Origin of the sequence: Pseudoalteromonas sp. SG44-8, from assembly GCF_014164125.1 — a bacterium.
In the GTDB taxonomy this organism is placed as follows: domain Bacteria; phylum Pseudomonadota; class Gammaproteobacteria; order Enterobacterales; family Alteromonadaceae; genus Pseudoalteromonas; species Pseudoalteromonas rhizosphaerae.
Map to the genome: position 1 here is coordinate 173,015 of NZ_JACJEQ010000002.1, position 57,671 is coordinate 230,685.

Genomic DNA, 57,671 nt, shown 5'->3' on the forward strand with positions numbered 1-57,671 from the left:
TCCTTATTTAGTCACTTTAGGTGAAAAAGTGCTACCGCGCTCAGAATTTTTAACTAAACTAAAACAAGCAGAAGAGTTTATTATTCCAACAACAATGTGGCAACCTCAGGAGCTTATCGCTATTTATGACTGAACACTTACCTGCTCGTTTAGGTTTAAGCCAACAATTTGATTGTAGCTACCTAGCCGATCGCCAAGAGCAATTATTAGTCATTTTGGATCCAAGTTGTTATACCCCGGGCAAATTTGAGCAATTACTGGCCCTCGGTTTTCGCCGTAGTGGTGACCAAATTTACCGACCACACTGCCCTGTTTGCAGCGCATGTAAGTCTGTGCGTGTATTAGCTAAGGCATTTTTACCGACAAAATCACAAAAACGTAAACTTAATAAAGCAAAAAATGCCTTTAGTGTAAAATATTCAGACCAACAACGCCCTGAATACTTTCCGTTATACAGTAAATACATTACCGAGCGTCACCAAGACGGTTCTATGTACCCACCAGAACAAAGTCAGTTCAACAGCTTTATATTTTGTCACTGGTTACCAATTACTTTTATTGAATTATGGGACCAAGAGAAACTGGTTGCAGTGGCGGTAACTGATTGTATGCACAACGCTGTTTCTGCTATTTACACTTTTTTTGATCCTGATTATGAGCACTTCAGTGTGGGCACAATTATGATTTTAGAGCAGCTCAAATTCGCCAAACAATACGATAAAGAATTTGTCTATTTAGGTTATCAAATTGATGAATGTGCAAAAATGCGTTACAAAACCCAATTTTTACCTGCCCAAAATAGGGTTGCAGACCAGTGGCTGGCTATTTAATTTACAAAAATGCCTACTGCGGCTTTACTTATTGGTGTATTTTCGGCAAAATCTGCATCGTTTAACTATTAAAGAGGTGTTACGCTAAACATGGCGAAAGAAGACGTAATCGAAATGCAAGGGACGGTCCTTGATACTTTACCAAATACAATGTTCCGAGTTGAGCTTGAAAATGGTCACGTAGTTGTGGCTCACATTTCAGGTAAAATGCGTAAAAACTATATCCGCATTTTAACCGGCGATAAAGTTACCGTAGAAATGACCCCATACGATTTATCAAAAGGTCGCATCGTATTCCGTGCTCGCTAAGTTAGTGCGTTAACGAAATATCAAGTTTTTAGCTAAGTTGTCTGAGTAACTTAGTTACTTTCTACATTAGCTTGAAGCGTTTATTAAATGTAATTGATAGCTAAACTAACAATTACATTTAATAAACAAAAAGCCCAGCAATTGCTGGGCTTTTTGTTTTCTATTTAACGCTGCAATTATGCAGGTGTTAAATTCGTTTCATAATCAAAACGCAATTTTTTATCTTTGATAGACACTTTCACTGTGCCACCGTCGATAAGTTGCCCAAATAAGATCTCGTTTGCCAGCGGCTTTTTCAATTGCTCTTGGATCACGCGGCCCATTGGACGTGCGCCCATAGCTTTATCGTAGCCTTTATCTGCCAACCATTCCCGCGCTTTGTTAGTAAGCTCAAGATTAACTGACTTTTTATCCAGCTGCGCTTGTAGCTCAACAATAAATTTATCAACAACCAGTAAAGTTACATCACGATCAAGGTGGTTAAACCAAATGATGTTATCTAGGCGGTTTCTAAATTCTGGCGAAAATACTTTATTGATTTCGCTCATCGCATCATGAGAATGATCTTGATCAGTAAAGCCTATTGATTTACGTACTGTTTCTTGTACGCCCGCATTAGTAGTCATCACCACCACAACGTTTCTAAAGTCAGCTTTACGGCCGTTATTATCGGTCAGCGTGCCATGATCCATCACTTGCAGTAAGATATTGTAAATATCTGAGTGAGCTTTCTCAATCTCATCCAGTAATACAACCGAATGTGGATTTTTAATCACAGCCTCAGTTAACAAACCACCTTGTTCAAAACCAACGTAGCCTGGAGGCGCACCAATTAAACGGCTTACCGCGTGGCGCTCAACATACTCAGACATATCAAAACGGATAAACTCAACACCCATACATTTTGCAAGCTGTTTAGTTACCTCCGTTTTACCTACACCCGTTGGTCCTGCAAACAAAAACGAACCGACTGGTTTATCTTCATTTGATAAGCCTGAACGTGATAAGCGAATGGCCGAGGTTAGTGCATCGATTGATTGATCTTGGCCAAATACCAACATCTTCAAGTTACGATCAAGATTTTTAAGAGTCTCTTTATCGCTTGATGACACACTTTGCTGCGGAATACGCGCCATTTTTGCCACGATCAATTCGATATCTGCCACACCAATGGTTTTTTTGCGTTTAGAGATCGGTTGTAATCGTTGGCTAGCACCCGCTTCATCAATAACATCAATGGCTTTATCAGGTAAGTGACGCTCATTAATGTACTTAGCACTGAGCTCTGCCGCCGCTTTTAACGCTTTTTGCGTATAGCGAATGCCATGATGCTCTTCGTAACGTTCTTTTAAACCATTAAGTATTTTAGTGGTATCAGCGACACTTGGTTCAAGTACATCAATTTTCTGAAAACGGCGCACTAACGCACGGTCTTTTTCAAAGATATTTTTATACTCGTTATAGGTAGTTGAGCCCATACAACGTAACTTACCGCTCGAAAGTAGTGGTTTAAGCAGGTTAGATGCGTCCATAACGCCACCAGAGGCTGCGCCGGCACCAATTATGGTATGGATCTCATCAATAAACAAAATAGCGCCAGGTTTCGCCTGAAGCTCTTTTAGTAATGCTTTAAAGCGCTTTTCAAAATCACCGCGGTATTTAGTACCTGCAAGTAATGCCCCCATATCTAACGAGTACACCACAGCATCGGCAATCACTTCGGGTACTTGTTCATGCACTATGCGATACGCTAGACCTTCAGCAATAGCGGTTTTACCTACCCCAGCTTCGCCAACTAATAACGGATTATTCTTTTTACGACGACACAGTACTTGCACCGTGCGTTCTACTTCACTATCACGGCCCACCAATGGGTCGATATTCCCTTCACGGGCGAGTACATTCAAATTAGACGTGAAGTTTTCTAATTTACTTGGCTCTTCGCCTTGAACGGCTTGTACTTCTTCATGGATGTCATCAGCATCCTCACCGCCCATGTCATCGTCTGCTTTAGAGATACCATGAGATATAAAGTTCACAATATCTAGTCGCGAGATATCAGCTTTTTTCAGCAAGTAAACCGCTTGGCTTTCTTGTTCTGAAAAAATGGCAACCAGCACATTGACGCCTGTTACTTCGTTTTTACCCGATGATTGCACATGAAATACTGCGCGTTGCAATACCCGCTGAAAACCAAGTGTTGGTTGAGTTTCACGTTCTTCTTCTAAATCAGGAATGACTGGAGTGGTCTCATTAATAAACTCTGATAGCTCAGCTTTTAATGCTGCCATATCAATCCCGCAGGCGTGTAGCGCTTCTCCAGCCGATGGATTATCAAGTAGGGCAAGTAATAGGTGCTCTACAGTCATAAATTCATGGCGACGTGTACGCGCTTCGCGAAACGCCGCGTTTAAAGTTAGTTCTAAATCTTTGTTTAGCATTAGCAACCCCTTACTGAGATAATATTTTTATACCGTTGTGATGGGTATTTTGATCACCCTACCTTGGTATTATTCCTGCTCACAACTACATAGCAGTGGATGCTCGTTATCTCGTGCATAACGGTTAACTTGTTCAACTTTGGTATACGCTACATCTGCGGTATAAACACCGCAAATTGCGCGACCATTTTGATGAACTTGCAGCATCACATCTGTTGCTCTATCGCTATCCATATTAAAAAACGTCGTTAGTACTTCTATCACAAAGTCCATTGGCGTGTAATCATCATTATTTAAAATGACTTTGTATTTTCGCGGTGGTTGCAGTTTTTGCTTCTCACTATCGCGAACCGTATCTAAAACACCTGAATCTTTCATGCCACTCATAATTAAATATAGTCTTGTCTTTGGAACTCAAGCAAACTTGAATAAAAAATAAATTAAATGTTAAAAAAATAGTTTAAAACACTTGACTGATCGGCGAAATAAACTACAGTCAGTTGTAGATTGATTAAACCTTAGTCAGTCTATCAAACTATACGGTTTAGAATAACTAAATTAGTCAACTTATAGAAGGATGTAGAAGTATGGCTTGTGGTAAAGTCAAATGGTTCAATAATGCCAAAGGTTTTGGTTTCATCGTAGAAGACGGCTGCGAGAATGATATATTCGCCCATTACTCAACGATTGTAATGGACGGTTATAAAACACTTAAAGCTGGTCAAGATGTAACATTCGAATTGCAGCAAGGCCCTAAAGGCATGCATGCGACTAATATAGCGCCTAACGAAGAGTTAGTGTAGTTGTTTAGACGTTCGACTAAAGCGAGCGACCTGTAAAGATCCTCGCTTAATTCCTCTAAACTATTTAATCTCAATTAAATTTTACATTCAGATTCAAAGCTGGCATTTCTAATCTATTAGAAATTAAACGTACAGAATGAACAAAAACTGTCCTTCCTCTTGAAATTCTTTTTTAATACCCCCATGTTATATTTGTTATTAGCCCTTTGTTGCCAAGCTTGTTACACTCTTAGGTGCTTAAAAGCAGCCTCAAAAGGCCCTTTAAACACTAATAATTAGGCTAATGGCTAATTTACTTAGTTTATAAATAACATAAAATTAAATACAGTTCGTCAGGTGTGATTATTTAATCAACAGTATTAACACCTAACTGACTGATCATTGTCACGTCGTGCACGCATGATGGCGATGATATTTCTTTGCATTGTTGAATATGGCTCTTACGCCTACTATCTAGGAATGATGATGACATCAAAAATTATCTACACTAAAACAGACGAAGCTCCGGCACTAGCAACATACTCTTTGCTGCCGATCATCCAAGCATACACTAATGCCGCAGGCGTTGAAGTTGAAACACGTGACATCTCTTTAGCGGGTCGTGTTATTGCTAACTTCTCTGAGTATTTAACTGAAGAACAACGTATTGGTGATGCGCTTGCTGAATTAGGCGAGCTGGCTAAAAAACCTGAAGCAAACATCATTAAATTACCAAATATCAGTGCATCAGTTCCACAATTACGTGCTGTTATCAAAGAATTACAAGCAAAAGGTTACGCACTGCCAGACTACCCTGCTGAACCTAAAACAGATGAAGAAAAAGCAATTCAAGCAACTTACGACAAAATCAAAGGTAGTGCTGTAAACCCAGTATTACGTGAAGGTAACTCTGATCGTCGTGCTCCTGGCTCTGTAAAAGAATATGCACGTAACAACCCACATTCAATGGGTGCATGGAGCAAAGATTCTGCTTCAAATGTTGCGAGCATGAGCGAAGGCGATTTCTTTGGCTCTGAGCAATCAGTAACGCTTGATACTGCTACTGATGTACGTATTGAGCACGTTGCTGAAAATGGCGACGTATCTGTTCTTAAAGCAAGCACGCCATTACTTGCTGGTGAAGTGATTGACGCATCTTCAATCAGTATTACGAAACTACAAGCTTTCTTAGCGGCTGAAATCGATGCTGCAAAAGAAAAAGGCATTCTGTTTTCATTACATATGAAAGCAACCATGATGAAAGTATCTGATCCAATCATCTTTGGTCATGCGGTAAAAGTATTCTATAAAGACGTTTTTGCTAAGCACGGCGCTTTATTTGCTGAGCTAGGTGTTGATGTTAATAATGGTCTTGGTGATGTTTACGCTAAAATCCAAACATTAGACGATGCTAAACGCGCTGAAATCGAAGCTGATATTGACGCTGTATACGCTACACGCCCTGCAATTGCGATGGTTGATTCTGATCGTGGTATCACTAACTTACACGTACCAAGTGATGTGATCATCGATGCGTCTATGCCTGCTGCAATTCGTTCAAGTGGTCAAATGTGGAACAGTGAAGGTAAATTGCAAGATACTAGCTTTGTCATTCCTGATCGTTGTTACTCTGGTGTTTATCAAGCAACAATTGATTTCTGTAAAGAACACGGTGCATTTGATCCAACCACTATGGGTAGCGTTCCTAACGTTGGCCTAATGGCACAAAAAGCTGAAGAATATGGTTCACACGACAAAACCTTTGAAGCACCAGCAAATGGTGTGATCCGTGTTGTTGATAGTGCTGACAACGTATTGCTACAACACACTGTTGAGCAAGGCGATGTATGGCGCATGTGCCAAGTTAAAGATGCACCAATTCAAGATTGGGTAAAATTAGCTGTAAACCGTGCACGCGCTACCGGTAACCCTGCTATTTTCTGGCTTGACGAAAACCGTGCGCACGATGCACAGTTAATCAAGAAAGTTAACGCATACTTGCCAGACCACGATACATCGGGCCTTGATATTCAAATACTTGCACCACTTGAAGCAACCTTATTCTCTCTTGCACGCATTAAAGATGGCCTAGATACTATTTCAGTAACAGGTAACGTATTACGTGATTACCTAACTGATTTATTCCCAATTCTTGAGCTTGGTACGAGTGCAAAAATGCTTTCAATCGTACCACTTATGAATGGCGGCGGTTTATTTGAAACTGGCGCGGGTGGTTCAGCACCGAAGCACGTTCAACAATTCGAAAAAGAAAACCACTTACGTTGGGATTCGTTAGGTGAGTTTTTAGCACTTGCGGCATCACTTGAGCACCTAGCTGTCAATACTGGTAACAACAAAGCACAAGTGCTAGCTGATACCCTTGATAAAGCAACAGGTACTTTCCTTGCTGAAAACAAATCACCGTCTCGTAAAGTGAAAGAAATTGATAACCGTGGTTCTCACTTCTTCCTATCTTTATTCTGGGCGCAAGAGCTTGCCAAGCAAAACGATGACAGTGAACTTAAAGCACAGTTCACACAAATCGCCAGTGATTTAGAAACCAACAAAGAACAAATCGTTAACGAACTTAACGATGCACAAGGCCCAGCTGTAAACATCGGTGGTTATTTCCAACCAAATGATGATGCAGCATTTAAAGCAATGCGCCCTAGCACAACATTTAACGATATCTTAGCTAAACTAGTATAAGTATCGATTTAAATTTAAAAGGCGCTCACTGTTAAAGTGAGCGCCTTTTTTGTGGCTTTTAAATAATGTTTTATTTTTCACTGATACAAAAAGCAAAAAGGCCGCAAATGCAGCCTTTAAATTGTTCAAGTTACTAAGCTGAACGTAGTTACTTAGTATATGCGCGAGGCATATCTGAGTCAGTAGTATAACGCTTACGGAGTTTATCTTGGCGTGCTTCAGTTGAAACTTCTTCGCCGTTAATAAACATTTTAGTTACGTGACTAGTAAAATCAAATGGGTCATCGTTCCACATCACTAAGTCAGCAGCTTTACCTACCGCCACACTACCGGCATTAATTCCAAATACATCAGCAACATTCGCTGTTATCGCTTTTAATGCACCCGCTTGTGTCATGCCATAAGAAACCGCATTACCCGCGTCAAAACGCAATTGATAAACATTGTGACTGGCATCGCCTGCGATCGACAACAACACCTTTACGCCTGCTTTTTCGAGTTTGCCTGCATTATCTAAACTCGCATGTAGCGAATCAAAACTGCCTGGCAAGCTCTCCATAGAACTTACAATGACTGGAACATTTGCTTGCGCTAATTGCTCTTTTACAACCACGGCATCTTGTGCGCCTGCAATCACTAAATTAAGTGAAAACTGTTGTTTTACTTTGATTAGCTCAATAATATCTGCGGCGCGAGAAGCCGTTACTAATAGTGGCATTTCACCCGCTAATACTTTATCGAGCACTTTATCTTCAGTGCTTGGTACAGCATCGTCTTTTTTATCTTTTTTGCTGGCTTTTTGTTGATGTGCTGCTAACTTATCAATCAAGTTTTTCAGCGACATTGCGCGCGAGCCTTTGCTTTTCTCACCTAAATTAACTACCAGCGCGACTTGCGTTTGCTTAACACTGTCAAACTCACCGCTTAAATCAACTACGCTGGCAAGGCCTGCAAAAATACTTTCTCCGCCATGTGGGGTGATCACATCACGGGTGATGCCACCTTTACGTGCATACGGGATCAAGCTTGAGTGAGCATTAAATGCTAGGCTTGGATCAAAATCGATCCCCGCTTTATCATCGCCAGCATCGCGAGAGCCAGCAACAGCGCCCACTTCAACTAGACCTAACTGATTCATGCTGCCAATAAAGCCAGCTGTAACAATTTGCCCTTTGGCATCAATAATCGTATCAGCTTCGACTGTTGCAGGATTAATAGCAATAATTTTGCCTTCATCCATGATGATGCTAGCGCCTTGTAAAATACCTTGCTCAGTTGAGGTATGAACAGTTGCGTTGATGATCGCGACTGATTGGGCGTTCACCGCAGTACTTGCTAACAAACCAGCAGCAACTAGCGAGAGTGAAAATGAATGTGTTAATTTTGTCATCCTAGTTACTCCTTATTTTTGACCTAACATAAAATCGCTTTGTGCTTGGAATGTATCATCGTAGCGATCATACACTTTCGCACCATCAACAAATACTTGCTCAGCTTTAGCATAAACACTAAACGGACTTTGATTCCAAATTACCACATCAGCCTGTTTGCCAGCTTCGAGTGAACCGGTTTTATCAGCTATACCTAGCGATTTTGCAGCATTCGAAGTGATCCATTTAATTGCGTGCTGTTCTGAAATATTAAACCCATTATCGTTAGCGCGGTACATTACTTTACCGGCTTCTTGGTTTAAGCGCTGGATTGTGGTGTCAGAATCTGAATGAACAACAGCACAAGAATTTTTAACCGCATCAACAATAGCTACGTTCTCTTGTACCATGTCGTAAGCTTCCATTTTAAAGCCCCACCAATCAGGCCAAAGCGCAGCACATGAGCCGTTATCTGCAAGTAAATCAGCAATTTTGTATGCTTCAATACCGTGATGGAAAGTACCCGCGTGATAACCAAACTCTTTTGAAAGGTCAATCATCATTGCCATTTCTTCTGCTTTGTAACAATGATTGTGGATCATTACTTCGCCTTCTAATACACCACGCAATGTATCGTATTTAATATCACGATGCGGCACCTCTGGATTTTTACCTGCTGCATAATCAGCATCGTATTTATCCCACGCGCGTTTATATTCAGCGGCGCCAATCCAAGCAGTGCGATAGCCAGCCATATTGCCCATTCGTGTTGATGGTAAAACCCCTTTACGCCCGTAAACACGCTTAGGGTTTTCACCACAGGCCATTTTTAAACCATACGGTGCGTCAGGGAACTTCATACCCTGCATCGTGTGCGATGGAACATTTTTTAAAGTAACCCCTCGACCACCAAATAAATTAGCTGAGCCAGGTAAAATTTGTAATGCGGTAATACCGCCTTCACGCGCGCGGTTAAAGCCAGGGTCTTGCGGCCAAATTGAATGCTCAACCCACACTTCGGCAGTATTTGGGCTGGTCATTTCATTGCCGTCCTGATGAGATTCAACAGAAGGGCTTGGGTATGCTCCTAAATGTGAATGTACATCAATGAGCCCAGGTGTAACCCATTTACCTTGTGCATCAATAGTCAAATCAGCTTGTGCAGTTAGATCTTTACCGACTTGTTGCACTTTTCCGTCAACAAGTAATACATCGGCTTCTTCTAAACGCTCACCTGTACCTGTTAGTACTGTTGCATTGGTGATAAGCGTCGTGGTTGATTTAAGTACCTTATAGGTACTTGGATATGGATTTTTATTGATTGTTACTTTGTCGTCTTGTGGGCCGTTGTCTTGGCAGCCGGCAATCGCCACACCAAGTGCAACAACCAACAATGAAGGAGCAAATTTTTGCATCATATTAGTCTCTGTTGTTGTTTTTTTGTTACTTTATATAAACACACAACATAAAGCTAAAAAATCAGCTAGAGCTGCATTTATATAAGATGAATGTTATTTCTTAATATAATTGTTATACAGTTGCTCAAGTGCAGCTTCTGTTGTCAAACTTGGATCTTTACTAATAAAGTGCTTAACAGTGCGAGTTACGAAGTCTGAATTTTGTTTATGCAATTTTGAAAAATCCTTAATTAGGCAATCGCCATCTTTAGCGGCAGTCACTTTATCGTGACGATGACGATACTGACTCAAGGCTTTATTAAAATCACCTTGGTAGTCTTCTACTAAAATTTTATAAAAATCACTTTTTTGTACTTTTAATTCGCTAATACAATAATTTAAAGCTTCTTTAAAATCAGTAAAAATGGCGCCTTCAACATCAAACTCAGCCGTTTTTTCTCGCACTGTGACCTTGGCTTCTTCGGTTGCATAACTAAAACCACTAAACGCCAAGCGCTCTGCGGCTTCTTTTCCTAACGCCATACCCGCTTTAATGCTATGTGCAAACTCATCACTCATATCGCTAAGTTCATTCTCATGCCACATATTATAAACCCGCAGTGGTTTAGCGTATTTGGCACCGAGTTTGTTTTTTAACTTAGTAAAGCGTTCATCAATCGTCATTAAGCGCTCGTTGTGCAATATTGCATAGCATTCATAGCACGCTGGAATACTAATAAACTCAGCTTCTTCACCTAAATCAATAATGCTTTGTAGCATATGCAATGGCGGGCAATGATCGCGCTCAGTCGCTTCACAGCCACAATAAAAGCAACGGTTAAAATTATGCTGTTCACAGGCGTATGCTTGCTGATAATAACTCGCCAATGTTTTACTCACAGAGTCTCCTAATAGACAGGTATTTTGATAATCAAGACGATCATAACAGGGTTGAAAAATATGTCAGTAATGCTGCACAACAAAGTACAATGACTCTAAAGTAAATAGAATGTAAAACCTATGAAAGCAGATTGAAAAACAACCAAAAACAATAAAAAAAGTGAAAAATAATTTGTTTGAAATATGTCAAAATACATACATTAAATCATTTATTATCAGATAGTTAATTATTATAAAACACATCCACACACGGTGTTACATCTTGTCGATTTTCATTTACAGCTTTATTTAAAAATAAAGCTGATAATTAACTCATCAACAAGCAGACATACCCAAACCACTGGAGAATGATGATGAATACTTTATCAACAACGATTTGTACAACATTACTTTTAAGCTCTGCAGCACTTACTGCAACAAATACTGAGGCTGCACAATTTGTTGCAGCTGATAATAGTCCAAGTACCCAAATATGCATGGCGGTGAGTTCCAATAGGCCTTCGCAACTTTATGCAACGATGAGAGACTTACGTATTAGCAAAACAACCACAACCGATAAACTGCGTTGTAACGACATGAGTATCGCAAAATTTGCGGGAACTTACGGTTTTAATAAAACGGCAAAATATCTAAACCTTGAAACGACAACGGGTACCTCAATTCAAGATTTAGCAAAACTAGACCAACAAACAATTATGGTTGTTGCCGGTTCTAAGTAGTATGGCTAAGCAATATCAAATTTAAGCAGGCGAGTCGTTGGCCTGCTTAAAAACTAATTTATATGATTGCAGCAATCAGGCCAAACAAACCACCGAATACCCCGCCCCATACAACTAACCAGCCTAAATGCTCACGGATCATGGTTTGTATAATATCTTTGACCATTTTTGGTGTCAGCTCGTCTAAACGCTCATCAACCAACCCAGAAACAGTGTTAAACAACGAATCACTTGCGAGCCCTGATTGCGTCAATTTTTCATTCACCAAACTTTTAAACTCATCGGTTTCGCTCATATTAAGTAATGATCCACGCATTTTGTCAATAAATGCTTCGCGCATTGGCTCAACCGCGGCACTACCTCCAAACATCGCTAACATGCTACCAAATTGGGAGTGCTCAATAACGTCAAGTAAGTTATCAAAAGCAGGATTTAAATCGACTTCATTGATCACTGGCTGTAGGTCGACATTGATATTTTTGTTGCCTAACAATTGAGATATTTTTTGCTCTGAAAAGAACTCGGTTAAAATAAGATTTTTAATCGCCACTTTAAAACCTGCAAACTTCAGCTGGATCACGCCCGAACCATATAACAAAGGTACTTTTTCAAATAACATATGCACTGCGAGTAAATTAGTCACTGCGCCTGAGAGTGCAAATAAGCCGATTGACAGTACAATTGCTTGGTCAAATAGAAAACCCGTCACCACTAAAATCCCGGCAATTACATTGGTAATAAGGCTTTTATTCATCATTCTCTCCACTTGTTTGTTGCATAAAGCTTAGCGCGCGCTTATAAAACATTAATTTTACTCTCAAGAGTTTGTTTATTTAACTACTTTTTGCCATAGTTTAACTATCTGTATAAAAGGTGAACAATGCTATGTGGAATACGGTTAACGAACAGATCAGCCAAGCAATGCATTTTGACTTTAAACACACTATAAAACGCCAACTGCAAAGCCCAAATAACGATAAACTATTTCAACTCAGTGATGGTACACACCAGTATTTTGTTAAAGTAGCTCATCGTAGTGACTTAGAGCGATTTGAAAACGAAGCCCACAATTTACAACTGCTCACTAAAGAGAGCTTATTTATGGTGCCAGATTGTATCACTACAGGTGCTAATATTGAGTTTTCATTTATCGTTTTAGAATGGCTTGAACTTGACCAACAACCTCATACCAACTGGCATATTATGGGTGGCCACCTTGCAAGCCTGCATCTGAAACATCGCCAAGCCATGTTTGGTTTTGATCAGGATAACTTTATTGGCCCAACAACTCAGCCCAATCGCTGGCATAAAAAATGGAATATATTTTTTGCCGAAGAGCGCATTGGCTGGCAGCTCCAATTACTGCATGAAAAAGGCATTGATCTCGTCGACAAAGATTACTTTGTCGCACTGATAAAAGACATGCTACATGGTCATACCGTAAAGCCATCATTGTTGCATGGCGATTTTTGGCGTGGCAACATGGGATTTATTCAATCAGTACCGAGTGTATTTGATCCGAGTTGCTATTATGGTGATCGGGAAGTTGATATTGCCATGAGCGAGCTTTTTGCTCCTTTACCTGACGCTTTTTACATCGCCTATAACAAGCATTACCCACTAACACAGGGCTATGAGCAACGTAAGTTAATTTACCAGCTTTACCCTATTTTAAATCATGCAAATATCTTTGCCGGCCACTATCTTACTGAAGCTAAACAACAAATAGAACTACTACTGAAATAAGGTCGTTTTTATTGTCAAATAGATGTCATAAATGAATAAAGCAGACTATATTTAGATATCGCCTAATGTTGAACAACCCCAGCAATGACAGGCGCTAGCGTTCAATTATGGGGTGCATAACCATTTATCAGCAGCGATAAATAATTACCTTTTATTGCTCTGCTTTGTAAGGTTGAATCATTTATGAAAAACCAACTCTCACAACGGATCTGCTGCCCACATTGTGGCCATCATATTCATATTACCCTTGATGCTAGTGATGGCGATCAAGATTACTTCGAAGATTGCGCAGCATGCTGTAACCCTATCCATTTTAATATGCATATTGACTATGCAAATAGTAAGGTAGAGTTACATATTGATAGCGATGACGAACAAATATTTTAGCCTAGCATTTATATTTGACTACGCAGCCTGCTGTCGTAAGTAATTTTCGACCGTATTGATGATGGTATAAGTTTGTTGATCAACCTCGATATTTAGCGCATCACCAATTGCAGCCTTACCAATATTGGTAATAGCTAACGTCTCTGGGATCAAATGCAGCCAAAAGCCCTGCTCATCGGTTTCACCTACCGTGAGACTAGCGCCATTGACTGATACAAAACCTTTATACATCACATACTTTTGCCATTGACTTGGTAAGCATAACTGTATTTTACAATTATCTTGTGTATGAATAATATTTTCAATCTGGGCGGTGCAGTGAATGTGACCAGATACAATATGCCCACCTAACTCAGTACCAAAAGTCATAGAGCGCTCATAGTTAACGGTACTGCCAGCAATAAGCTTTCCTAAATTAGTTAACTGTAATGTTTCGTCAATTACATCATAGTGAACCTGAGCAAGCGGTTGATCAGAGATATTATCTACTTTAACAACCGTTAAACAGCAACCATTAATGGCAACGCTGGCGCCTAACTCAAGTTTTGTAACATATTGCTTTGCTACAGCGAGCACTAAACGCATCACACCTTGCTGCTGGTTAGTTGAAATCACCGTCGCTTGTGTTTGCACAATTCCTGTAAACATAAATCAATTCACCTTTTATTACCTAAAGTAGATACTATTCATATTATTTCACGCTTTAGTTTACCCGATCCACGTTATTATTACTGTAACCAATAACATTGACTCATCGCTATAATTTTTGATTCTGTGCTTTATCGATTACACTATCTGCCTCTTCAGTTTACGTAGTAAGTGATATGACTTTTTGTAGTTGGGAAGCCAAACGGTTAGTTTCTCTGGCAATCCCCGTTTTTTTAGCACAAGTAACCTTAGTTTTAATGTCAGTGGTCGACACCATCATGGCAGGACAAGTGAGTCCTACCGATTTAGCAGCATTGTCAATTGCAACCGGCGTATGGAACCCCGCCATGTTGGCTCTGCAAGGCATATTATTAGCCCTGACTGGCATAATTGCGCAATTTTCCGGCGCTAACGATAAAACCGGCATCAGCCATTACTTTCAACAAGGCTTGTACCTAGCTGGTGTATTGAGTGTTATCGGTTTATCTATTGCCTATTTTGCCGATATTATTATTCTCAAACTCGATACCAGCCCTGCTATCGCCAATATGGCCTATGACTATATTCATTTTGTAAAATGGGGCATTATTGGATTTTTAGTGTTCAGTGTTTATCGTAATATTACCGAAGGCATGGGGATGACAAAGCCGGCTTTTTATATCAGCTTAATTGGTTTAGCCATCAATATCCCAGCCAACTATGTGTTTATTCACGGTATGTTTGGTATGCCCGCACTCGGTGGTGCAGGCTGTGGGATTGCCACAGCATTAGTATTTACTGCTATGGCCATCGCACAAGTTATTTATTGCCAATTAAGTAAAAAAGTAGATGCCAAAACATTATTAGCAAACTTTCAAGCACCGCAATTACCAACCATGTGGGCAATTACTAAGGTGGGCATACCAATCTCACTTGCTACATTTTTTGAAGTCACTTTATTTGCCTGTATTCCTTTATTTATTGCGCACTTAGGTGCGGTTGCGGTAGCCGGCCATCAGATTGCTGCAAGTGTCACAACCTTGCTGTTTATGATGCCACTGAGTTTATCTATTGCGATCAGTATTCGGATTGGCAATTTATACGGCCAACATCATTTTGAGCAGCTTAAAAAAGCTATTTCAACAAGCTATATTCTAGCCATGATCATTGCCATTCTACTTGCTGCCATCACCTTCTTTGGCCGAAACGTGATCAGTCAACTTTATACAGATGATGCACGTGTTATTGCCTTAGCAACGTCAATCATGATTCTAGCGTGTATTTATCAGCTACCTGATTCCTTACAAGTAGCTGCCAACGGTATATTAAGGGGTTTAAAACACACAGCACCGATTTCGTATATAACCTTTATATCTTACTGGTTGATTGGTTTTTCACTGGGTTTTGTTTTAGCACGCACCGATTTAATAGTGCCAGCAATGGGCCCGCATGGTTTTTGGGTAGGTATCATCGTCGGCTTAAGTGTAGCCGCAGTGTTATTAATGCTCACTGTCGCGAATAGATTCAAACATGAACCACTTAAAAGCGCTTAAAAAATCGCACCAACAAGGTAACCAAACGTCACGGTTTGGTTACCTTTGTAGTTTACTGTGCTGTTTACTGCTACTTTGTGCATGCACAGATAAACCCGCTGATGTGTATTTAGAATATCAGCAGCGGCTCGCGAATGCGTTAGATAAGCCAACTCCTGATACAGCAAAACTTACCAATGTTGCGCTATCAGTTGTTAGCAACAATAAACCAAAAAATGCACAACAGTTGAGCATATTGCAACTGGCACAACTTTCACACTGTAAACTCAATACCCTTATTGCTGAACATAATAGTCAACTAGGAAAACTCGCCTCTCCTGCTAGCCAGTTAATATACCAGATTCAATTTATTCAATTTGCACCACAGTGCTTAGATAGTCTAGAACCTGATTCAAAAAGTTATCAAGCCATAAGTAACGAATTACATAATAAAAAACAACAGTTATTAGAGCAGTTCAAGCAGCTACTTTATAAAGACCCAGAACTAAAACGCACATGGCAGCTAACCGGCTATACACTTGATACAAACTTAGCCGGCCTTGTAGAAACCGAACTTGCGCTGCAAAGCCTAGTGAATTTAAAACAGCAAATAATACAGCAGCAATATGCACAAATAGACTCTCAAGCGCTCTATCCGCTACTGGCACAATTGCGCCAGTTTAACTTCAATCAAGCTTTAATAAGCGCAGTACGCCAACAAACACAGCTAAATAATAGTACTAGTAACTTTTTAGCGAATATTGAGCTAAGCACACTATGCAACCCGCTAAAAAATAAACGCAAAGCACAGATCCTCAGCAACGTATTCAAGAAATATTACTTGCAGCAGTTACAACCCTATCAGGCTCAACTATCAGGTGCTTTAGAGCGCCTAATGCCGTTGTATCGAGCATTATGGCAAGACTCCAGCCCAACACAACCGCAACTAACGGCATTACTAAGCCCAGCGCAGCCAAGTAATATACTCACAGCATTTAAAGACTCCACCAAAACACACGTTATTTGGTGGCAAAAATTTTATAAAACGTGTGAAATCAGCCCAATATGAATAAAAAAACGGCAAACGAACTAAAAAAAGCGTTTCTCGCTTGATTCACTTCAGCGCACGCTATATATTAGCGACCGTTGTTAAGCAATTAGCACAACTTAAATTTATGATACGACCGTAGCTCAGTTGGTTAGAGCACTACCTTGACATGGTAGGGGTCGGTGGTTCGAATCCACTCGGTCGTACCAAATTTAAGGAAAAGTCCTATTAAAATATATTGTACGACTGTAGCTCAGTTGGTTAGAGCACTACCTTGACATGGTAGGGGTCGGTGGTTCGAATCCACTCAGTCGTACCAATTCAAGTAAAAACAAAAATCAGCCTAACCTACTTTATAAATCTTAAGTAAACTAAAACTCAGCTGGTTAGAGCACTACCCACTCTTGATCACCCGGTCCAAAGGTCAGCGGTTCGAATCCACTCAGTCGTACCAATTTATAAATAGAAATTATATCAAGAAAAAGCACTACCTACTCTTGCTCACCCGGTCCAAAGGTCAGTGGTTCGGATCCACTCAGTCGTATCAATTCTGAATAAATAAATTAAAAAATGCCCGCCACGATTTGACTCTACACAGAAGATCAATGATTCAAATATTAAATACCCAGCTCTTTCCTTCGCCATACAAATGCGCTTGATTGCTTATTGAAAATAGTAACATTTTCATATTCATCACTTGCTCTGCCAGCTAAGCCATAGCATACATGCAGTGGTAATAGATGCTCTTCTCGCGGATGACAATAACGTGCATGAGGCGCTTTATGCCAGTTTTGCATCATTAAATTACGCTTTGGTTCAGGCACGGTGTTATCACTTAAGGTCGATCGTAGCCACTGTTCAAATTCGTGGTTATTGATTTGGCTCTGCTGATTATCCTGCGCGAAAAATGCCTGCATGTTATGAAACGAAAAACCAGAGCCAATAACTAATAAGTTTTCATAATCCAAAGATTGCAACGCTTTACCGATTGCTAAGTGCTGTGCAGCATCTAAGTTATTCACTAGTGATAGTTGAATCGCGGGTATATCGGCTGCTGGGTACATTAATGTTAAAGGCACATACAAACCATGATCGTAACCGCGATGATGATCTAACTTCGCTTCAATACCAGCATGTTGTAACACTTGTTGTACTTTTTCAGCTAACTTGGGCTCTCCCTGACTTGAGTATTGCACTTGATAGGCAGCTGGCGGAAAACCATAATAATCGTAAATCATTCCCGGTGCAGCATTGGCAGTAATAGTCGCTACTGACTCCTCCCAATGAGCGCTAATCAATAAAATGGCACTTGGTTTTTTTAGCGTGCTTGCAAGTGATTTTAAATAAGCAACCAATTGTGTATGGTTTGGTTCATTTAACAGTGGCATTGGGCCGCCACCATGAGAGATAAATGCAATGTCTACATTATTCATAGTTACTCCAAACAAGCTCACTTAACATGAGCAAGTAAACCTTGATAGTTAAACTAACGCAAAGCTAAGACGCGGATTTATCCGTAATCCACGTCATTTCATAATAGTGATTAAACATGCTTGGACTGTAACTGCCTAGACGTTAATTTATTCGCTATAAAGTTATCAATACTAAAACGACCACCACCTTGTAATGTTAGCGCAATCAGTACTACAAACAGTGTCAGTGCATATTCGTAGCCGTTATTTGCCATAAACAAGCCATTGTCTATATGTACTGAAAAAATAGCCACTAGCATGGTAAATGCTGAAATAAGTGCAGCAGGACGAGTCAATAACCCAAGTAATAATGCTAAACCGCCAAAAAATTCAGCACTGCCTGCGAGTAATGCCATTAAATAACCTGGAGTAATACCGATACTCGCCATCCATTGACCTGTTCCTTCCAGACCATAACCACCAAACCAAGCAAACAATTTTTGTGATCCATGTGCAGCTAAAATCAAACCAATTGGCGCGCGAAGTATTAAAGCGGCAAGTCCTGCATCTGATTTTAGTATCGTGTTTATTAGTTTCATTATTTGTTCCTCTTTAGCAAAGTATTTATTTACGTTTTAATTAGACCCTGTTGGGATAAGTACACTTTACTATCAATGTCATGGCGGAGTAAGATGACAAATAAAGAATGATTAACAACAAAATGTTGTTAATCAATTTAAATATGAGAAAAATTATGGATAGAATTGATGCAATGCGAGCCTTTGTATCTGTGGTGATCGAAGGTAGTTTTAGCAATGCGGCAACAACCTTACAACTTTCACCACAATTGGTTAGTAAGTACGTTTCTAAACTAGAAGAACGCCTTGCTGTACGGTTACTAAATCGCACTACCCGTAAAGTAAGCCTCACTGAAGCTGGCACACATTATTTTCAGCATGCGCAACAGATATTGTTAAGTATTGATGAAATGGATTCACAATTAGGGGGCTTACAGCAGCACCCAACCGGAACTCTGAGAATAAGTGCTCCAGTGTCATTCGCGTTAAAACACATGGGTAAATTAGTGACTGAGTTCCAATCACATTACCCTTTTGTTAATGTTGATTTGCAACTGAACGACCGCAAAGTTGACATTGTTGATGAAGGTTATGATGTAGCACTGCGTATTGGTCGACTCAAAAGTTCGTCTTTGATTGCCAAGCAGGTCGCGCCCATTAGATTAATTTTATGTGCCTCACCTGACTACCTTGAAAAACATGGTACTCCTGAAAAACCTGAAGACCTAAAAAACCACCGATACTTGCATTATAGCTACACAGAAATGGATACTAAAGACGAAATATATCAGTGGTTAAGGGTAAAAAACACGCAACGTAGTAGCGAGTTTCAAAGTAATAATGGGGATGTATTGGTTGATTGTGCTATCGCTGGTGCAGGGATCGCATTACAGCCTACATTTATCGCCAGTGAAGCCATTAATAGTGGCAAGTTGATCGAAGTTTTACCTCAATTTGCAACGGGATCTGTTGGTTTATATGTTGTTTATGCCCACCGAAAATTACTACCACATAAAATCAGGTGTTTTATTGATTTTATAAACGGATACTATGGTACGCCACCATATTGGGACAAAGTAGTAACCTAATAATTAATGAGTAATGTCGATTGAATTATATAAGTTTAGCCATGTGGATAAAACTGCGGTAGTGCTACCGTTTAACAATTATTACACGTCATAACTCTTATACAATTTTAGCGGGTACTTTACTTACTGTAAAAAGCTTACCTGAACAACTAAGCCAATGATCACTCCTTATCCTGCTGTGCTCTAACGCCTTTTATACCTGTGACGAGTTTGGAACAGGCGCTTAACAATATAGCGCGATTAATTTGATCTTACTGAACAAAATTAGAGCTCTATCATTATTAACTTAGCAACGTAATAACCTCGTTTACTATATGCTAGTACCAATTTTAAAAACGGCGATCTTAATGAGCAGTAATTTAATTGTGTTGCAATTTTACGATAACAACACCTCGCGTAAATAATTCCAATCTGATATCTTTACTGCTAGCTCATTGGATTATAACTGATGGTAATATACTTATTAGTTTAGCCACTTTCGAACCTAACAAGTTTAGCTTTGATGGCCTATCACCCGTTAATCATAAATTGCGCACTAATTATGTTAATTCGTGAATACCAATATATAATAACTATACCAATAGTTGCTGAAGCAGCACGATTACAAGGCAGATTCATAATGCTACATTTACCCACTGTGATTAGCATCTCGTTACTTTTGAATGTCCTGATCGGCGGCTTTTTTTTTACCGTTTATAAGTATAAAAAACAACCCTGCTATTTATACTTAGGCGGGTCATGTATGATATTTGTGGTCTCGCAAATCTTAGCATGTCTACGGATAGTACTTGATAGCCCTTTTATTACGCACTATCTGGCAGATATGTGCATCATAATCAGTCCTATACTCGCTCTTATTGGTTTGCAGAAAGTAACTAATCTAACTAGAAATACTAATCGGCACTTTTTAACCTTAGTGATTGCCAGTGCAATTGTGTTACTACCAATCTATGCGATTACAGCAGGCCAATTGGTGACAAGTCTCGTTATTGCAACACTCTTTATTTACGGTGCATACTTAGTTTATAAGATGAAATGCGTAGCACCAATGCAACAAAAAATCTTGTCCGGCTGTTTTATTAGCCACTCTCTCATCATGTATATACAAGTATTTATGTTAGCAGCTCCTTTGGTTAGTAATTCTGCAACTGATTATAGTCTTTGGCTACAAGCAATTTTAGTAAGCCATATAATACTAGCCACTGCTACAGCATTGGTATTGCCGTTTTTATTATTTGTAAATATTGAAGAAAACCTTCAGCGTCTAGTTAATCACGATGTATTAACAGGTCTGTTAAATCGACGTGGTTTTTTTATGCAAGGTGAAAAACTTCTCAAACAAGGTGTTGCATATCAGCAATCATTTTCGGTAGTTATGATCGATATTGATTACTTCAAAAGTGTTAATGATAAATATGGTCACAGCACAGGTGATACCGCTATAAAATGGATAGCGCAACATATCATGGCACAATTAAATGATAACGATATTGCTGCGCGAATTGGTGGTGAAGAGTTTGCTTTATTACTTCCAGATCAATCTCTTAATCAAGCTCAGGTAACTGCTCAAAAACTCTGTGATGCAATTAGAGGGCATAGCTTACGTTTTAAAGGAAACACTATTAATTTATCAGTAAGTGTTGGAATTAGCAGTAGTTATGATGCCAATGCTTCAATTAAAACACTGTTAGACCAAGCCGATAAACGCTTATATATTGCTAAAGCAAAAGGCCGGGATCAAGTGGTTATTAGTGATCAACAAACCGACCATGTTGCCAACGGTGTTATGTAACCGAACTGAATTGTAATTTTTTAAACACTGAATCCACTGAGTATAACCACTGATTAAACTTAGCCTGGTGTCTTTGTCATATACAAACAATTAGCAAGTGGTATTGGCTCTGGGTAATCAGCAAGTACAAAGCCAAGTTTCTTATACGCTTTAATCGCACTTTTGTTATGAGCTAATACAAATAAAGAACATGTTTGCGTAGCTAAAGTTAATTGACCTAGTTCACTGAGCTGGGTAATTAGTGTTGCTACAATGCCACTGCCACGATACTCCGGGTTAACCACTAACCTACCTAGATGACAACGACCAATACGTAAATAAAACTGACCAAAAGCCATTAGCGTATTATCATCAGCAAGCAATACAAATGAGTTTATTTCATCAAGTTTTAAACCCTTTTTGAAAGAATTAAAATCGTAGGGGTATCTAAAATTAGGCCCAGCCCATGCATGAACTTCTTCTTCATTTGAAAACCATGACATGATTTCTTTTATGTGGGTATTTCTGACGTGAGTTAACAACATAACCACTCTTACTTAATCGCGGGAAGTACGATGTATTCCATTTTAATTTATAATAAACAATACGTTATAAATATACCAAACGCAATTAGATAATAACAATAAGGTACTTTTTGCTTATGCTAATTGCTACTCCATCATTCACTTAGCCTCCCGTTTAAGTTCAGCTGTTTTCATATTTATGGCCATAAAAACCATGCGAACACCCATTTACCTAATAAAGTTACAAAGATAAAATAAAAATAAAAAATAATTGACTGATAATTATATATAAAACAATAAACACCACATCCAATTAAACAAATTTAATACATTTTAGCTGCAATAAATTAAACACAGTAGTTGACGCAACATAAAAATTACACTAGCCTTTCTGGAAGCGCTTCCACAGGAATTAACACAAGCCACTATGGAAGCGCTTCCACACACAGTGATACCGCCGCATTTTTGTGGTGAGTAAATAATAATGATAACAGTACGAGGGAAGTCTAATGTCCAAGCATATTTTAATGAAAACAAAGTTAGCCACCAGCTTATCTTTGATTTTAGGTGCCGCAACCACTATGTCTACGTTTGCCGCCGAGGTTGAACAACAAAGTGAATTAGAAGTGATTCAAGTCACCGGTTTTAAAGGCAGTATCAAAGAATCAACTCAGCTTAAGCGTTACTCATCTGGGGTTGTTGATGCCATTTCTGCAGAAGACATTGGTAAATTTCCAGACACTAATTTAGCTGAATCGCTGCAACGCATTACCGGTGTTTCAATTGACCGCAGCAATGGTGAAGGTTCTAAAGTGACAGTGCGTGGTTTTGGTCCAGATTATAATATGGTGACATTAAACGGACGTACAATGCCTGCGGCTTCTCTTCCTGCTGGTGGTGGTGCTCCAAACTCTCGAGCTTATGATTTTGCTAATCTTGCCTCAGAAAGTGTGAAATCAGTGGAAGTATATAAAACAGGTAAAGCAAGCATCGCATCTGGTGGCATTGGTGCAACTATTAATATCAATACCGCTCGTCCACTTGATAACCCTGGCCTAGTTGCCAATATTGGTGTTAAAGCACAGCACGATACAACTAACCGTGTCGGCGATGACGTTACTCCAGAAATTTCAGGGATCTTTAGCTGGACAGATGAAGATGCTAAATTTGGTGCTTCACTCACAGCAAGTATGCAACAGCGTGATAGTTCAGCAACCGGGGCATTTGTTGGCGAATGGCGCACCACAGAATATGATGGCACCATCCCTCAAGCAGCAGATGACATTGTATTAGAAAATGCTCCTGCGATGGGCCAGTATTATTCAATGCCATCAGACTTGCGCTACACCATTGCAGATCGTGAGCGAACTCGTACTAATGCTCAATTAACATTGCAATACAGCCCAATTGACTCGTTTACCGCAACACTTGATTATACTTACTCACAGCAAGAGTTATTTGAAGCACGTGCAGAGCAATCAATTTGGATGGACAACTATAAAACCCATTTAACATTTGATGACAATGCTGTTAAAACACCTATTTATTACCGTGAAGAACGCCGCGACTTATCCACTCGCGACTTAGGCTTAGCATTACAAGAGCAAAATCAAGTAAACGAAAATAATTCAATCGGTTTAAACCTCCAATACTACTTTAGTGATCAACTGAACTTTACGTTTGATGCCCACAGCTCAAAAGCCACCAGCAAACCCGATGCGCCTTATGGTAGTTGGATAAATGCAGGCTTAGGTGCCAATGTCGTGGCCGCACAACAAGTTGACTTTAGCCGTGACTTACCCTCTATGGTAATAGATTTCGATGACTGTAGTCGCACAAATCTAAACTGCTCAGGTGCGCTTGATCAAGCTGATGTAGGTAGCTCAATTTTAGATGCAAACTTTGCAAGTCAAGAATCAACCGTTGATGAATTTCGACTACACGGTAGTTATCTCATAGACAACGGCAGTATCGACTTTGGTATTGAGTCACGCTCAATGGAAAGTCACTCTTTACAATCGCTAACACGTAATACAATGGGTAACTGGGGCATTGAAAACCCTGGTGAACTACCCGATGGCTATTTAGATCCAACTAATTTTTTAGCCGAATTTGATGATTACGATACCAGTGGTTCGTTTGATCAAGGCTTTACCGGTAGTGCTTCACAGATTGGTTACTGGGCGGCAGATCAATACGGGTTCAATTTTGCGGCTGATGGCGCGTTTGCAACAAATCGCACTATTGAAGAAGATATTCAAGCGGCATTTGTACAATATAATTACAGTAACGAAATCAATGGTATGGTATTTAACCTTGTGATTGGTGCGCGCTATGAAACAACCGATATTACCTCAACTGCTAATATTGATTTACCTGATGCAGTTGCATGGGAAGGTAACAACGACTTTAATGTGCGTTACGGCACCAATAAAGATGACTATTCCTTGAGCTCAAGCTATAACCATTTTTTACCTAGCTTAGATTTTAACATTAACGTTATTGAGGATGTGACTCTTCGCGCCTCTTACAGTACCACTATTGCCCGCCCTACTTACGACAATTTAAGTTCTGCGGCAACGGTAGGTGTACCTACCGGCCCTTCGATCATTCCAGGCACCACTAATGCACCAGCAGCAACTGGTAACCCTAGCCTTGTCCCACTTGAATCGAATAATTTTGATGTATCTGCTGAGTGGTACTTCACTGATCTAAGTTATGTGTCGATTGGTTACTTTAATAAAAAAGTAGATAATTTTATTGGTCTATCACCAATGACTCAAAACTACTACGGCTTACGCGATGCATCTGCGGGTCCAAGAGCACAAGCAGCCAAAGCAGAGCTTGAGGCACAAGGTCTTGCGTTTACTGATTCAAATTTATTCCAAATGGTCGCTGCAATGGAAAATGGTGTAGCATTTGACTCGATGAGCTATGAAGAATTTGAAGCCGCTTACGACGTTCTACCAAACAGTGATGACCCACTGATGGACTTTACGGCACAAGTACCAACCAACAGTAAAGATGCCAAAATTGATGGTTATGAATTTGCCGTACAACACTTCTTTGGCGACACGGGTTTTGGCTTACAAGCTAACTACACCATAGTAAATGGTGATATTGATTATAATGTAGCCGCTGATCCAACCGTCACACAATTTGCCCTTGTTGGCTTAAGCGACACAGCTAACTTTATAGCCATGTACGAAAACGATAAGTTTCAGGCGCGTATCGCCTATAACTGGCGTGATAAATTCTTAAACAGTGCTGCCCGTTACGTTAACGAGCCGGGCTTTACAGAAGAGTATTACCAAATTGATTTTAATATTGCTTACAACTACAGTGAACAAATGTCGTTCTTTGTCGAAGGGCTTAACATTACTGAACAAAATATGCGCCAACATGGCCGGTATGAAGCACAGTTATGGAATTTAGAACAAAATGGTGCACGCTATAATATTGGTATGCGTTATAACTTCTAAGCAAGGGTTATTGACTCATTAACGCCATGAGTATTAAGCCGCTAGTTGTTAGCGGCTTTTTGCGTTGCAGGTTAATAGCAATTTTATTAAAACAACAGAGCACACAATGAATAATAAAATACAACACATTGTGGTATTAGGTGGTGGCGCAGCAGGTTGGCTAAGTGCAGGGCTATTAGCCGCTGAACACCCTAAAAAAAAGATTACCTTAATAGAGTCTGCAAACATTGCTATTTCAGGTGTAGGCGAAGGCACTTGGCCGTCTATGCGCAATACGCTCAAGCGAATTGGTATCGAAGAAATAGATTTTATACGTCACTGCGATGCTTCATTTAAGCAAGGTTCAAAATTCATAAACTGGCGTAACATAAATATAGGCGAAAACTACTATCATCCGTTTATGACTCCCGAAGGCTATTTAGAAACCGATTTACACGCTTACTGGCAACATCATGCAAGCACTCAAAAATATGCCGACGCCGTTAATATGCAAAGTTTTGTTTGCCAAGCAGCACTTGCACCTAAGCAGTTACACACACCAGAATACGCGGCGGTCACTAATTACGGCTATCATCTTGATGCCGGTAAGTTTGCCACATTTTTAAAACACCACTGCGTAAAAAAACTCAATGTGCATCATATTATTGATGACGTCATCGAAGTAAAAAATAGTCATGACGATTATATTCATTCACTCACCACCATAAAGCACGGTGACATAGACGGCGACTTATTCATTGATTGTACCGGTGCTCGGGCGCGTTTGATTGGTGAGCACTATGGCGCAACGCTTATCACACAAGAGCATATTCTTTTTAATAATAGCGCTATCGCTGCACATCTCCCTTATAACGATAATCAACAAGAGATCGCCTCAGCCACTTTATCAACGGCGCAGCCACATGGTTGGATCTGGGATATTGGTCTACCGAGTCGTCGTGGTATTGGTTATACCTATAGCGATAAATACTGCGATGAACAAACCGCTGTGAACACCTTAAAAAGCTATGCTGCGCTATCTGTTGGTGAACAAGTCGCCGAGCAAATACAAACTCGCAAGCTGAGTTTTATTCCTGGTTACCGCACACAGTTTTGGGTAAAAAACTGTGTTGCTGTTGGTATGTCGCAAGGTTTTATAGAGCCACTTGAAGCATCAGCACTGGCGATGGTGGAGCTTTCAATCAGCATGTTAAGTGAACAAATGCCGCAAAACCGTACTCATATGGACTTGCTGGCTAAACGGTTTAATGAGCGCTTTAGTTATCGCTGGCAGCGAGTAATCGACTTTTTAAAGTTACACTACATATTAAGTGAACGTGATGATAGTCAATACTGGCGTGATATAAAAAAACCATCGAGCATTCCTACTCGTTTGAATGAATTGCTGGCAATTTGGCAATATCAACCACCAAGCAGGTTTGATTTAATTGAAAACGAAGAGGTATTCCCCTCTGCCAGCTATCAATATGTATTGTATGGAATGGGCTTTCACACGCAAAATACAACAGCAAAAAATGCCTTTAATAACGCTAAAGCTGGGCAGTATTTTTATCAGCAAAACCGTGAAAAAATTGCCAAATACTTACAAGGGTTACCAACAAATCGCGCATTATTAAATCAACTTTTAAACAATAAGGCTTAACCTGACAATGACACACAACAAACCTATAAAAAATGTGGTGATCGCTGGCGGTGGTACAGCTGGTTGGATGGCTGCGGCTGCATTCAGTAAACTCGTTGGTAAAAATATCAATGTCACCCTTATCGAATCCGACGACATTGCTACGGTTGGTGTTGGTGAAGCTACTATTCCACCGATCCGCACTTTTCATAAATTACTTGGCATAAATGAGCAAGCATTTATGAAAGCTACCCAAGCAAGCTTTAAATTAGGGATCAGTTTTGAAAACTGGGGCGAAAAAAACACCGATTATATTCACTCATTTGGCATGACGGGCAAAGAATGCTGGGCAGGTGAATTTCATCATTTTTGGCTACACAGCTTAACATTAGGACTTGAATCCGAGTTTGGTGATTACTGTTATGAACTGCAAGCAGCTAAACAAGGTAAGTGTGCTTTTAATCAGCAAAATCCAATTAATTATGCATTTCATATGGATGCGAGTCGTTATGCATTATTCCTACGTGAATTTTCAGAACAACTAGGGGTTAAACGTCTAGAGGGAAAAATAATCCACGTTAATAAATGCGCCACTTCGGGCTTCATAAACAGCCTAACTCTTGCAGATGAAAGTATCGTAAATGGTGATTTTTTTATTGATTGTACCGGCTTTAATGGACTACTTATTGAACAGGCTTTGCATACCGGCTATGAAGATTGGTCACACTTACTGCCGTGCGATAGCGCAATTGCAGTACAAACTAGAGCCATTAGCGATGATATAGTGCCTTATACCCGCTCAATAGCACATGATGCAGGCTGGCAGTGGCAAATTCCTCTGCAACAGCGCGTAGGTAATGGTCTAGTGTATTGTAGCCGTTATTTAAACGATACTGATGCAAAGCAGCTTTTACTCAGTAATATTCAAGGTGAAACTCTCACTGAACCCAGAGTAATTAAATTTAAAACTGGCCGCCGCCGCAAAGGCTGGAATAAAAACTGCCTTGCTCTGGGGCTTGCCAGTGGCTTTGTTGAACCACTTGAATCTACCAGTATTCATTTAATTATGTCGGGCATTATTCGCTTTATCCGGCTATTTCCATTTGATGGTATTACCGAACAAGCAATCCACGAATACAACAAACAGCTAAAAAGTGAGATTGAAAATATTCGTGATTTTATTGTCTTGCATTATAAAGTCACTGATCGCACTGATAGCGAATTTTGGCGTCATTGTAAAAATATGGAAGTGCCTGATACCCTTGTTCATAAAATTAGTTTATTCAAAGAAACTGGGCGGGTATTTTTAGATGACGGCGATATTTTTAGAGTCGACTCATGGGTGCAAGTAATGTTGGGTCAAGGTATCAAACCCAAACAATACCATTTAATTGCAAGCCTGATGAGTGATGATGAGTTAAGCCACTTTCTGATCAGTATCAAACAGCAAATTACTCAACGCGTGGCACAATTGCCAACACATAAAGCGTTCTTACAACAATATTGTTCTGCGGAGTAATCTGAGTGAGCATAAAAAGCCCTTTAATCACGTAAAGGGCTTTGCACAACAAAACAAAATCAAAGACTAAGTTAACTATCTGGGCAGATAATTGTTGCCTGTTTTGCTCCCTCTGGCACAAAGTTGATATTCGCCACAGAAACCGAACCGTTACCCGTGCTCTGTAATGAAAATGGGCTAATCACTCTTGAAAAATCAACGCCTTGCTCAGTAAAGCAGGTTAAGTCTATGCTGAGTGTTTGCCATCTATTTAATGTAGCCTTTTTGAGTTCTGCGCTGATATCAACACGTCCACCACAACCATGCTCGCAACTCATAGCAACAAATAATGGAGCAGCAAATTCGCTATTTATCTTGTAATCAAAACTCAGCGCTGAGTTTGCTTCGATATAAGCCACTTTATCTTCAGTGAAGTTACTATTGATTTCGGCTGTAGTAAGGCCTATACCTGTAAATACAAATGCCATTGCATCTTCTTGAATATTTTTATCTTCAGTACGATAACTAATACCTGCTAATTCAACGCTATTGCTAGCTACTTGAACTTGCTGCTGTGCTGACTTTAAAAACAATCGCCATGGATCAGTCAGCACGCCATTAAAAATAGCCATATTAAGCAAACTAGCTATATCAACACCTGAGTCTTCATTTAAATTATCTGCCAGGGTATTTTTATCTGTATAGGTTAAACCAAAGCCATAAGGAAATAGTGGCGAATAGTCTACATCATCTTTATTTACTGCGGTTTGCAGTGGTGATTTTGGCCATGAAAACGACAATTTACCAGTAAAGTCATGCTGAATATCACCTCCTGCGTCAGTTAATAATACATCGGCCACACCTTGTCCTTCTGTACCCGGTAGCCATGCGGCGACAAACGCATCAGAGGCATTTAACTCAGCGTTAACCCACATTGGTCGACCTGAAATGAATACCGATACGACCGGCACGCCTTTTGATTTAAGCTGTTTTAATAACGCTAACGACTTTTTATTATTACGCTCAAACTCAAGATTATCCCTGTCACCGTGGCCTTCTGCATAAGGTTCTTCTCCAAACACCACAATCGCCACATCAGGTTTTTGTGTAAAGTGTCCATCAGGACTTAAAATGGCCTCTCCACCTGCGGCCGTGATCTGCGCTTTTAAACCCGCAAAGATTGACGTAGCACCAGGGAAATCGGTATTTTCGTTATTGGTGCCTTGCCAAGTAATACTCCAGCCCCCCGCTTGCTTAGCAATATTATCTGCGCCATCTCCGGCAATTAATACTCGTGAATTAGCCGCTATCGGCAAAGTATTGTTGTTGTTTTTTAATAACACCAGTGATCCACGCACAGCTTGTCGCGCAATATCGCGGTGCGCTTGCGCGCCAATTAACTGCGTTTTACCTGAGAACTGACGTTTTGCAGGGCTCGGTTTATCAAATAAACCCGCTCTTAGTTTGACTCTTAAAATACGCGCAACAGCATCGTCAATTCGGCTCATGGCAATTTCACCGGCTTTCACTTGCGCTATCGTATTTTCATAAAGTGGTTTCCACGCCCCCGTAGGAACCATAAAAATATCAAGCCCCGCGTTTACAGCCTGTGGGCAGCTTTCGTTACTACAACCTACAACTTGTCCGTGGCCATTCCAATCACCAACAACAAAGCCATCAAAGCCCATTTTCGTTTTCAGTACATCGGTAAGCAGGTATTTATTGCCATGATTTTTCTTACCATGCCAGCTATTAAACGACGCCATAACAGATTGACTACCAGCCGACAAACCACCAATGTAGCCTTGAGCATGAGTATCAAACAAGGCTTGCTCTGAATCGATATTGTTACCTTGATCGTCACCATCGACGGTACCGCCATCACCTAAAAAGTGTTTAACTGTGCTAATCACCCGCTTATGACTTAAAAAATCACCATCTGCATGGCCTTGCAAGCCGTTAACAATGGCAACTGAGTACCGGCGGACAATCTCTGGATCTTCAGAATACCCTTCATAAGTTCGACCCCAGCGGTCATCACGTACAACAGCAACAGTCGGCGCAAATACCCAATCAATACCAGTAACCGTCACTTCGATTGCCGTCGCAGCGGCTATTTTTTCTATTAAAGCGGGATTATTTGCTGCGCCTAAGCCAATGTTATGTGGAAATAACGTTGCACCAATCACGTTATTATGACCATGTACAGCATCGGTGCCCCACATGGTAGGAATATCGATGCCATCAAGAGAATCGTCAACCGATGCTTGATACATCTGTTCAGCAAGTGCAATCCAATCTTGTGGTGTGGCATGTTTATTCGCGTTCGGAAATGAGCCTCCGCCATTTAAATACGAGCCAAAACCATATTTACGCATATCATCAGTCGTTATATCGCGGATCTCAGGTTGAATCATCTGCGCCACTTTTTGCTCTAATGTCATCGTCTGCAAGTACTGAGCAATCTTAGACTCAATTTGCGGATCAGCTCGAACCACATTATTCAGCTTTGGCCAAATAGCTAGCAATTGTTGCTGCTGCGTTTGTTCAACAGCTCTATTATTTTGAGACGTATCTTTATTTTCGCTTGCTGAACAACCAGCCAGAGTAACTAATCCAGCTAACAAACTTAGTGTAGGTAACTTAGCTGTGTGTAAGTGTGTTTTCATTTTTATATACCTATCTATTATCAACTCATTGCTGCTTAAAAGACTCTAAGTACCTGCTGTATTACAAAAGCGAGACCAAGCGGTTTATTCATCTAAGCAACGGTAGAACTATTTTTTGTCATCATTGAAATTAAAATTTAACTGTTGACCTGTTAAGAAATAGTCACTAACCTAAATATGGAAGCGCTTCCTTAAAGTCATTAAATACCATCTATTGGCATTAATCAAATTAAATATGGAAGCGCTTTCAGATATGTTAGCTTTAAAAGCTAAAAATAACAGCATCACGGACTATAAAAAGAAAGCAGAGGTTTTCTATTAATGAAACAATTATCTTTACCTAAACACTCGCCGCTACTGAGCAAAGACTTCACTTTTGGCGTAGCAACTGCTTCATTTCAAATTGAAGGTGGTGCAGCAGATCGTCTGCCATGTATTTGGGACACCTTTTGTGCTCAAGACGATAAAATTGCCGATAACTCAAATGGTCTAATCGCCTGTGAACACTACACTCGTTGGCCTCAAGATATTGAGTTAATAGATTCTCTGGGCGTTGATGCCTATCGTTTATCAATTTCTTGGCCACGCGTAATGCATCAAGATGGTAGTTTAAACCCATTAGGTGTGAAATTTTATACTGATCTTCTAGATGAACTTAAACGCCGCAACATAAAGGTATTTGTCACTTTATATCACTGGGATCTACCGCAGTATTTAGAAGATCAAGGCGGCTGGTTAAATCGTAATACCGCCTATGAATTTGCTCACTACACAGATCTTATTAGCAAAGCGTTTGGTGATCGTGTTTATTCATATTCAACCTTAAATGAACCTTTTTGCAGCTCTTATTTAGGGTATGAAATTGGTGTGCATGCCCCAGGTATTGTCGGTCGGGAATTTGGCCGAAAAGCTGCCCATCACTTATTACTAGGTCATGGTTTAGCGATGCAAATGCTGGCTAAAAATAGCCCACAGACACTTAATGGTATCGTACTCAACTTTACTCCCTGTTACCCGGTAACACAAAGTGACGCAGATCTTAAAGCCACAGCCTTTGCTGATGATTATATTAACCATTGGTATATGCGCCCTGTAATGACTGGCAAATACCCAGATATTATTGAGCAACTTCCAGCAGAGCAGCGTCCAGATATTCACCCCGGTGATATGGAAATTATTGCGCAGCCATTAGATTACCTTGGCGTTAATTTTTATACGCGTTTACATTACCAAGCAAGCGCTGATGATTTTTATGACGAGCGGCCACATCAAGGCCTATTAACTGATATTGGTTGGGAAATTTACCCGCAAGCACTTACTGAATTATTAGTATCGTTAAATGAGAAATATACCCTACCACCGATTTATATTACTGAAAATGGCGCAGCAATGGCCGACAAGATGATAGATGGTAAAGTTAACGATTCAGATCGCATAGCTTACTATCAGCAACACTTAAACGCATTGCATAACGCAACTGAACAAGGTGTGGTGATCCATGGCTACTTTGCATGGAGCTTAATGGATAACTTTGAATGGGCTGAAGGCTATTCAAAGCGATTTGGTATCGTTTATGTTGATTATCAAACTCAACAACGTACTGTAAAAGCCAGTGGCCTTGCGTATAGTAGTTTAATTACTAGCCGGTAAACTTAGCTAGTGCTCCTTTAAAAACAACAATAAGAAACACACAGTGAACAAAATTCCTTTATACGAAAAAATCGGTTATGCGATGGGTGATGCCGGAGCCAACTTAGTTTGGCGAGGTGCACTTGCCTACCTAGCAGTATTTTACACTGACACATTTGGCATATCGGCTGCGGCCGCAGCTATGTTATTTTTGGTGGTTAGGTTATCCGATGGTGTAACCGATATCATTATGGGAATGATTGCAGACAGAACCACCACTCGGTTTGGTAAATTTAGACCGTGGATTTTATGGTCTGCTCCTTTTTTAGGACTGTTCATGGTGTTGTGTTTCACCACACCTGATTTCAATGACACCAACAAGTTAATTTACGCCTACATTACCTACATAGGCTTAACGTTAGCTTATACGGTGAGTAACGTGCCTTACTCTGCATTAATGGGAGTAATGAGTCCAGACGATACCGAGCGCACGAAACTATCGAGTTTTCGCTTTGCCGGAGCCTTTGCAGGCGGTTTATTAGTGATGGGCTTTTTACCTGAACTGGTTGCTTATTTTGGCGATGGCGATAACGCCAAAGGTTATCAGTTAACCATGTACTTATTTGCAGCATTACTAATTGTTTTGATGGTAATCACTTTTGTTAGCACCAAAGAGCGGGTAATCCCCCACAAAACAACCAGTGGTAATTTAAAATCAGAGCTCAAAGATTTAACTAAAAACTTACCCTTTATTATTCTGCCATTATTGGCAACTACCCTGTTCTTTTATTATCGCGAAATCTACAGTGGGCTATTTTTTGCATTTATCATGACTATGATGACTGTTGTGATAAAAAAATTACTCAACAAAGATCATCAAAATCTAACGGGAACTCAACGTGATATGGTTGATTTGCTCACCAACAAGCCTTGGTTAATTTTATTAGGCATGGGCTTTTTGACCATGATGTTCAACGGTATAAAATATGGTGTAATTGCTTATTACTTTAAATATCAGGTTGGCAGCGAACTGATGGCAGGCCAGTACTTCGTTGCGTTATTAGTGGTGTCTATCCTCGGCGCTCTTGCCACTGGTAAACTTGCCGAACTAATAGGCAAACGTAATTTATTTATCATCTCTTTAATATTAAGTGGCTTATTAACCACAGCATTTTATTGGGTGCCTGCTGACAACATTGTTGCCATATTTACTTTTGGTTGTGCAGCTGAATTTTTTGCTGCCATGATGCCTACCCTGTTTTTTAGCATGTTAGGGGATGCTGCCGATTATTCTGAGTGGAAAAACAAACGCCGCGCCACGGGCTTAATTTATTCCGCAGGGACGTTTGTGCAAAAAACTGGCGGCGGTTTCGCTGGGGCATTAGTATTAGTGGTATTGGCAGGCTATGGCTATAACGGCATGAACGAAGCAACCATTACGCAATCATTACCTGGCATGCAACTATTAATGAGTTGGATCCCCGCAGCATTTGCTTTTTTAGGTGCCGCCTTGATGCTTATCTATCCGTTGACACCCGCAATGACGCAGAAAATCACGGAAGACTTGGCTTTTAGACGCAGTAATGTGTAAATTATATTTCATTATCAATACGTTTTTATAAAGTGCGAATAATAACGCTAGGAAATTAATGGCTACAATTTATCAAGTATCAGAACTTGCAGGTGTCTCTCTCTCTACGGTATCAAGGGTTCTGAACGACAATGATTATGTAAGTAAAAAAACCAAGAAAAAAGTGCTCGAAGCAATGCAGCAACTTGGCTATCAACCCAGTTCTATTGCCCGTTCTTTAGCATCGAGTCGTACCAGTAGTGTTGGTGTTTTAGTCTCTGAACTAGACGGCCCGTTCTTTGGCCAAATGATGTCGGCGATAGAGCAGCAACTTCGTGCCGCAGGTAAGCATGTTATTATTACCGCAGGGCACAGTGACGAAGACAAAGAGAAAAATGGCTTTGAATTTTTAATCAGTCGTAACTGTGATGCCATAATTGCCCATGTGGAAATAGTATCGGACGAATATCTAATTGAACTTAGTAAGGGAAAAATCCCCATTTATTTAATGAGCCGTTATGTTGAGGAAATTAAAGACAACTGTATTAGTCTTGATAACGTTCTGGGCGGTTATCTTGCCACTAAAACGATGATCAATAAAGGTCACAAAAATATTGCTTATATTGCGGGTCCACAATTTAAAGTTGATGCGTCAGACCGACTCGTAGGACATAAAAAAGCGCTTGCTGAATACAATATAGCCTTTGATGAAAGCCTTTTTTACATTGGCGACTTTAAAGAAACCGGCGGCAATGATGGCTTAAAACATTTTATTGAAAATAAAGCGCAATTTAGCGCAATTGTCTGTGCCAATGATGAAATGGCCTCAGGTGCGATGAAGTTCGCCAGAGAACACGGTTTTAATTTACCGAAAGATCTCGCCATTATGGGCTACGATAACGTGATTTTCACCAATTACCTTTACCCAACTCTAACAACCATAGATAACCCAGTCCCAGAGATGGGCAGAATGGCGGCTAACCTTGTACTTAAAGACATTTACAAACGCCCTGGCATTACAATTAATCGTGTATTCCAGCCGACTCTCGTTTTAAGAGACTCCACGCCAGATATTAATTAATGCGGTAAAATCATTCGTTCACTAGGTTGAATTTTCAACTAACGAATTTGCTGATCAGCTAAACTTAGATTCAGCCCATGCAATTCATTACGTACCCATCGGCCATCTAAGTATTGTTCAAGGTGGTCTTGGGCAAATGTTAAAAAACTACGCGCAGCATGAGCAATATGCCGATCAGTGCGGATAACAAAGTACCAATGACTTGCTAAGCTTGCATCACTTACAGTTAATACTTTGAAGCCATGATCTCCTATTGGCAACACATGGCGAGACAGCACACCAATTCCCATTCCTGATGATACTGCAACGCGAATAGCCTCATTACTTGCCATTTGCACGCTGTTACTCAGTACTAAACCGCGTCTTTGCAGTTCGCTCTCAAATAACATCCGAGTTGCAGAGCCAGGCTCTCTTAATAAAAAGCGGTATTTCACTAGCTCAGAAAGTGCAACGTGTTGTTGATTAGCTAATGGATGATCAGTAGGCACAATAAACTCAAGCGGGTTTTTTAAAAAGCGTGCCGCTTTTGCATGTTCAAGTGACGGTGGATGGCTAAATACATAAATATCATCTTCACCGCGTTCAAAGCGCGCTAACACCTCTGCTCTATTGCCAATCTCAAGAGGCAACTCAACATGAGGATGCAAATTACTATAGGGCCCGAGTAATTTTGGCAAAATATATTGTGCGGTATTCACCATGGCGATTTTACATCGCCCGCGCTCACCCCCTTTGAGTTCAGCTAAAAAATCGTTGTAATCATCAAAGTGGCCAAACACTCGTTGGCAAGTCCTAAATAACTCATGCCCGGCTTCTGTGACATGCAGTTTTTGTTGCTGCATAATCACCAGCGGCTCATCTACAGCCTCTTGTAAACGTTTAATTTGCAGCGACACCGTTGGCTGAGTTAAGTGTAAACGCCGTGCGGTTTCACTGATCGAGCCGGTTTTTACTACACTCATAAACACTTCAAGCAGCCGAAAAGAAATATGTCTTAAATCCATCGCTATCACATCCCCTCAGGTATTAATCAGCCCATAGATAATAACCTATAACTAACTACCAATCATTTTATTATTTACAATGCATGATTTTATCTACAATAGCGCAACTTTAAATTAATAGGAGAAAGGTGTGCCAGATATTGTTGTAATGTTTTTTGTTTTGGGTTTAGTTGCGGGGATTTTACGTTCTGATCTCGTTATTCCAAAAGCAACTTACGAGACCTTAAGTTTGCTGCTGATGCTGACCATAGGCTTAAAAGGCGGCATGGTATTACACGGCAATCTTAGTTGGCAATTATTGCCAGAAATGGGCTCGGTGATGCTGCTTGGCGCATTTATACCTTTAATGCTCTACCCTATTTTAAAATATGTGATAAAACTTTCGGTAGCGAACAGCGCAAGTATCGCCGCCCATTATGGCTCCGTAAGCGCGGGGACATTTGCAGTCGCCCTCGCTTATGCTGAATCGGCGCAGCTAGCAGTAGGTGCTGAAGTAACCCTGTATTTAGTGATGCTAGAGCTTCCCGCGATTATCGTCGGGCTGTTACTTTATCGACGACTTGATAAACAACATAGTGCCGATAATACCTTATCGCTTAAAGCACTCTGGCATGAAACCTTAACCAATAAGAGCGTTATTCTCCTCGTAGGCGGTGTTGTTATTGGTATGATGTATGGCACACAGCAAGGCAGCCAAGTAACTGGATTATTAACCAATAGTTTTAAAGTCGTGCTTGCATTATTTTTACTCGAAATGGGTTTAACGGCAGCGCAAACATTACGCCCTATACCTTGGCATCACTGGAAACTGACACTATTTGCTATAATCAGTCCATTAATATTAGGCGCGATTGGGGTCAGTGTCGGCACTTTATTAGCGCTTGAGTTAGGCTCAATCGTTATCTTGGGGAGTTTAGTGGCCAGTGCATCTTATATTGCAGCGCCTGCCGCTATAAAAGCCGCAATCCCCAAAGCCGATATAGGTCTGGCTATGCTCAGTTCACTAGGCATCACCTTCCCATTTAACGTACTTATCGGTATCGGTTTGTATCATCAACTTGCTGTTGCGATGCAATAAATTAAACAATAGATAAGGGCTATTTAGCCCTTATCTATCTATAGGTTAAGCAAGCTCGGGCCATTGAATTGACTTACTGTCTTTGCCATTTTTACAGCTAAGTGGATCATTACCTTTATAATTTTTGCATCCCCAAAACTGCCCTTTTGCGCTATTGCGTAATACCATTTCAGCACCGCATTTATCACACGTTGGCACTAGATGGTTACAGGCTGTATTTATACATAATTTAAACCCTGTATAGCGACTGCGAGTCATTGGGCTTTGGCACTGCTCGCACGATTTTTCTTTATGCTCACAACGCGGAAATAACGAACAGCCGTAGAATGGCCCAAAACGACCACTGTGTTTTTTTAATACCCCGCTATCACAGCGCATACAGTTTATATCTGCGATATGTAATTGATCAACATCACTAGTAAATTCATCCAGTTCTATGTCATGTTCAGCAATTAACTCCGAGACAAAACAACTGCTATTGGTCATATCAGCAATGATGTAGGCGCGGTGTTTTGCGCGCGTTAGTGCAACGTAAAATAACCGTCGCTCTTGTGCGTAAGCGAAGTTTTCTGGCGCTGGTAATAAAGCTTCGATAATTGCGGGCGCAACTTTTTCAGATGGAAAACCATGTTTACCCTTTTGTAATCCGATAATAATAACATGATCGGCTTCTTTACCTTTTGAGGCGTGAAAAGACTGCGACTGAATTTTTAACAACGGGTATTTAACACTCATGGTTTTAATATCCGTATTTGTTGGTAGCTGAAACCAAAATCGCGCTAAAAAATACACGGTTGTGGGTTTACATGCCTTGCTGTGTATTGTGCAGAGTATGTCATCAATCGCACCATTTAATAGTTCAGGAATGTCACTGTAATAACTATTTTTATAACCAATAGACGCATTACTACTGCGCCTTAATAACGACACACTAGGATGTGAAACCTGAGTTAAAGAAGTAATCGTTTTATCAAGCTGCGCGGGATTTTTACTAATAAATGCTGAGGCAACTTCACCAATTTTATTATTGAAACGAAACGTAAGATCCAGCGCCGTTTGCGTAGTAAAGCCAAAATACGTTGCAAACTCAGTGGTCAACTTAATATCAGCGCCGCTGAATCGGTAAATTGCTTGCCAATCGTCACCCACTGCAAATACTGAACTACCCTTGTTGCTATCGCGAAGTGCTTTAACCAATCGTGCTCTTGGCTGTGATATATCTTGAAATTCATCAACCATAATATAACGCCAAGGCGATTTAAACTTGCCCGACTCAACATACTCGATTGCCTTGATAATCATATCATCAAAGTCAATTTCACCGCGCTGCTGCAAGTGAGCGTTGTAGTTAGATAAAATTGGTTTTAATAGCGCCAACGCTTGGGTTGTTTGTTTGGCGTCAAGGGAGCGTTTAATGACATCAACTTCATCAGCATCAGTTAAATAAGCCGCCTTATATAAACTCAGCAATTGACTAAATAACGCAGCTAATACGGTGATCCTGCCAGTTTCTTTTAAGCTTTCGAGCAGTGATTCTAAGGGCAATAACTGTGTTTTCACGCTCGCACTTAAAAGCGCTTGTTCAAGTTCGTTTAACAGCTTACCTTGTTTATGTTGCCCATAAGTCAAAGCTATACAGTGAGTGTTATTACTGGCATGAGTGGTATTTTTCCAATCAATTTCGCTATGGTATTGCGCTTTATCAATGTAAGGCGCAGTATTGCCAACGTCATCGATGCCGTAATATTCAATGTAAATATCGTACTCAGGTAAATAAAAATCAGGCTTGTACTGTCTGCGTTCAATGGTTTTTACGTCAACTTTATAAGGCGCTTCGTATTGATAATCTATGCCGTGATAAAACAGCCAATTAGCTATATATAACTCACCAAAGCTTTTTACCTTGTCGCCTTTTAGGCTACGGATATCGTTATCATTTAAGTAGCTGTAATAATCACCCAATGTTTTAAAATCAAATTCATTTTTTTCAACATAATAGTATTTACTAAAATAATCTAAAACCAGATGACGATACTCGGCACTGTTTTCAATCAATGATTCAAAGCACTGCTGCACCCATTTTGCTTTCGCTTTTTCGTCTTCTGCAAATACACTCATAGTCGGTTTAGCACGTTCAACTTGTGAGATAATCGCCAGTCCGACACTATGAAAAGTAGCGGCTTTTATTTTATCGGTGGCGAGCTTATTTTCGATCCGTTGATCCATTTCATCAGCAGCTTTGCGACCATAGGCCAGCAATAAAATATCACTGTAACTTGCCTGCTGACTTTGCACTAAAAACCCAGCCCTGCCAATCATAACACTGGTTTTACCGGTGCCTGCGCCAGCCAATAACAAGTTATTATCGTCATCAATCACACAAGCACGTCTTTGACTTAGTGTTAATGGATTTGCTTCAACACGGTCAAAAAAAGCGTGGTGTAGGTTAAGTTGCTTAGTAACGTATTTTTGTTGTAGATACTGCGTAAGTGCAGCATCCCAGTTTGCATATTGCTCTAATACGTTTATTTTTTTATCCACTAAAACAAATGCGGGGCTGTTTTTTATCCACGGCAACCAACGATCATGCTCTTGCTGTGCCAACCGCTGAATACGACTAACATAAGACTGGCGTAAATATCGCTGCTTGACTAGTTTTGTTATTTTATTAAGAAAAGTGTCAAGCTTAGCTTCATTAGCGTTCACCCAATAGCGTTCAAATTCAGCTTGAAATTTACGGTGAGCACCATATGCCAGCAGCGAAAATGTATGATTTTGTTGTGCCGTAACAAAAGAAATCGTTTGACCAAACAGGCCGAAAGCAAACGACGGCGGTGCCTCCAAATCACTCCAACTTATTTGTCTAGTTGAGTTACCTTGGCAAATAGTCAACATATGGTGATCAAACGCCAACATGGCTTTATTAGAAAATATCCTGCCAAACAGGCTAACTGCAATAGAATTCATTACTGCTGAATTCCTAAATAAAAAGAGTGAATTAACGGTATTTTAAGTTAATCAGCTGGATAAGTGTGAAAATAACGGCAATTATTTTAGCGTAGTTTTTCATCTGGATTTAAAAAGAACATTTTCTTCCAGCCTTGGCTTTGCGCGGTCATTAACCATGGGTACGGCAGTAACGATAAAATAGAGTAATGTACGTGAGGTTGTTTACCTGCCGCATTCCCCGCGTCTCCTAAGCTACCAATCAGCTCACTGACTGCAACATAGTCTCCTGCACTTACCGAATAACTTTCTAAGTGGGCAAAGTAATGCAGTCGCCACTTAGGCCCAAGTAATGCCACCACTTTACCACCGAGCTTTAGCTCACCTGAATACAGCACCACACCACTTACCGAAGCAACCACTGCCGTGTGTTTTTTGCCAAAAATATCTATCCCTTTGTGTACACCTGATTTACCCCAAGGGCTATACCAAAAGGTATTATGATGCCAATCATTTGCTGTTGCACCTTTGACTGGGATCACTATTTTTTCAGGTATGAGCAGCCCAATAACAAGGACTGTAAAGAACGTTAGTCCCATGTACTTCATCACTTTCATTACAACTTCCTTGAAATAGTTTAACAGTGAAATAGTTCATTATTGTTTGATACGTGTGCAACCAGCCACTCACACAACTCATGTGTTAAACTATCTTTTTTAAGCTGTAATTGGTCTACCTGCTGCGTTGTAATCGCCGTTAGCCATGCCTCTAGCATTGACTCAAAGCCCCGTTTATATAGTGTTGATTGCCAATCATTTTGCATCGCGCTCTGCTGTATTCCATTGACCATAGAGGTCATATTGGTTAGCGATTCAAACCGCCACTTTTCATTCAAACCGGTTATTTCAACCACTTCTTCATTGCAACCACTTAATCTATCCATAGCGCCTTGAAATAACCGCCCCTCAAACTCAAAACTAACATGTATTGCTGCCAATAAGCCTTGTGGATCTAGCTGTGAAAACACCTGTAACTGGTTAAGTTGATCAAAACGCTCTACATTTGCAAAATGGCATAAACTATCAACCACATGGATGAAGTCATCAAAAATAAAAGTGCGCGGCTGTGCTGGTAAATTTAAGCGGTTTTTTTGCCATTTAAGATGGCGTATTTGTGGCTTTGCAATATCGGCCATAATTGGTAAAAAGCGACGATTAAAACCTAAAAATAATGGCGTGTTATGTTTAGTTGCTAACGCAATAAGTTCACTTACCTCACTAAAACTATACGCTAATGGCTTATCCACAAACGTAGCGATTTTTTGTTCAAGTGCCTGCTTCGCAAACGTAAAATGAGACTCTGTATTAGTGTGGATCATCACCCCATCGGGCTTACACGCCAGTACTGCTTGGTAATCTGTAAAGCACTTTTGAACCCGATACTGCTTCGCTAACTGCGTTAATGTTGTCAGGTTTCGTGTACAAAAAATAGGATCGATCTGTGCATGTTGCGTGGCAATAGGTAAATATGCTTTTTGTGCTATATCCCCAAGCCCGACTAAAGCGATTGTTAGCTGGTTCATTTTTACTACTGCCTCTTGATGAAAAATAAAAACACAGCATACCAAGTTATTATTTAGATTGATAAAACAACTACAAATTTTAAACAATTTCGCTAAAAAAATGATACCAAAATGACGTAAATAACCGGTTGATTTACCTAACTTAGCGTTCTAAATAAAATGTTGAGTAAATATTCAAATATAACTTTACTTGTGTTCAAAATCGGATTAAATTCGCCGCAAAATTAACCAACCAAAAATAATTGCCAGCTATTAAAACACTCCAACGCAATTATTTATGCCCTTTAAATCGGATTCTTTAATGGTTGAGCTCGCTGCCAGTCATAAACCAAATAACCCACTTGCGCCTGTTATTGGTTTGTCTTTTTTTGCTATTGCCTCAGGCTTTTTAATGAGCCTAATTCCTTTATCATTGAGCGCCTTTGGGCTTGATAATGAACTTGCCTCTTGGTTAGCTAGTGTCTTTTATCTTGGCTTATTAATTGGTGCTTTTTTTATTGAGCGTATTGTTGCAAGAGTAGGCCACCGTCATGCTTTTCTGGCATTTCTGGGGTTATTAATTTTCAGTGTTGCAGCACAGCTTATTTTACCTAATGCCAACGTGTGGCTTTTAGCCCGCTTTGTAGCTGGTATCGCCGTAGCTGGGGTATTTGTGGTGGTTGAATCTTGGTTACTAATGACTGACACTGCCAAAGCACGAGCTAAACGATTAGGTCTGTATATGACATCCCTGTACGGTGGCAGCGCCGTTGGCCAACTAGCTATCGATCCGCTTGGTACCAGTGGCCCACTCCCCTATTTGTTTGTTATTGCTCTATTATTTTTAGCGATGTTAGCACCGCTGCTGATTAAATCAGGGCAACCGCAAAGTCAGCACTCGCAAAAACTACAATTAACTGAGTTAAAAAAGCTCAGTCGCCCAGCAATTTTAGGCTGTTTGGTATCAGGATTAGTACTTGGCCCAATATACGGTTTAATGCCAGTATATATCGCTGCCCAAAGTGAGCAGGCCGCTTTTACTGGTACCTTGATGGCGGTGATTATTTTAGGCGGTATGTTAGTACAGCCGTTGGTGAGTTATTTATCAACACGAATGGCAAAAAGCTTATTAATGGCATTATTTTGTTTATTTGGCGCGATGGGTGTAGTTGGTATTATGCAAGCTGTACACTTCAACGTATTGATGGCCAGTTACTTTATTTTAGGGGCTGCAAGTTTTGCACTCTACCCCATTGCCATCACCTTAGCCTGTGACGCATTGCCAATCGAAAAAATAGTCTCAGCAACGGAAATTATGTTACTGAGTTACAGCTTTGGCTCGGTCTTTGGGCCTTTGCTTGCTGCCAACCTATTTGCTTCAGCTAACGGCATTATGTTGTATTTAGGCGGTTGTTTATTCACCACCTGTATTTATATGCTGATCAAAAGCCTTAAAGGCATCTCCACTGACAATACCCCTGTGGCAGGATAAGCCATAGCCTAATAACGCAAAAACCCCATGCTGAGTTAACAGTATGGGGCTTTAATTCAAGTAATAAGGCCTAATTTATAAAGATAGGTATTCTTTAGCACGAGTAAGGTTATGCGATACCATCGCGCTATCAGCCATTTGTGCAGCTTCATATAAATCTGAAAGACCAGCGGTATCATTTTTAGCCATCATACGTGATACACCGCGATTACTTAATGCAAACGATGTTAATTCACGTAATTTCATTTTTGGGCCTTCGCTTTGTTTTAGCAACGCAATTGCTTTAGTACAAATAGTTTCTGCTTGCGCGTAATTTTTTGATTTAACGTTTAGTGCGCAATTATTAAATGATTGTTCAACTGGCTGTGGCGCTGTTGCTGTCTCAATAACCATTAATTTGTAATCACTTTGATCAGCCAGAGCAACAGCTGAACATGTTAATAGTGAGCTAAGAGCAATAGTTTTGATAAGTGTACGTTTCATGATTATATTCCTATTTGAGTATTTGCCTAAATCGTGTCGTATCTGGTGCCGACAATTGAACTTTAGAGTGTTAGCTCAATTTCAACAAACGATAAAAATAAACCTAATAGGTGAAGAAAATTAACTTATGGACTTTATAAAAATGAATTGTTACTGAAACTAGATTGAGCAACACAACTAAAAGGTGTCAATATCGACACCTTTTTATCTATAAACAGCTACTTTATGTTTTTAATATGCGAGCTAATAATGCTGCTATTACTGATAAAATGTTTTTTCTGGGCTGGAAGGCGTTTGCACGAATGGTAAAGCAGGATCGTTCGTTAGCGTTTTTTCAGCTGTGGTACTAGGTATTACAGGGCTTGGGCCGACTGAGCCTTGCGTTGTTTCTGTGTTCAAAATTAATGGTAAACCATCTTTGCCACCACCTATCACTACAACTTTACTATTGTTAGATTTGGCCAACTCCACTGTAGCTTCAATCCCTCGCCAGCGTAAATATGTTTCAGAAATACCACCACTGACTGTTTGCTGAAAATCTCTGATCCCTTCTGCTTCGGTCTTCTTACGCTGCGCTTCTTTTCTAGCAACAACTAAACGCATGTCGTATTCTTCGTTCAAATAATTTTGATTCACTTTTGCGATAATCGCATTATGTACCTTTTCTGGTATATTAACGCGCTTGATCAGCATATCATCCAAATTAACTAGCACTTGCCCTGAGTGCGTCGCTTTTTCTTGCTGTAAAATTGTTTGCTCTTGTAATTGCAGTTCCTTTAAAACTTCATCTAGAAGCTCATTTTGCACTTGTAAACGCATATTACCGTACACTTGCTCTGCCGTATAACGCGATACAATCATGATCACCGCAGAATTAACTTCTGGTAGTACTGTTTCTTTTAGGTAATCCGTACCAACTAACTTATGTAGATAAGGTATTTGTGAAACCACTGGCCGATAACGCACAGTCACATCTAACGAAATTTGTAAGCCTTGGGAAGTAATAGCGTGAATTGTTTCATCAGCAGTTTGAAACCGACTTGAATAAAGCGTTAGCGTATCCCAAGGCAGAACTAACACTGTTCCTTCATCAAACGGTTTTTCCAAATAGGTACCACCGCCTAAACGTTTCCACAAAACTCCGACTTGGCCTGAATCAATTTTAATAAACATCACTGGCACCAGCACCATGCCTAGAAACATAAAAACCAGTAATGTGATCCCAGCTCTAAAACGCCATGACAAAATACGTTTATGAAATTTAGGCTTATAACGTTTAATAAAACGCATACTAATATTTGTGATTATTAATGCAAGTAGTAAACCCGCAAGCACCAACAGAGTTAAATCGGGAGTAATGACAATATTCATGATGAGACCCCATTGCTTACAATATCGTTATTATCGGTTAACTGCCCTTCCACCATTTTTAAATGGGCATCAGCTAAATGAAAGTATGTATCATCATGGGTAATTGCAATCACTGTATTTCCTCTTGCTTTGAGTCGTGGTAATACTTGCTCGTAGAATTTACGCCTAAAAATAGGGTCTTGATCGGCAGCCCATTCATCAAAAATATATACAGGTCGATTTTCTAAAATTGTACTCAATAACGCTAAGCGCTTTCGCTGCCCTGACGATAAGTCAACAGTGCTAAATTGACCATCGACGATACTAACTTTGGTGTTCATTTCTAAAAATGCCAACCATTCATCAATTTCTTGTTGTTTTGTATCGTGAATACCATACAGCTGTTTAAATAAATGAAAGTCAGAAAATACCGCTGTAAACAAGCTACGATAACCTTGCAGTGAAGTTTCATTGAGCTGTTGACCATCGAGGAGTATTTTTCCAGCCTGTAACTCATATAGACCTGTGAGCATACGAATAAAGGTAGTTTTTCCGCTCCCATTTCCCCCAGTAATAAAAGTAATTTTGCCTCGCTGCAGCTGAAAATCAATGGGACCAACTACAAAGGCATGTTCACCAGGTGCACGATTATGCTGATAATATGCACCACTTAGTTGTATCTGTTCAAATGTTGCGAGCTCAGCATGAGCCGATTTAGTATGTTGAGTTTTTTCCTGTTCAGACTGTAACTCCTTTTCCAACGCTAACACATTTTGTCCAGCTTCACTGGCAGCGGTAAAAATAGGAATACCGCCGACAATACTGGTGATTGGGCCAATTAAAAACAGCGAAGCTGTGGTAACTTTAATAACCACATCGGTGTAGACATGCGATAACACCGGTACAATAAAAACCATAGCCCCAGTTGCCGCAAAAAAACTGATTTGCGATAAAATAAAATCGCTGGCAAACAAAGTTTGTGTTTTCGTCTTAGAGCGTTTAGCGCGCGCTGAGTCCATTGCAAACTCATATTCAAGATCATCCGCTCTTGGAACACTTAGCTTTACTTCTTTAAAGCCATCGAGTAAATCAGACAAGCGTTGAATTAATTTGTTTTCGCTCTCAAATGACTGCTGCATATTCTTTTGTATTTCGTCTGCCCGAAGCCGGTGAATGCTGCCGCCAAGCATAATCAATACGGCCAACACAATGAAAGCCACAAAGGAGTGATATGCAATATACATAGATGTAAAAAAAACTAAGCTAATTGACTGACCTATAATCACAAACAGTTGCGCAGACTGAGAAATAGTCTGTAATTCTTTGCTTAGCGTAGTAAAAATTTTCTCTTTACCAATCTTCTCTAAGGTCGCCAGTTCAGTATGACGAACACATTCAAACAACTCGACACGTAACCCATCTATGGCTTGTTCAACCATTTTTGCAGCTTTAGTCATTAATCTATGTTGGGTGAGACCATAAATAGCAATGGTTAACGAAAATAAAGCGAGATAATAAAGAATATGATTTTCGCGGTGAATATCAGCAATATTTTCCGCAACATTATTTATTAGCGCTAAAACGAGGGCATTTGCTAATCCGGAAATACAACCTAGCGCAGCAAAAGTTCTTTTTTTAACTGTGATGTTTCGACTAATTAAATCGTATAATACCATTTTAGAATCTTTTATTGTTTTTTGATGGTCTTTATCAACACTCATTAACGTACAGCTGAATAATATTACCACTGCTTTAAAACCAGTGGTTTAACTAAGCTATATAACTAATTGAGCGTTAAACGTTGTTATCCATGTCGCTGTATTACTTGTTATGTATCTTGGCTATGTGTTGCATCTTTTTTGTGCGCAAAAATTAATATTAATAAACCGACAAAAGGTGTCAGCATCAGCGACAGCAAAAAAAAGCCTACCGGGCCTGCAAAAGTGTTTCGCCCCCAGTAACCACACAATAAACATAATCCTAAATATAAAATGACGATCATTATTAATTCCTTTTCAGTTAAGCTGTAATCAATTGATAAATAAACCAGCAATAACTGCTGGTTTATTTAGGGTTTAGCTCATTCTACTTACACTGCAGCTTGGCTTTGTTGAGCACTTGCATCACCTTTGTCTTTACGATACTTCGCTGCGATCTCAGAGATATCACCTTTAATACTCGCTAAATTAAGGTCTATCAATGTACCGCCATTTTCAAAGTGTCGAATAAACGTAGAACCGACTGCATGCGAAGATGCCGCCGAGATCACTGGCATAAATGCAATGGAACTAAGCGTTCCAATGATAGGTATAGCTTTAAGGAAACTACTCAAGCCAGCCCCTCCCAATGTCTGTGGAAAAGAGCCACCAATTACCGCACTAATAGTGCCTCGCAGCTTATTCTCACTATAGGATTGGCCATATACCTTAGCAATCTCATCAATCATTTTTATTTGAATACCTGTCAAAGCTACCAAATCAACCACTGGAATTGGAATAAGTCCGCTGCCAAATGACCATTTGCTATACTTATCGACGATGATCTGCGCTACAGCAACTCGATTTTCTGCTTCAACGAGATCTGCTTGTTGCTCAGAAACGGTGTCAGTATTCGCCTTTTCGTCCTTCGCTGTTTTTGCCGCTGTCATATTTTTTCCTCTATGAATTAAATTAACAGTTGTTGAACCCACCAAATTACTGCTCTAGTAAAACTTTAGTCAGTAACTTGCCCTTTTTCACTTTTCTTTTCATATTCATGAAAAGAAAAGTAATACTTTGCATAAACATGCAAACAGTAATTGGACTACAACCACTCCTTGTTCAGGTTTGGTTCCAACTTTATTAGTACTTAGCCCACAGCCAGTACAAGAAACTAATCAATTCAATTCTTTTGACATTCACCAATTCATCGACACAACTTTACGCATCAATTAATATCGCTTGGCACTTATCTTCTCGGTGCTTATCACTGTAAAAAATTATATTTCTGATCTCACTTGCAATGCAGTCCGACTCTAGTCCTGTTTTAACGTAATTACTAAAGACCATCACTGATTGATCCCGTTCCACTAAACGGTTAAAGCTTGTCACCCATGAATAAGGATAACTACCTGAGTACTGTAAAAATTTTTCATATTTTCGCAGGTTTGCATCAGCAGGATCTGATGGACAATCGGCAACTTTGCCAAACTGTAAAGGGTCAATAAATGTAACAAACCAACCATAACCATAGTATTCGCATTGCGTACTGTTACCGGTATTAGAATAAGGTGCAAATGCCACTAATTTTTGTGCCTCATCTAAAATTTTACTTGTGTATAATGCCTGATCCCACTTATGCATATCAGTCACTGTTGAGTACATATCACCAGCAGAATAAAGTACCAATGGATTGCTATAAGGATTCTTTAAAATATTCTCGTATGGCGCAGGACCGCCAACTAATGGCGGTCTGCCATTGGCTAGTGGTAAATATAGGTTTTGATTTGAGATATAGCCTGTGGTCATATTTTGATACACGCCAATGGCGCTAAATGAACCACTATCGTTCATATTAATGGGATCTAATATCTGTTCTTTAAGAAGGTTTTCGAACCAAAAGTTACGGTCAATATCGCCTTGGCTACCCGCAGCTATTTGCTCAATAATATTGCCGACCAAATAATAATTACAATTACTATATTGATACTTAGAGCCCGGAGTAAATGTCGGTTTTTCATCTTGTTCTGTACAAGTACAAAAACGATTACTGAAATCTTCAGGCCCATTTAAATTTAGCGTTTGATCATAAAGAAACGGCCGCCAACCATAATTATCATAAACGTCTTCATTATCACTGTAATTATTAATGCCTGAAGACATAGTCAATAAATTGTGCAATGACACATCCGCACATTGATTTTTAGGAAACCAAGGTAAATAGTCGCCTATAGTCTGTGTTCTTAAATCTTTTCCTTTGAGCATTTTCATTAACATGGTTGCCGCAAATGCTTTAGTGTTAGAACCAATTCGGTATTTTGACTCTGTAGTATTTGCAATATCATATTGCATATTTTGCGGTCCACAATTAGCCTCGTATACAACCGCATCAGCAGAAGTAATATACACAGTGCCAAAAAAGACTAAAGTGTCACAATATTCTTGCACTGTTGCAGCAATCATTTCTATCTGAGCCGCTGTGATAGTGACATTTTTTGCTACACTCTTTTTTTGCAAACAAGACGCTAAAATCAAACTTAATAAGCAGACAATCATGATTTTAAACTTTACATGCATAAGCCATTTCATTATTCTTCTCCTGTAAATAGCCACATCTCTTTGCCAAAATCATCACTGCTAACAAAGTGAAAATAGTCTTAGTAAACTTATTGTAATAACAACCAGTTAAGCCATGCCAACCAGTACTTTTCGAGGACCGCTATATGCTTCTCGTCCATGGGTGTACAGCATGTTATCAAGCAACAAAATATCATTACGCTGCCATTGATAAGAGAATGTAAGCCCACGATACACATCATTGATTGCTGCTATGTCTTGTGGGTCAATGTCCGTGCCGTCACCGTAGTACGCATTACGGGGCAAATTTGCTTCACCGATACTACTTCGCATTGATTGCACCACGGCACTGTCCATACTTGAACAATGAAAAAGATGGGCTTGATTAAACCAGACTTTTTCACCACTTGAAGGGTGAGTGACAACAGCAGGGCGGCATTGGCGTGTTTGCAATTTATCGCCATCGATCCATTCGAACTGTATGTCGTTTGCATGGCAATAATGTTCAACATCACTTTTACTCTGTGTTTGAAACACTTCTTGCCAAGGTAAATCAATATCGCCGTAGTTTCGCACGTACATGACGCCTAACCGCTCAAACTTTTCTCTGATCCGCATGGGTATGTGGTTATACACCGCACGACTATCGGCCAAGGGAGTATTGCCCCCAGTCGTCGCTGGCACCACACAGAAAAACCCCATTCTCTTAGGCCAATTATTCGAATATGCATTTTCGTTGTGTTGTAAAATCACCTGATCTGCATGGTATTCTGTGGTGGTATAAATATTATTCTTCAACGCAGTGCGTGGCGATGAACGATAAACATACTGCTTTAGAGGCTCACCAAAAATAGTTTCTAAAATAGTACTAAATTGGTGAGTACTCACAATATTTAGCCCTCTCAGTAGCGCTAAACCATCTTGATTTACCCAATCATTTATTAAGTCAGTATTGGCTTTAACCCATGCCAAACCACTTTGCTTTTGAGCGCTCATATCATGCACACGGCAATCGCTATTGTCAGTGCAAAAATCCATATCTATTGCTAATAACTGATCCATTTCATTCCCGTCCTTTTATAGGTAGAGGTTTACTGTAGAACATTTTTCACCCACTTGTTAATAAAGTGTATATTTACTTGCAATTTGTTCAACGATTGCAGCAACAAACTGATGCTGTAAGATTGACAGATGATTACCTGTGATCTCTATTGCCGAAAGTTCAGGGTTAACTACTCGCCAGCCCATATCATCAGCAAGCAATTGGCCTGCAAACTCTTTGGTATCGTGTGCTTTTATAACCATAAGCGGCACCTCAAGTAACTCTCTATTTATTTCTACCTTTGCTTGTAACTGCGCTTTATATACGCATTGCAGTGTTAGCAATTGACGAGCACTGAACTGGTAGCCCGCAGCAGCTAAATGCTTACTTAACCACTTTGTTTGTTGTTCATCAGCAAGCGTGCAATATAACTGCTGCTCATCGTCAGTTAAGTTCAATTGAAAAAATTCACTCAGGTTCGCTATTAGTAACGCTGCTATTTGCCTGTCTTGCAGTTCTAGCACAGCTGAATTAGGCATAGGCGTATCAATTACTAGCAGTGAGGCTGGAGCTTTATTGCGCAGTACTAATTGCTGCGCCATTTGATGAATAACAAAGCTTCCAAATGAATGACCAACCAAGTGAATATTAGCGTCTATCCCCTGCTCAATTAATGCGTTGCAGTAATGGTGTGCGGTCAGTGACAATGAATTAATAATATCTGGCTCTAAAGCGATCAGATCTGGCTGCAAACCATAAACAGGAATACGTTGATCTAGTTGATTAACCAATGCTTGATAGATCATCAGTAACCCTCCCGCACCGGCGACTAAAATCACCGGCTGAAACCCTTGTTCACCGGCCTGTAAACAGACTAAAGTTGTAGGCTGAAAATCAGCAGCGTGGCTTTTTTGTAATTGCTCAATTGCCTCAGCTAAAGCGTTTACAGTACGGTGGCGAAATAACATATCAATAGATACCGTTAACTGCATCTGATAGCTCAATTGTGATACCAAGCGCATTGCCAGTAATGAATGACCACCCAGCATAAAGAAATCATCGTTGATCCCCACTTGCTCTATGTTTAACAACTGACTAAATTGTTCAACCAATAATTTATGCAATGGCGTGATCGGCGCACTATATGAAAAGTCATTGTGACTACTCAATTGTTGCGCTGTTTTACTAAGCTGTTTTCGATCAATTTTGCCATTATTTGTACAGGGTAAGCTGTCAACAAATTGAACATTTTGTGGCACCATATACTCGGGCAACACACCAACTAAAGCACGAATTAGTTGCTCACTGGCTCGCTCTAGCTCACCCACATCAACAAATGCAACTAGCTGCTCATTGCCACTTTTATCTTTACGAACCACTACAGCACATGCGTTTATTTGTGGCAACGCAAGTAAATGACGTTCTATTTCGGGTAACTCAACACGATAGCCGCGAATTTTAACTTGTTCATCTAAACGCCCTAAGAACATTACTTCTTGGGTATTTGTACAACGCACTTTATCACCCGTTTTATATAACCTAACGCCGCTTTTTGGTTCAATAATAAATGCAGCAGCCGTTTTCTCTACATCGTTAAGGTAACCCCTTGCTAACCCTTTTCCACTGAGGTACAGCTGCCCACTAACATAATAGGGAACCGCTCTTAAATATTTATCTAGAATGTGTAATTGTAGCCCTGCCACTGGTTGGCCAATCGGTACTTCAGAACCTGTATAATCAGTTACCTCAATTAATGTTGCAGAAATAGTTGCTTCTGTTGGTCCATAAGCATTGATCAAAATAATATTATCACTGTAATAAGCTTGCCATTGCTGCAACATTGCGGCTTGCATTTGCTCTCCACCAATTGTGATAATGCGTAACTGATCGGCAAGTGTTACTGGTGCTGCAGCTAATTGATGCCAATAGGCTGTAGGTAAACTCATTAAGGTCAATTGACTATATTGCGATAGTTTAGCTAAATACTGGGTATCGAGTAATTTTTGTTGATCGGCCATCACTAAAGTTGCACCGCTTAGCAAAGTACAAAAAACCTCCTCTGCAAATACATCAAAGCTGCAACTTGCAAACTGTAAGTAATTATCTTGCGAAGTGATCGCATAATTTTTTTGTAAGCACTGCACATAGTTAATAACACTGTGTTGCTCAACCATAACGCCTTTTGGCACCCCTGTTGTACCTGAGGTATAGATCACATAGCATAAATCATGCGGTGTGTAAGTTACTGTTGGGCTGTAATTAGGTTGTAAAGCAAGTGCCGCAGCACAAGTATGAAGATCGATGTTAAGTGTTGACGGTAATGCGCCCTGCCAGTCTTGTTCGCACGTTAGCAATACTGCAAGCTCTGCATCAGCGGCCATAAACTGCCGCCTTTTTAATGGTAAACTAGGTGCAATCGGTACATAAGCCGCACCGATCTTTAAACTCGCTAAAATAGCGACAATCAAATCACAACCTGGGCTCAAACAGATCCCTATGGTCAAAGCTCTGTCAGAGCCTAGCGTATGTGTGAGTAAGTAATTAGCCAGTCTGTTAGCGGCTGCATCCAACTCATTATAACTCATTGTTTTAACTGGTAGGTTATTGTCATCATTATAATATTTCAACGCTGTTGACTCACCATAACTTGCTACAATTTGTGTAAATCGTTGTTGTAATGTTGTTGCTATATCCCAGCTTACATCTGCCACTTGATTAGCTGATAAACTAAACTCAGCTACCTTATCTATACCTGTTGTAAATCGATGATCTACTAAATCAATTGCTAAGCTAGACAATGGTTGCTCAGGTGCCATTACAAACGCTTGTAATAACTGCTGCAACATAGCCAAGCAATGACTGGCAAGCGGATCATTAAATAGTGCGCTTTGATAACTCAAGGTCAATGAGAGTTGCTCAGCTTGGCCAACAACTAAAGTCATTGGATAATGAGTGAGATCTTTACTGTCATTCGCTAACACCTTAAATGGCATATTTGCAATTTCAGCCAATGGATCTGTCGGGAAATTTTCAAATACATACAAAGCATCAAACAATGGACTGCCATTAGCAATATTACTGTAGTTATGTACTTGGGTTAATGGAGTATGTGCATAATCAGATACAGCTAATAAGCTTTGCTTAACTGACTTTAAATACGCTAACACCGACTGCTCACCCGATGTGGTTAACAACACAGCTTGGGTATTAATGTATAAACCAACCCGTTGCTCAACGTTAGTAAGTTGGCTAGGTCGCCCAGATACTGTTTGCCCAAATAAGGCGTAATCTGAATTGCAACAAACACTCAGCCAGTAACCCCAGGCACCTTGCAGTAAATGATTAACTGTTAAACCCTGTTGACGAGCAAACTCAACTAATTGTGAACACAATTCAGGCTCAAGCACTAAGGTTTGCTCAGACACCGTGTTGATATCATCGCCTTGCTTGCGCTGCGCAATATGCTCAACCAATAATGTTGCCTGATCTATATTGGCTAGATAACCTTGCCAAAATTGTTGCTCGGTTGTTTTATCTTGTTGCTGTAGATACTTAATATAGTCGCTATAGTTATCTTTTTTTAGAGATAAACCATGCCCTGCAAGGCGAGCCTGATAATGCTGTAATAACTCTGAAAACAAAACAGGTAATGACCAGCCATCCATGATCAAATGATGATATGTCCAAATAAATGCCATTTTTGTATCACTCAGAGCAAGCAAACGTAATCGCATACAAGGTGCCGCAGCTAGATCAATACCTTGTTGATATTCCTGATCTGCAATAGCAGTAATATAGGCTTGCTCATCAAGTATTGATTGTTGTTGCTGCTGCATAATTGCTTCAGTTACCAAGTCAACCTGCAATGGTACATGGTATTTATCAACCACGATTTGCACTGGTCCCACTGGGCTTGCTACGAACGCAGTACGTAATATGCTATGTGTATCAAGTAGCTGGTGCCATGCATACTCGAAAGCTTCGATGTCAAATGCCCCCTCAAGTAACAGTGTCGTTTGTTCATAATAAGCACTATGTTGTGATACTTCACCAGTTCGTTGACTGTGAAACCACATACCTTCTTGCAGTGCACTTAGCGGGTAAATATCAACAATGGCTGATTGCTTAAAAGGGGCTAATAAATGCTGTAACTGATGATTTGCCATCGTTGGCAAGAGTGGAAAATCACTTACCGTATGGCGCTTAATGTCGTCTTGTATGCAATGTTCAAGCACCGTCATAATACTTGCTTGATAATGCGTCATAAATGAAGCGACATCGGCTTCAGCTATACGGGCACCATCATACTCCACATGCATCGACAATTGCTCATTGACTATTGCTGCTGTTAATTGCAGACCATAGTAGGCGTGATTATGTTGGCTATGCAAACTGCCCGCGGATTCTGGCGCATCATCTAATAAACCATTATGTTGCAGCGCACTATCTAGCTGGCCTAAATAATTAAAAAATAGATGATTCTCCGTCGTAATAGTCAACGATTGGCGGGTCTTCTCATCTGGATGATAATAACGTAAGGCTCCATATCGACTAGCTTTAGTCGATAAATTGGCTAATTGCTCTTTCATATCACAGATCAAATCGGCAATATTTTGCGTATTGCTAAATAATCGAAATGGATACATAGCAGTAAGCCAGCCAAGCGTTCGAGTACTATCAAGTTGATTATTAAGTAACTCTCGGCCATGTCCTTCAAGGACAATAAGATGATCGTCCAAGTCATAATGCCTAACTGCAGACCATTGTAACGCGGCCAACAGTAGCGTTTGGATACTGGTATTATAAGGTCTATTTGCTGTCGTCAAGAGCTGCTGCGTAGCTGCACATGGGAGTGTTAATGTATGTTGTTGCAGTTGTTTTTTGATTGGCTCTTGCTGCCTTACAAAACGAAAAAAGCTGGGCTTAGTCGCCACAGCAACCAATGCTTGCCAGTGTTTTAAATCATATTCATCTTTACCTTGCGCAATTAAAAATTGACTAATGTCATATAAATTAGCAGTACGAGAAGCAAAACAAATATTCTGCTGTAATTTTGCAGCTGACAACGCTTGGTTAATATCTTCAAGCAAAATGCGCCAAGATACACCATCAATTAATAAGTGATGGGCGATGATCAGCAAGCGGTTATCACTTTGCTGAGCTGGGGTTTTTATATGGCAGATTTGCAACAATGCAGTGCCATCAAAGCGAAAAGCTCCTTGTTGCACTTCACACACTTTCTCTAATGCTTGAGACCAATCATCATTGTGCTCAGCTAGATCAATAAAATGGCAAACGTGATCTGCACTAAGATGCTGTTTTATAAAAAATTGCTTTTGCAGGCCTTTATCATCAACGACTAACCGCAAACTATCATGGTGCGCTAATAAAGCGCATGTTAACTCTTTAATATGTTGCACAGTCACTGTTTTATCAACACTGAGTAAGAGTGACTGGTTCCAATGATCAGCTGCTACAAATTGTTGTTCAAAAAACCAATGTTGAATGGGAAGTAATGGCAATGCGCCTGAAAAGCTTTGCTGTGGCTCAACCTGTTTCCGTTGTGGCTGTTTGTGTACCAATTGCTCAGCTAGCACTGCAACGGTACTAAAGTTAAAAATATCAGCTACTGACAAACTAATATTTTGCGCTCTTGCCCGACTGGCAATTTGAATACTGAGAATTGAGTCCCCTCCCGCCGCAAAAAAATCATCATCAACTTGCAGCATCGGCTGATTTAATACTTGTCGATACAAAGTGAGTAGTAAGCTGCTTAATCCGCTTGCTTGTTGTGCTGCAGGTCCTTGATTTAATTGCTGTGTAACAATTTGTTCGCTTGGTGTGCGTAGGTGTTTATGTAATTGCAGATGATCTATTTTGCCATGTGCCGTCAGGGGAATTTCATCTACGTGAATAAGCTCACTCGGTATCATGTGATCCGGTAACATAACTTTAAGACTTGCTATACTTTGGCGCTTAAATTGCGCTTGGAGCGAATCACTTATCTGTGGCGTGACAATAAAAGCCAACAGCTGCTTATGGCCTTCAGCCAATTCACTCACGCTAACAACACAATCCGTTACGCCAGCAATAGCACGTAAGTGATACTCAATTTCAGACAGTTCAATACGGTAACCGCGTAATTTAACTTGTGCATCATTGCGGCCAATGTAGGCAATACGACCGTTATTTAATTGCCTAACTAAATCACCAGTTTTATAGGCTCGCAGTTGTTGCTCTGCAACTGTCGTTAAGTAAATAAAACGCTGTGCTGTAAGCTCTGCACGGTTCAAATAGCCTCGCGCTAATCCTGCACCAGCTATATATAATTCACCAATCATGCCAGGCACAACCGGCTGCCCCTGCTGATCAACAATTAATAACTCTACATTATCAATCGCATAGCCTATATCTGGAGCCATGCCCAGCTCTTCCGTTGTTTTACCAACCTCTGCCGAGGTGGCAACAACTGAGGTCTCTGTAGGGCCATAATTATTAATAATACAATACGGTTTTGCAGCTGAGGGGCATGTTTTTAACTTGTCGCCGCCAACCAGTAAATAACGCAAAGTAACAGGCGTAAAAGCGTGATCTGCCAACATTATTTCAGCGATTGGAGTGGCTAAAAAGCAATGACTCACATGATGTTCATCAAGTAGTTGCGCTAATTTTTGCGGGTTATCTAAACTTTCTCGCGGCACAATTACCAGCTTTGCTCCGG

General features: G+C 40.1%; 43 protein-coding genes and 2 tRNA genes (2 of these 45 running past the window's edge). 22 read left to right on the plus strand and 23 right to left on the minus strand.

Translation table 11 applies throughout. The features are described 5' to 3' along the window. From aat to infA, 3 genes are all read left to right on the plus strand, one after another. A protein-coding gene (gene aat / locus H5163_RS03060; protein WP_145233076.1) for a leucyl/phenylalanyl-tRNA--protein transferase crosses the window boundary here: on the plus strand, positions 1-133 show its final stretch. Its footprint begins 584 nt before the window's first position; the window shows 133 of its 717 coding nt (coding positions 585-717); its start codon lies beyond the left edge, outside the window; the stop codon is at positions 131-133. Next, positions 126-830 carry an arginyltransferase gene (locus H5163_RS03065; RefSeq protein WP_145233075.1) on the plus strand — a complete coding sequence of 235 codons (705 nt, stop codon included), beginning with the start codon at positions 126-128 and terminating at the stop codon, positions 828-830. The genes aat and H5163_RS03065 overlap by 8 nt, the downstream gene beginning before the upstream one ends. Before the next feature lie 90 nt (positions 831-920). Next, positions 921-1,139 (plus strand): translation initiation factor IF-1, encoded by a 219-nt coding sequence (gene infA, locus H5163_RS03070; protein WP_002962494.1) that lies wholly within the window; start codon positions 921-923, stop codon positions 1,137-1,139. A gap of 176 nt (positions 1,140-1,315) precedes the next feature. Here the strand turns inward: infA and clpA are convergent, their stop codons facing one another. Both clpA and clpS read right to left on the minus strand, forming a co-directional pair. Further along, positions 1,316-3,580, minus strand: coding sequence for an ATP-dependent Clp protease ATP-binding subunit ClpA (gene clpA, locus H5163_RS03075; protein ID WP_145233074.1), 2,265 nt, complete (start codon positions 3,578-3,580; stop codon positions 1,316-1,318). Positions 3,581-3,649: 69 nt separating this feature from the next. Beyond that, the gene (clpS, locus tag H5163_RS03080) at positions 3,650-3,958 is read right to left on the minus strand and encodes an ATP-dependent Clp protease adapter ClpS (RefSeq protein WP_179959204.1); all 309 of its coding nucleotides are present in this window, start codon (positions 3,956-3,958) and stop codon (positions 3,650-3,652) included. A gap of 209 nt (positions 3,959-4,167) precedes the next feature. Between clpS and cspD the strand changes: the two genes are divergently transcribed. Next, positions 4,168-4,383, plus strand: a complete 216-nt coding sequence (gene cspD, locus H5163_RS03085) for a cold shock domain-containing protein CspD (RefSeq protein WP_054204685.1) — start codon at positions 4,168-4,170, stop codon at positions 4,381-4,383. A 465-nt stretch (positions 4,384-4,848) separates the two neighbouring features. After that, the gene (locus H5163_RS03090) at positions 4,849-7,071 is read left to right on the plus strand and encodes an NADP-dependent isocitrate dehydrogenase (RefSeq protein ID WP_145233392.1); all 2,223 of its coding nucleotides are present in this window, start codon (positions 4,849-4,851) and stop codon (positions 7,069-7,071) included. 148 nt (positions 7,072-7,219) lie between these two features. Here H5163_RS03090 and H5163_RS03095 read toward each other — a convergent pair whose 3' ends face one another. The 3 genes from H5163_RS03095 to H5163_RS03105 all read right to left on the minus strand — a co-directional run bounded on the left by H5163_RS03095 (position 7,220) and on the right by H5163_RS03105 (position 10,738). Next, positions 7,220-8,461 (minus strand): amidohydrolase family protein, encoded by a 1,242-nt coding sequence (locus H5163_RS03095; protein ID WP_145233072.1) that lies wholly within the window; start codon positions 8,459-8,461, stop codon positions 7,220-7,222. A gap of 12 nt (positions 8,462-8,473) precedes the next feature. Continuing rightward, positions 8,474-9,856 carry an amidohydrolase gene (locus H5163_RS03100; RefSeq protein ID WP_145233390.1) on the minus strand — a complete coding sequence of 461 codons (1,383 nt, stop codon included), beginning with the start codon at positions 9,854-9,856 and terminating at the stop codon, positions 8,474-8,476. Between the two features lie 96 nt (positions 9,857-9,952). Continuing rightward, positions 9,953-10,738 (minus strand): hypothetical protein, encoded by a 786-nt coding sequence (locus tag H5163_RS03105; RefSeq protein ID WP_145233071.1) that lies wholly within the window; start codon positions 10,736-10,738, stop codon positions 9,953-9,955. Positions 10,739-11,091: 353 nt separating this feature from the next. Between H5163_RS03105 and H5163_RS03110 the strand changes: the two genes are divergently transcribed. Beyond that, positions 11,092-11,457, plus strand: a complete 366-nt coding sequence (locus H5163_RS03110; RefSeq protein ID WP_145233070.1) for a DUF3718 domain-containing protein — start codon at positions 11,092-11,094, stop codon at positions 11,455-11,457. A gap of 58 nt (positions 11,458-11,515) precedes the next feature. Here the strand turns inward: H5163_RS03110 and H5163_RS03115 are convergent, their stop codons facing one another. Continuing rightward, a complete protein-coding gene (locus tag H5163_RS03115) occupies positions 11,516-12,211 on the minus strand; it encodes a DUF445 domain-containing protein (RefSeq protein WP_182734304.1) in 696 nt (231 codons plus the stop codon). Positions 12,212-12,342: 131 nt separating this feature from the next. Here H5163_RS03115 and H5163_RS03120 point away from each other — a divergent pair, with 131 nt between their 5' ends. Both H5163_RS03120 and H5163_RS03125 read left to right on the plus strand, forming a co-directional pair. Then, on the plus strand, positions 12,343-13,203 hold the full coding sequence (locus H5163_RS03120; protein ID WP_182717354.1) for a fructosamine kinase family protein: 861 nt from the start codon (positions 12,343-12,345) through the stop codon (positions 13,201-13,203). A 183-nt stretch (positions 13,204-13,386) separates the two neighbouring features. After that, positions 13,387-13,590 carry a CPXCG motif-containing cysteine-rich protein gene (locus tag H5163_RS03125; protein WP_145233067.1) on the plus strand — a complete coding sequence of 68 codons (204 nt, stop codon included), beginning with the start codon at positions 13,387-13,389 and terminating at the stop codon, positions 13,588-13,590. Between the two features lie 18 nt (positions 13,591-13,608). Here the strand turns inward: H5163_RS03125 and H5163_RS03130 are convergent, their stop codons facing one another. Further along, a complete protein-coding gene (locus tag H5163_RS03130; protein ID WP_182734305.1) occupies positions 13,609-14,238 on the minus strand; it encodes a riboflavin synthase subunit alpha in 630 nt (209 codons plus the stop codon). A 176-nt stretch (positions 14,239-14,414) separates the two neighbouring features. Between H5163_RS03130 and H5163_RS03135 the strand changes: the two genes are divergently transcribed. The 4 genes from H5163_RS03135 to H5163_RS03150 all read left to right on the plus strand — a co-directional run bounded on the left by H5163_RS03135 (position 14,415) and on the right by H5163_RS03150 (position 17,116). Beyond that, complete coding sequence (locus H5163_RS03135) at positions 14,415-15,770, plus strand: MATE family efflux transporter (RefSeq protein ID WP_182731282.1); 1,356 nt, start codon at positions 14,415-14,417, stop codon at positions 15,768-15,770. Continuing rightward, on the plus strand, positions 15,748-16,818 hold the full coding sequence (locus H5163_RS03140) for a DUF3080 family protein (RefSeq protein WP_182734306.1): 1,071 nt from the start codon (positions 15,748-15,750) through the stop codon (positions 16,816-16,818). The genes H5163_RS03135 and H5163_RS03140 overlap by 23 nt, the downstream gene beginning before the upstream one ends. Positions 16,819-16,929: 111 nt before the next feature. After that, positions 16,930-17,006 (plus strand) — tRNA-Val (locus H5163_RS03145). A 33-nt stretch (positions 17,007-17,039) separates the two neighbouring features. Further along, positions 17,040-17,116: transfer RNA gene (locus H5163_RS03150), tRNA-Val, on the plus strand. Positions 17,117-17,414: 298 nt separating this feature from the next. Here the strand turns inward: H5163_RS03150 and H5163_RS03155 are convergent. Together H5163_RS03155 and H5163_RS03160 are read right to left on the minus strand one after the other, a co-directional pair. Continuing rightward, complete coding sequence (locus H5163_RS03155) at positions 17,415-18,230, minus strand: class III extradiol ring-cleavage dioxygenase (RefSeq protein WP_257326135.1); 816 nt, start codon at positions 18,228-18,230, stop codon at positions 17,415-17,417. 110 nt (positions 18,231-18,340) lie between these two features. After that, positions 18,341-18,808, minus strand: coding sequence for a DoxX family protein (locus H5163_RS03160; RefSeq protein ID WP_145233063.1), 468 nt, complete (start codon positions 18,806-18,808; stop codon positions 18,341-18,343). Between the two features lie 155 nt (positions 18,809-18,963). Here H5163_RS03160 and H5163_RS03165 point away from each other — a divergent pair, with 155 nt between their 5' ends. Beyond that, entirely contained in the window at positions 18,964-19,875 is a 912-nt protein-coding gene (locus tag H5163_RS03165; protein ID WP_145233062.1) for a LysR family transcriptional regulator, read from the plus strand. A 742-nt stretch (positions 19,876-20,617) separates the two neighbouring features. Further along, on the plus strand, positions 20,618-21,667 hold the full coding sequence (locus tag H5163_RS03170) for a GGDEF domain-containing protein (protein WP_182734307.1): 1,050 nt from the start codon (positions 20,618-20,620) through the stop codon (positions 21,665-21,667). 59 nt (positions 21,668-21,726) lie between these two features. Here H5163_RS03170 and H5163_RS03175 read toward each other — a convergent pair whose 3' ends face one another. Next, positions 21,727-22,191 (minus strand): N-acetyltransferase, encoded by a 465-nt coding sequence (locus H5163_RS03175; RefSeq protein WP_145233060.1) that lies wholly within the window; start codon positions 22,189-22,191, stop codon positions 21,727-21,729. Positions 22,192-22,679: 488 nt separating this feature from the next. Between H5163_RS03175 and H5163_RS03180 the strand changes: the two genes are divergently transcribed. The 3 genes from H5163_RS03180 (at position 22,680) to H5163_RS03190 (ending at position 28,792) form a co-directional block, all read left to right on the plus strand. Beyond that, positions 22,680-25,652, plus strand: coding sequence for a TonB-dependent receptor (locus tag H5163_RS03180; protein ID WP_149980989.1), 2,973 nt, complete (start codon positions 22,680-22,682; stop codon positions 25,650-25,652). A gap of 106 nt (positions 25,653-25,758) precedes the next feature. Then, on the plus strand, positions 25,759-27,294 hold the full coding sequence (locus tag H5163_RS03185) for a tryptophan halogenase family protein (RefSeq protein ID WP_182734308.1): 1,536 nt from the start codon (positions 25,759-25,761) through the stop codon (positions 27,292-27,294). Positions 27,295-27,301: 7 nt separating this feature from the next. After that, the gene (locus tag H5163_RS03190) at positions 27,302-28,792 is read left to right on the plus strand and encodes a tryptophan halogenase family protein (protein WP_182734309.1); all 1,491 of its coding nucleotides are present in this window, start codon (positions 27,302-27,304) and stop codon (positions 28,790-28,792) included. 71 nt (positions 28,793-28,863) lie between these two features. Here H5163_RS03190 and H5163_RS03195 read toward each other — a convergent pair whose 3' ends face one another. After that, entirely contained in the window at positions 28,864-31,440 is a 2,577-nt protein-coding gene (locus H5163_RS03195; RefSeq protein ID WP_182734310.1) for an exo 1,3/1,4-beta-D-glucan glucohydrolase, read from the minus strand. 321 nt (positions 31,441-31,761) lie between these two features. Here H5163_RS03195 and H5163_RS03200 point away from each other — a divergent pair, with 321 nt between their 5' ends. From H5163_RS03200 to H5163_RS03210, 3 genes are read left to right on the plus strand one after another with little or no spacing between them, the layout of a single operon-like run. Beyond that, entirely contained in the window at positions 31,762-33,090 is a 1,329-nt protein-coding gene (locus H5163_RS03200; RefSeq protein ID WP_182734311.1) for a GH1 family beta-glucosidase, read from the plus strand. A gap of 43 nt (positions 33,091-33,133) precedes the next feature. Further along, the gene (locus H5163_RS03205; RefSeq protein ID WP_182718893.1) at positions 33,134-34,660 is read left to right on the plus strand and encodes an MFS transporter; all 1,527 of its coding nucleotides are present in this window, start codon (positions 33,134-33,136) and stop codon (positions 34,658-34,660) included. A 58-nt stretch (positions 34,661-34,718) separates the two neighbouring features. Further along, entirely contained in the window at positions 34,719-35,720 is a 1,002-nt protein-coding gene (locus tag H5163_RS03210; RefSeq protein WP_145233053.1) for a LacI family DNA-binding transcriptional regulator, read from the plus strand. A gap of 38 nt (positions 35,721-35,758) precedes the next feature. Here the strand turns inward: H5163_RS03210 and H5163_RS03215 are convergent, their stop codons facing one another. After that, a complete protein-coding gene (locus H5163_RS03215; RefSeq protein ID WP_182718892.1) occupies positions 35,759-36,724 on the minus strand; it encodes a LysR family transcriptional regulator in 966 nt (321 codons plus the stop codon). A 130-nt stretch (positions 36,725-36,854) separates the two neighbouring features. On the opposite strand from H5163_RS03215, the gene H5163_RS03220 reads away from it, so the two are divergent. Further along, positions 36,855-37,802, plus strand: a complete 948-nt coding sequence (locus H5163_RS03220; RefSeq protein WP_145233051.1) for a sodium-dependent bicarbonate transport family permease — start codon at positions 36,855-36,857, stop codon at positions 37,800-37,802. 45 nt (positions 37,803-37,847) lie between these two features. Here the strand turns inward: H5163_RS03220 and H5163_RS03225 are convergent, their stop codons facing one another. The 3 genes from H5163_RS03225 to H5163_RS03235 form a co-directional block, all read right to left on the minus strand. Further along, entirely contained in the window at positions 37,848-40,769 is a 2,922-nt protein-coding gene (locus tag H5163_RS03225; protein WP_182734312.1) for a UvrD-helicase domain-containing protein, read from the minus strand. 86 nt (positions 40,770-40,855) lie between these two features. Beyond that, entirely contained in the window at positions 40,856-41,365 is a 510-nt protein-coding gene (locus H5163_RS03230; RefSeq protein WP_182734313.1) for a M23 family metallopeptidase, read from the minus strand. Between the two features lie 20 nt (positions 41,366-41,385). After that, positions 41,386-42,330 (minus strand): Gfo/Idh/MocA family protein, encoded by a 945-nt coding sequence (locus H5163_RS03235; protein ID WP_182734314.1) that lies wholly within the window; start codon positions 42,328-42,330, stop codon positions 41,386-41,388. Between the two features lie 301 nt (positions 42,331-42,631). Here H5163_RS03235 and H5163_RS03240 point away from each other — a divergent pair, with 301 nt between their 5' ends. Next, a complete protein-coding gene (locus H5163_RS03240; protein WP_145233047.1) occupies positions 42,632-43,801 on the plus strand; it encodes an MFS transporter in 1,170 nt (389 codons plus the stop codon). A gap of 75 nt (positions 43,802-43,876) precedes the next feature. Here H5163_RS03240 and H5163_RS03245 read toward each other — a convergent pair whose 3' ends face one another. The 8 genes from H5163_RS03245 to H5163_RS03280 form a co-directional block, all read right to left on the minus strand. Then, positions 43,877-44,284: a hypothetical protein gene (locus H5163_RS03245; RefSeq protein ID WP_182718887.1), complete on the minus strand. Its 408-nt coding sequence runs from the start codon at positions 44,282-44,284 to the stop codon at positions 43,877-43,879. A 258-nt stretch (positions 44,285-44,542) separates the two neighbouring features. After that, the gene (locus H5163_RS03250) at positions 44,543-45,655 is read right to left on the minus strand and encodes a prohibitin family protein (protein WP_145233046.1); all 1,113 of its coding nucleotides are present in this window, start codon (positions 45,653-45,655) and stop codon (positions 44,543-44,545) included. Then, entirely contained in the window at positions 45,652-47,355 is a 1,704-nt protein-coding gene (locus H5163_RS03255) for a cyclic peptide export ABC transporter (RefSeq protein WP_259398210.1), read from the minus strand. Before H5163_RS03255 ends, H5163_RS03250 begins: the two co-directional genes overlap by 4 nt. A 107-nt stretch (positions 47,356-47,462) precedes the next feature. Further along, the gene (locus H5163_RS03260) at positions 47,463-47,636 is read right to left on the minus strand and encodes a hypothetical protein (protein WP_182731271.1); all 174 of its coding nucleotides are present in this window, start codon (positions 47,634-47,636) and stop codon (positions 47,463-47,465) included. Positions 47,637-47,723: 87 nt separating this feature from the next. After that, a complete protein-coding gene (locus H5163_RS03265; protein ID WP_145233045.1) occupies positions 47,724-48,281 on the minus strand; it encodes a YcjF family protein in 558 nt (185 codons plus the stop codon). A gap of 271 nt (positions 48,282-48,552) precedes the next feature. Next, positions 48,553-49,920 (minus strand): serine hydrolase, encoded by a 1,368-nt coding sequence (locus H5163_RS03270; protein WP_182734315.1) that lies wholly within the window; start codon positions 49,918-49,920, stop codon positions 48,553-48,555. Positions 49,921-50,016: 96 nt separating this feature from the next. Further along, the gene (locus tag H5163_RS03275; RefSeq protein WP_145233043.1) at positions 50,017-50,970 is read right to left on the minus strand and encodes a TauD/TfdA family dioxygenase; all 954 of its coding nucleotides are present in this window, start codon (positions 50,968-50,970) and stop codon (positions 50,017-50,019) included. A gap of 57 nt (positions 50,971-51,027) precedes the next feature. After that, on the minus strand, positions 51,028-57,671 hold the 3' portion of the coding sequence (locus tag H5163_RS03280) for a non-ribosomal peptide synthetase (RefSeq protein ID WP_182734316.1). It continues 5,518 nt past the right edge of the window; the window shows 6,644 of its 12,162 coding nt (coding positions 5,519-12,162); its start codon lies off the right edge, out of view; it ends in the stop codon at positions 51,028-51,030.

Bases quoted from the DNA above. Each gene is read 5' to 3' on its own strand.
- H5163_RS03065 (WP_145233075.1), top strand. From the start codon at position 126: ATGACTGAACACTTACCTGCTCGTTTAGGTTTAAGCCAACAATTTGAT.
- infA (WP_002962494.1), top strand. From the start codon at position 921: ATGGCGAAAGAAGACGTAATCGAAATGCAAGGGACGGTCCTTGATACT.
- clpA (WP_145233074.1), bottom strand. From the start codon at position 3,580: ATGCTAAACAAAGATTTAGAACTAACTTTAAACGCGGCGTTTCGCGAA.
- clpS (WP_179959204.1), bottom strand. From the start codon at position 3,958: ATGAAAGATTCAGGTGTTTTAGATACGGTTCGCGATAGTGAGAAGCAA.
- cspD (WP_054204685.1), top strand. From the start codon at position 4,168: ATGGCTTGTGGTAAAGTCAAATGGTTCAATAATGCCAAAGGTTTTGGT.
- H5163_RS03090 (WP_145233392.1), top strand. From the start codon at position 4,849: ATGACATCAAAAATTATCTACACTAAAACAGACGAAGCTCCGGCACTA.
- H5163_RS03095 (WP_145233072.1), bottom strand. From the start codon at position 8,461: ATGACAAAATTAACACATTCATTTTCACTCTCGCTAGTTGCTGCTGGT.
- H5163_RS03100 (WP_145233390.1), bottom strand. From the start codon at position 9,856: ATGCAAAAATTTGCTCCTTCATTGTTGGTTGTTGCACTTGGTGTGGCG.
- H5163_RS03110 (WP_145233070.1), top strand. From the start codon at position 11,092: ATGAATACTTTATCAACAACGATTTGTACAACATTACTTTTAAGCTCT.
- H5163_RS03115 (WP_182734304.1), bottom strand. From the start codon at position 12,211: ATGAATAAAAGCCTTATTACCAATGTAATTGCCGGGATTTTAGTGGTG.
- H5163_RS03120 (WP_182717354.1), top strand. From the start codon at position 12,343: ATGTGGAATACGGTTAACGAACAGATCAGCCAAGCAATGCATTTTGAC.
- H5163_RS03125 (WP_145233067.1), top strand. From the start codon at position 13,387: ATGAAAAACCAACTCTCACAACGGATCTGCTGCCCACATTGTGGCCAT.
- H5163_RS03130 (WP_182734305.1), bottom strand. From the start codon at position 14,238: ATGTTTACAGGAATTGTGCAAACACAAGCGACGGTGATTTCAACTAAC.
- H5163_RS03135 (WP_182731282.1), top strand. From the start codon at position 14,415: ATGACTTTTTGTAGTTGGGAAGCCAAACGGTTAGTTTCTCTGGCAATC.
- H5163_RS03140 (WP_182734306.1), top strand. From the start codon at position 15,748: ATGAACCACTTAAAAGCGCTTAAAAAATCGCACCAACAAGGTAACCAA.
- H5163_RS03155 (WP_257326135.1), bottom strand. From the start codon at position 18,230: ATGAATAATGTAGACATTGCATTTATCTCTCATGGTGGCGGCCCAATG.
- H5163_RS03160 (WP_145233063.1), bottom strand. From the start codon at position 18,808: ATGAAACTAATAAACACGATACTAAAATCAGATGCAGGACTTGCCGCT.
- H5163_RS03165 (WP_145233062.1), top strand. From the start codon at position 18,964: ATGGATAGAATTGATGCAATGCGAGCCTTTGTATCTGTGGTGATCGAA.
- H5163_RS03170 (WP_182734307.1), top strand. From the start codon at position 20,618: ATGATATTTGTGGTCTCGCAAATCTTAGCATGTCTACGGATAGTACTT.
- H5163_RS03175 (WP_145233060.1), bottom strand. From the start codon at position 22,191: ATGTTGTTAACTCACGTCAGAAATACCCACATAAAAGAAATCATGTCA.
- H5163_RS03180 (WP_149980989.1), top strand. From the start codon at position 22,680: ATGTCCAAGCATATTTTAATGAAAACAAAGTTAGCCACCAGCTTATCT.
- H5163_RS03185 (WP_182734308.1), top strand. From the start codon at position 25,759: ATGAATAATAAAATACAACACATTGTGGTATTAGGTGGTGGCGCAGCA.
- H5163_RS03190 (WP_182734309.1), top strand. From the start codon at position 27,302: ATGACACACAACAAACCTATAAAAAATGTGGTGATCGCTGGCGGTGGT.
- H5163_RS03195 (WP_182734310.1), bottom strand. From the start codon at position 31,440: ATGAAAACACACTTACACACAGCTAAGTTACCTACACTAAGTTTGTTA.
- H5163_RS03200 (WP_182734311.1), top strand. From the start codon at position 31,762: ATGAAACAATTATCTTTACCTAAACACTCGCCGCTACTGAGCAAAGAC.
- H5163_RS03210 (WP_145233053.1), top strand. From the start codon at position 34,719: ATGGCTACAATTTATCAAGTATCAGAACTTGCAGGTGTCTCTCTCTCT.
- H5163_RS03215 (WP_182718892.1), bottom strand. From the start codon at position 36,724: ATGGATTTAAGACATATTTCTTTTCGGCTGCTTGAAGTGTTTATGAGT.
- H5163_RS03225 (WP_182734312.1), bottom strand. From the start codon at position 40,769: ATGAATTCTATTGCAGTTAGCCTGTTTGGCAGGATATTTTCTAATAAA.
- H5163_RS03230 (WP_182734313.1), bottom strand. From the start codon at position 41,365: ATGAAAGTGATGAAGTACATGGGACTAACGTTCTTTACAGTCCTTGTT.
- H5163_RS03235 (WP_182734314.1), bottom strand. From the start codon at position 42,330: ATGAACCAGCTAACAATCGCTTTAGTCGGGCTTGGGGATATAGCACAA.
- H5163_RS03240 (WP_145233047.1), top strand. From the start codon at position 42,632: ATGGTTGAGCTCGCTGCCAGTCATAAACCAAATAACCCACTTGCGCCT.
- H5163_RS03245 (WP_182718887.1), bottom strand. From the start codon at position 44,284: ATGAAACGTACACTTATCAAAACTATTGCTCTTAGCTCACTATTAACA.
- H5163_RS03250 (WP_145233046.1), bottom strand. From the start codon at position 45,655: ATGAATATTGTCATTACTCCCGATTTAACTCTGTTGGTGCTTGCGGGT.
- H5163_RS03255 (WP_259398210.1), bottom strand. From the start codon at position 47,355: ATGAGTGTTGATAAAGACCATCAAAAAACAATAAAAGATTCTAAAATG.
- H5163_RS03260 (WP_182731271.1), bottom strand. From the start codon at position 47,636: ATGATCGTCATTTTATATTTAGGATTATGTTTATTGTGTGGTTACTGG.
- H5163_RS03265 (WP_145233045.1), bottom strand. From the start codon at position 48,281: ATGACAGCGGCAAAAACAGCGAAGGACGAAAAGGCGAATACTGACACC.
- H5163_RS03270 (WP_182734315.1), bottom strand. From the start codon at position 49,920: ATGAAATGGCTTATGCATGTAAAGTTTAAAATCATGATTGTCTGCTTA.
- H5163_RS03275 (WP_145233043.1), bottom strand. From the start codon at position 50,970: ATGGATCAGTTATTAGCAATAGATATGGATTTTTGCACTGACAATAGC.